At 40.6% G+C, this 56934-nt stretch carries 55 protein-coding genes and 4 pseudogenes (2 of these 59 running past the window's edge); 29 read left to right on the top strand and 30 right to left on the bottom strand.

Annotation, left to right across the window (positions count from 1 at the left end; genetic code table 11):
- The 4 genes and pseudogenes from ACGF7G_RS01575 to ACGF7G_RS01560 form a co-directional block, all read left to right on the top strand.
- Nucleotides 1-271, top strand: the 3' portion of a protein-coding gene (locus tag ACGF7G_RS01575) for a PfkB family carbohydrate kinase (protein WP_387463097.1). It extends 650 nt beyond the left edge of the window; 271 of the gene's 921 nt are visible here — the last part of the coding sequence; the start codon falls outside the window, past its left edge; the stop codon is at nt 269-271.
- Nucleotides 272-318: 47 nt separating this feature from the next.
- Nucleotides 319-1536, top strand: coding sequence for an MFS transporter (locus tag ACGF7G_RS01570; RefSeq protein WP_133814076.1), 1218 nt, complete (start codon nt 319-321; stop codon nt 1534-1536).
- Nucleotides 1537-1613: 77 nt separating this feature from the next.
- Nucleotides 1614-1850, top strand: a complete 237-nt coding sequence (locus ACGF7G_RS01565; protein WP_207627252.1) for a hypothetical protein — start codon at nt 1614-1616, stop codon at nt 1848-1850.
- Between the two features lie 12 nt (nt 1851-1862).
- Nucleotides 1863-2525, top strand: a pseudogene (locus ACGF7G_RS01560) (virulence RhuM family protein); the annotation flags it as partial.
- Here the strand turns inward: ACGF7G_RS01560 and ACGF7G_RS01555 are convergent.
- On the bottom strand, nt 2503-3168 hold the full coding sequence (locus tag ACGF7G_RS01555) for a helix-turn-helix transcriptional regulator (protein ID WP_387463095.1): 666 nt from the start codon (nt 3166-3168) through the stop codon (nt 2503-2505). The pseudogene ACGF7G_RS01560 and the gene ACGF7G_RS01555 overlap by 23 nt on opposite strands.
- Nucleotides 3169-3262: 94 nt before the next feature.
- Here ACGF7G_RS01555 and ACGF7G_RS01550 point away from each other — a divergent pair, with 94 nt between their 5' ends.
- Nucleotides 3263-4678, top strand: a complete 1416-nt coding sequence (locus ACGF7G_RS01550; protein WP_387463093.1) for an MFS transporter — start codon at nt 3263-3265, stop codon at nt 4676-4678.
- Between the two features lie 417 nt (nt 4679-5095).
- Here the strand turns inward: ACGF7G_RS01550 and ACGF7G_RS01545 are convergent, their stop codons facing one another.
- From ACGF7G_RS01545 to ACGF7G_RS01535, 3 genes and pseudogenes are all read right to left on the bottom strand, one after another.
- Nucleotides 5096-6565, bottom strand: coding sequence for a DNA translocase FtsK (locus ACGF7G_RS01545; protein ID WP_387463091.1), 1470 nt, complete (start codon nt 6563-6565; stop codon nt 5096-5098).
- Nucleotides 6566-6989: 424 nt separating this feature from the next.
- Nucleotides 6990-7115 (bottom strand): annotated as a pseudogene (locus ACGF7G_RS01540) (type II toxin-antitoxin system death-on-curing family toxin); the annotation flags it as partial.
- Between the two features lie 109 nt (nt 7116-7224).
- A complete protein-coding gene (locus ACGF7G_RS01535; RefSeq protein ID WP_133814072.1) occupies nt 7225-8088 on the bottom strand; it encodes a YicC/YloC family endoribonuclease in 864 nt (287 codons plus the stop codon).
- A gap of 125 nt (nt 8089-8213) precedes the next feature.
- Here ACGF7G_RS01535 and rph point away from each other — a divergent pair, with 125 nt between their 5' ends.
- Both rph and pyrE read left to right on the top strand, forming a co-directional pair.
- Nucleotides 8214-8930, top strand: a complete 717-nt coding sequence (rph, locus tag ACGF7G_RS01530) for a ribonuclease PH (protein ID WP_387463089.1) — start codon at nt 8214-8216, stop codon at nt 8928-8930.
- Nucleotides 8931-9013: 83 nt separating this feature from the next.
- Entirely contained in the window at nt 9014-9655 is a 642-nt protein-coding gene (pyrE, locus tag ACGF7G_RS01525) for an orotate phosphoribosyltransferase (RefSeq protein ID WP_387463087.1), read from the top strand.
- A gap of 59 nt (nt 9656-9714) precedes the next feature.
- Here the strand turns inward: pyrE and slmA are convergent, their stop codons facing one another.
- From slmA to coaBC, 3 genes are all read right to left on the bottom strand, one after another.
- The gene (gene slmA / locus ACGF7G_RS01520) at nt 9715-10314 is read right to left on the bottom strand and encodes a nucleoid occlusion factor SlmA (RefSeq protein WP_387463085.1); all 600 of its coding nucleotides are present in this window, start codon (nt 10312-10314) and stop codon (nt 9715-9717) included.
- A 116-nt stretch (nt 10315-10430) separates the two neighbouring features.
- On the bottom strand, nt 10431-10889 hold the full coding sequence (gene dut / locus ACGF7G_RS01515; protein ID WP_387463083.1) for a dUTP diphosphatase: 459 nt from the start codon (nt 10887-10889) through the stop codon (nt 10431-10433).
- Nucleotides 10867-12084, bottom strand: coding sequence for a bifunctional phosphopantothenoylcysteine decarboxylase/phosphopantothenate--cysteine ligase CoaBC (gene coaBC, locus ACGF7G_RS01510; RefSeq protein WP_387463081.1), 1218 nt, complete (start codon nt 12082-12084; stop codon nt 10867-10869). Before coaBC ends, dut begins: the two co-directional genes overlap by 23 nt.
- Nucleotides 12085-12281: 197 nt before the next feature.
- On the opposite strand from coaBC, the gene radC reads away from it, so the two are divergent.
- From radC to ACGF7G_RS01475, 7 genes are all read left to right on the top strand, one after another.
- A complete protein-coding gene (radC, locus tag ACGF7G_RS01505) occupies nt 12282-12974 on the top strand; it encodes a DNA repair protein RadC (RefSeq protein ID WP_133814067.1) in 693 nt (230 codons plus the stop codon).
- 239 nt (nt 12975-13213) lie between these two features.
- On the top strand, nt 13214-13450 hold the full coding sequence (gene rpmB, locus ACGF7G_RS01500; RefSeq protein WP_004265123.1) for a 50S ribosomal protein L28: 237 nt from the start codon (nt 13214-13216) through the stop codon (nt 13448-13450).
- 11 nt (nt 13451-13461) lie between these two features.
- Nucleotides 13462-13629, top strand: coding sequence for a 50S ribosomal protein L33 (rpmG, locus tag ACGF7G_RS01495; RefSeq protein ID WP_010847629.1), 168 nt, complete (start codon nt 13462-13464; stop codon nt 13627-13629).
- A gap of 173 nt (nt 13630-13802) precedes the next feature.
- Nucleotides 13803-14924: a glycosyltransferase family 4 protein gene (locus ACGF7G_RS01490; protein ID WP_387463078.1), complete on the top strand. Its 1122-nt coding sequence runs from the start codon at nt 13803-13805 to the stop codon at nt 14922-14924.
- A 186-nt stretch (nt 14925-15110) separates the two neighbouring features.
- Entirely contained in the window at nt 15111-16109 is a 999-nt protein-coding gene (locus ACGF7G_RS01485) for a glycosyltransferase family 9 protein (RefSeq protein ID WP_387463077.1), read from the top strand.
- A gap of 7 nt (nt 16110-16116) precedes the next feature.
- Nucleotides 16117-17235: a glycosyltransferase family 4 protein gene (locus ACGF7G_RS01480; protein WP_387463076.1), complete on the top strand. Its 1119-nt coding sequence runs from the start codon at nt 16117-16119 to the stop codon at nt 17233-17235.
- Complete coding sequence (locus tag ACGF7G_RS01475; protein WP_387463075.1) at nt 17216-18391, top strand: glycosyltransferase; 1176 nt, start codon at nt 17216-17218, stop codon at nt 18389-18391. The genes ACGF7G_RS01480 and ACGF7G_RS01475 overlap by 20 nt, the downstream gene beginning before the upstream one ends.
- A gap of 57 nt (nt 18392-18448) precedes the next feature.
- Here the strand turns inward: ACGF7G_RS01475 and rfaL are convergent, their stop codons facing one another.
- On the bottom strand, nt 18449-19663 hold the full coding sequence (rfaL, locus tag ACGF7G_RS01470; RefSeq protein WP_387463193.1) for an O-antigen ligase RfaL: 1215 nt from the start codon (nt 19661-19663) through the stop codon (nt 18449-18451).
- Between the two features lie 121 nt (nt 19664-19784).
- Between rfaL and mutM the strand changes: the two genes are divergently transcribed.
- A complete protein-coding gene (gene mutM / locus ACGF7G_RS01465; RefSeq protein WP_387463073.1) occupies nt 19785-20594 on the top strand; it encodes a bifunctional DNA-formamidopyrimidine glycosylase/DNA-(apurinic or apyrimidinic site) lyase in 810 nt (269 codons plus the stop codon).
- A 75-nt stretch (nt 20595-20669) separates the two neighbouring features.
- On the opposite strand, the gene coaD is transcribed toward mutM, so the two are convergent.
- Genes coaD through waaA form a run of 3 tightly spaced genes read right to left on the bottom strand, consistent with a single transcriptional unit; the run spans nt 20670 to nt 23203 of the window.
- Nucleotides 20670-21152: a pantetheine-phosphate adenylyltransferase gene (gene coaD / locus ACGF7G_RS01460; RefSeq protein WP_387463072.1), complete on the bottom strand. Its 483-nt coding sequence runs from the start codon at nt 21150-21152 to the stop codon at nt 20670-20672.
- Nucleotides 21152-21925 carry a glycosyltransferase family 2 protein gene (locus ACGF7G_RS01455; RefSeq protein WP_387463070.1) on the bottom strand — a complete coding sequence of 258 codons (774 nt, stop codon included), beginning with the start codon at nt 21923-21925 and terminating at the stop codon, nt 21152-21154. Before ACGF7G_RS01455 ends, coaD begins: the two co-directional genes overlap by 1 nt.
- Entirely contained in the window at nt 21926-23203 is a 1278-nt protein-coding gene (gene waaA / locus ACGF7G_RS01450; protein WP_387463068.1) for a lipid IV(A) 3-deoxy-D-manno-octulosonic acid transferase, read from the bottom strand.
- A 231-nt stretch (nt 23204-23434) separates the two neighbouring features.
- Between waaA and rfaQ the strand changes: the two genes are divergently transcribed.
- The 6 genes from rfaQ to ACGF7G_RS01420 all read left to right on the top strand — a co-directional run bounded on the left by rfaQ (nt 23435) and on the right by ACGF7G_RS01420 (nt 29512).
- Nucleotides 23435-24499 (top strand): putative lipopolysaccharide heptosyltransferase III, encoded by a 1065-nt coding sequence (gene rfaQ / locus ACGF7G_RS01445; RefSeq protein ID WP_387463067.1) that lies wholly within the window; start codon nt 23435-23437, stop codon nt 24497-24499.
- The gene (locus ACGF7G_RS01440; protein ID WP_133814056.1) at nt 24496-25626 is read left to right on the top strand and encodes a glycosyltransferase family 4 protein; all 1131 of its coding nucleotides are present in this window, start codon (nt 24496-24498) and stop codon (nt 25624-25626) included. Before rfaQ ends, ACGF7G_RS01440 begins: the two co-directional genes overlap by 4 nt.
- Nucleotides 25623-26717, top strand: a complete 1095-nt coding sequence (locus ACGF7G_RS01435) for a glycosyltransferase (RefSeq protein WP_387463065.1) — start codon at nt 25623-25625, stop codon at nt 26715-26717. Before ACGF7G_RS01440 ends, ACGF7G_RS01435 begins: the two co-directional genes overlap by 4 nt.
- A 142-nt stretch (nt 26718-26859) precedes the next feature.
- Entirely contained in the window at nt 26860-27816 is a 957-nt protein-coding gene (locus ACGF7G_RS01430; RefSeq protein ID WP_387463064.1) for a polysaccharide deacetylase family protein, read from the top strand.
- Between the two features lie 33 nt (nt 27817-27849).
- Nucleotides 27850-28737, top strand: a complete 888-nt coding sequence (locus ACGF7G_RS01425) for a hypothetical protein (protein ID WP_387463063.1) — start codon at nt 27850-27852, stop codon at nt 28735-28737.
- A 31-nt stretch (nt 28738-28768) separates the two neighbouring features.
- Nucleotides 28769-29512 (top strand): glycosyltransferase family 25 protein, encoded by a 744-nt coding sequence (locus tag ACGF7G_RS01420; RefSeq protein WP_387463061.1) that lies wholly within the window; start codon nt 28769-28771, stop codon nt 29510-29512.
- 44 nt (nt 29513-29556) lie between these two features.
- Here the strand turns inward: ACGF7G_RS01420 and rfaC are convergent, their stop codons facing one another.
- The 3 genes from rfaC to rfaD are packed head-to-tail and all read right to left on the bottom strand — an operon-like array spanning nt 29557 to nt 32517.
- Complete coding sequence (gene rfaC / locus ACGF7G_RS01415; protein ID WP_387463059.1) at nt 29557-30519, bottom strand: lipopolysaccharide heptosyltransferase RfaC; 963 nt, start codon at nt 30517-30519, stop codon at nt 29557-29559.
- On the bottom strand, nt 30519-31568 hold the full coding sequence (gene rfaF / locus ACGF7G_RS01410) for an ADP-heptose--LPS heptosyltransferase RfaF (RefSeq protein WP_387463057.1): 1050 nt from the start codon (nt 31566-31568) through the stop codon (nt 30519-30521). The genes rfaC and rfaF overlap by 1 nt, the downstream gene beginning before the upstream one ends.
- Nucleotides 31569-31578: 10 nt before the next feature.
- Nucleotides 31579-32517, bottom strand: a complete 939-nt coding sequence (gene rfaD / locus ACGF7G_RS01405) for an ADP-glyceromanno-heptose 6-epimerase (protein WP_133814050.1) — start codon at nt 32515-32517, stop codon at nt 31579-31581.
- A 232-nt stretch (nt 32518-32749) separates the two neighbouring features.
- Here rfaD and kbl point away from each other — a divergent pair, with 232 nt between their 5' ends.
- Together kbl and tdh are read left to right on the top strand one after the other, a co-directional pair.
- Nucleotides 32750-33946 carry a glycine C-acetyltransferase gene (kbl, locus tag ACGF7G_RS01400; protein ID WP_387463055.1) on the top strand — a complete coding sequence of 399 codons (1197 nt, stop codon included), beginning with the start codon at nt 32750-32752 and terminating at the stop codon, nt 33944-33946.
- A 9-nt stretch (nt 33947-33955) separates the two neighbouring features.
- Nucleotides 33956-34981, top strand: coding sequence for an L-threonine 3-dehydrogenase (gene tdh, locus ACGF7G_RS01395; protein ID WP_133814048.1), 1026 nt, complete (start codon nt 33956-33958; stop codon nt 34979-34981).
- A gap of 81 nt (nt 34982-35062) precedes the next feature.
- Here the strand turns inward: tdh and ACGF7G_RS01390 are convergent, their stop codons facing one another.
- Together ACGF7G_RS01390 and envC are read right to left on the bottom strand one after the other, a co-directional pair.
- Complete coding sequence (locus ACGF7G_RS01390; protein ID WP_387463054.1) at nt 35063-35974, bottom strand: divergent polysaccharide deacetylase family protein; 912 nt, start codon at nt 35972-35974, stop codon at nt 35063-35065.
- A 4-nt stretch (nt 35975-35978) separates the two neighbouring features.
- Nucleotides 35979-37286: a murein hydrolase activator EnvC gene (gene envC, locus ACGF7G_RS01385; RefSeq protein WP_133814046.1), complete on the bottom strand. Its 1308-nt coding sequence runs from the start codon at nt 37284-37286 to the stop codon at nt 35979-35981.
- Nucleotides 37287-37577: 291 nt separating this feature from the next.
- On the opposite strand from envC, the gene ACGF7G_RS01380 reads away from it, so the two are divergent.
- The 4 genes from ACGF7G_RS01380 to cysE all read left to right on the top strand — a co-directional run bounded on the left by ACGF7G_RS01380 (nt 37578) and on the right by cysE (nt 40457).
- Nucleotides 37578-38015: a rhodanese-like domain-containing protein gene (locus ACGF7G_RS01380; protein ID WP_133814045.1), complete on the top strand. Its 438-nt coding sequence runs from the start codon at nt 37578-37580 to the stop codon at nt 38013-38015.
- 69 nt (nt 38016-38084) lie between these two features.
- Nucleotides 38085-38561 carry a protein-export chaperone SecB gene (gene secB, locus ACGF7G_RS01375; protein WP_387463053.1) on the top strand — a complete coding sequence of 159 codons (477 nt, stop codon included), beginning with the start codon at nt 38085-38087 and terminating at the stop codon, nt 38559-38561.
- A complete protein-coding gene (gene gpsA / locus ACGF7G_RS01370) occupies nt 38561-39583 on the top strand; it encodes an NAD(P)H-dependent glycerol-3-phosphate dehydrogenase (RefSeq protein WP_387463052.1) in 1023 nt (340 codons plus the stop codon). Before secB ends, gpsA begins: the two co-directional genes overlap by 1 nt.
- 52 nt (nt 39584-39635) lie before the next feature.
- The gene (gene cysE, locus ACGF7G_RS01365) at nt 39636-40457 is read left to right on the top strand and encodes a serine O-acetyltransferase (RefSeq protein WP_133814264.1); all 822 of its coding nucleotides are present in this window, start codon (nt 39636-39638) and stop codon (nt 40455-40457) included.
- A 107-nt stretch (nt 40458-40564) separates the two neighbouring features.
- On the opposite strand, the gene trmL is transcribed toward cysE, so the two are convergent.
- Nucleotides 40565-41053: a tRNA (uridine(34)/cytosine(34)/5-carboxymethylaminomethyluridine(34)-2'-O)-methyltransferase TrmL gene (gene trmL, locus ACGF7G_RS01360; protein ID WP_387463051.1), complete on the bottom strand. Its 489-nt coding sequence runs from the start codon at nt 41051-41053 to the stop codon at nt 40565-40567.
- Between the two features lie 177 nt (nt 41054-41230).
- Here trmL and ACGF7G_RS01355 point away from each other — a divergent pair, with 177 nt between their 5' ends.
- Together ACGF7G_RS01355 and ACGF7G_RS01350 are read left to right on the top strand one after the other, a co-directional pair.
- Nucleotides 41231-41488 carry a type II toxin-antitoxin system RelB/DinJ family antitoxin gene (locus ACGF7G_RS01355; RefSeq protein WP_387463049.1) on the top strand — a complete coding sequence of 86 codons (258 nt, stop codon included), beginning with the start codon at nt 41231-41233 and terminating at the stop codon, nt 41486-41488.
- The gene (locus tag ACGF7G_RS01350) at nt 41482-41700 is read left to right on the top strand and encodes a type II toxin-antitoxin system YafQ family toxin (protein ID WP_387463047.1); all 219 of its coding nucleotides are present in this window, start codon (nt 41482-41484) and stop codon (nt 41698-41700) included. The genes ACGF7G_RS01355 and ACGF7G_RS01350 overlap by 7 nt, the downstream gene beginning before the upstream one ends.
- Before the next feature lie 26 nt (nt 41701-41726).
- Here ACGF7G_RS01350 and galE read toward each other — a convergent pair whose 3' ends face one another.
- The 13 genes and pseudogenes from galE to pseG form a co-directional block, all read right to left on the bottom strand.
- Nucleotides 41727-42746, bottom strand: a complete 1020-nt coding sequence (gene galE / locus ACGF7G_RS01345) for a UDP-glucose 4-epimerase GalE (RefSeq protein ID WP_387463046.1) — start codon at nt 42744-42746, stop codon at nt 41727-41729.
- 121 nt (nt 42747-42867) lie between these two features.
- Nucleotides 42868-43598 (bottom strand): annotated as a pseudogene (locus ACGF7G_RS01340) (IS5 family transposase); the annotation flags it as partial.
- 364 nt (nt 43599-43962) lie between these two features.
- A pseudogene (locus tag ACGF7G_RS01335) lies at nt 43963-44908 on the bottom strand (IS1595 family transposase).
- 104 nt (nt 44909-45012) lie between these two features.
- Nucleotides 45013-46386, bottom strand: a complete 1374-nt coding sequence (locus ACGF7G_RS01330) for a phosphomannomutase CpsG (RefSeq protein ID WP_387463044.1) — start codon at nt 46384-46386, stop codon at nt 45013-45015.
- A gap of 5 nt (nt 46387-46391) precedes the next feature.
- Nucleotides 46392-47804 (bottom strand): mannose-1-phosphate guanylyltransferase/mannose-6-phosphate isomerase, encoded by a 1413-nt coding sequence (locus ACGF7G_RS01325; RefSeq protein ID WP_387463042.1) that lies wholly within the window; start codon nt 47802-47804, stop codon nt 46392-46394.
- A 17-nt stretch (nt 47805-47821) separates the two neighbouring features.
- Nucleotides 47822-48961: a glycosyltransferase gene (locus ACGF7G_RS01320; protein WP_387463041.1), complete on the bottom strand. Its 1140-nt coding sequence runs from the start codon at nt 48959-48961 to the stop codon at nt 47822-47824.
- A complete protein-coding gene (locus tag ACGF7G_RS01315) occupies nt 48939-50267 on the bottom strand; it encodes a hypothetical protein (RefSeq protein WP_387463039.1) in 1329 nt (442 codons plus the stop codon). Before ACGF7G_RS01315 ends, ACGF7G_RS01320 begins: the two co-directional genes overlap by 23 nt.
- A gap of 13 nt (nt 50268-50280) precedes the next feature.
- A complete protein-coding gene (locus tag ACGF7G_RS01310; RefSeq protein WP_387463037.1) occupies nt 50281-51528 on the bottom strand; it encodes an oligosaccharide flippase family protein in 1248 nt (415 codons plus the stop codon).
- On the bottom strand, nt 51521-52705 hold the full coding sequence (locus ACGF7G_RS01305; protein ID WP_387463036.1) for a hypothetical protein: 1185 nt from the start codon (nt 52703-52705) through the stop codon (nt 51521-51523). The genes ACGF7G_RS01310 and ACGF7G_RS01305 overlap by 8 nt, the downstream gene beginning before the upstream one ends.
- Nucleotides 52695-53843: a hypothetical protein gene (locus tag ACGF7G_RS01300; protein WP_387463034.1), complete on the bottom strand. Its 1149-nt coding sequence runs from the start codon at nt 53841-53843 to the stop codon at nt 52695-52697. Before ACGF7G_RS01300 ends, ACGF7G_RS01305 begins: the two co-directional genes overlap by 11 nt.
- A gap of 13 nt (nt 53844-53856) precedes the next feature.
- Nucleotides 53857-54603 carry a DapH/DapD/GlmU-related protein gene (locus ACGF7G_RS01295; RefSeq protein WP_051769559.1) on the bottom strand — a complete coding sequence of 249 codons (747 nt, stop codon included), beginning with the start codon at nt 54601-54603 and terminating at the stop codon, nt 53857-53859.
- Nucleotides 54604-54638: 35 nt separating this feature from the next.
- Complete coding sequence (gene pseI, locus ACGF7G_RS01290) at nt 54639-55688, bottom strand: pseudaminic acid synthase (RefSeq protein ID WP_387463033.1); 1050 nt, start codon at nt 55686-55688, stop codon at nt 54639-54641.
- 5 nt (nt 55689-55693) lie between these two features.
- On the bottom strand, nt 55694-56934 hold the 3' portion of the coding sequence (gene pseG, locus ACGF7G_RS01285; protein WP_387463031.1) for a UDP-2,4-diacetamido-2,4,6-trideoxy-beta-L-altropyranose hydrolase. 262 nt of this gene lie beyond the right edge of the window; 1241 of the gene's 1503 nt are visible here — the last part of the coding sequence; the start codon falls outside the window, past its right edge — the gene reads right to left on this strand; it ends in the stop codon at nt 55694-55696.

The raw sequence follows: 56934 nt of genomic DNA, 5'->3' as shown, positions 1-56934 counted from the left end.
CACTATTATCTGTCGATTAGGTTCACAGGGTACATGGATATGTTTGCCTGATCGTAACCCAGAACATGTTGCTGCCTATAAAGTGAAAGTGGTGGATACCATCGGTGCTGGTGATGCTCATAGTAGTGGCATGCTTGCTGGTTTATCACAGGGAATGTCGCTAAAAGATGCTGTTGAACTGGGTAATCGTGTTGCTGCCGTTGTTGTCAGTCGTTCTGGTGCTGTGGGTGCGCCAACCACAAAAGAACTAAAAGAATTTGTGTTTGAGTAATCATTAATTAAACACAAGGGATTCAGGTTTAAAAGGGTGTGATTAAAATGAATGCATTACATGCAGGTTGGAAACGAAAAACAACGCTATTTTTATTAGCTGAGACAATTTCTCTGCTGGGTTCTTCCATTGTCCAGTTCTCGATCATTTGGTATATCACCTTAAATACTTCATCAGGAGAAATGCTGGCTATTGCGGTACTCTGTGCCTTTCTTCCACAGGTATTAATCTCTTTATTTGCTGGTGTTTGGGCTGATACTTACAACCGTAAGTTGCTCTGTATTGCCTCTGATGCGCTGATTGCATTAGTGACTCTTGGTCTGGCGATCTCTTTTATGTTTGGGTTTAAGAGTATTGAGCTGCTATTTGTGGCACTGATTATCCGCTCGTTTGGTACGGGTATTCAGGCTCCGGCGGCTAGTGCTATCATTCCACAACTGGTCCCGAAAGAGAAACTGTTGCGGGTTAATGGTCTTAATACTTCTCTGAGTTCACTGACGATGTTGGCTTCTCCAGCCATTAGTGGTTTTTTGTATTCTCAGACTTCGATTGAAAATATTCTTTTAGTGGATGTTGTTACGGCTGCTATTGGGATCGGTATTATTACATTTATTCCTATTGCCAAAATAGCTTCTGATTCCATACCGGGTGATAAATTTCAGGCGATGCTAGCGGGTTTTCGCTACCTGCAAGAGAATAAGATAATCAGAAATATTTTGATTTTCCTGATTTGTTTTTGCTTCCTGATTAGTCCGGCTACTTTTTTGACGCCTCTATTGGTTAACCGGACATTTGGTGAAGATTCATGGCTTTTAGCTGTTAACGAAATGACCTTTAGTGCTGGAGCATTGTTAGGTGGATTGCTGATTTCTTTTTGGAGTGAATATAAAAATAAACTACGTATAACGGGAATAGCTTGCACACTGTTTGGTATATTTGTGATTGCTCTTGGCAATGCATATTGGTTTCCGCTGTATCTGGCATTAAACGTCTCTTTGGGCGCTATAACACCTTGTTTTAACGCACCAATGATCTCTGTTATACAGGAAAAAGTCGAACCGGAGATGATGGGGCGAGTATTCAGTCTGGTTCAAATTGCTGTGTCCTGTTCTCTGCCGTTAGGTATGGTGATATTTGGTCCAATTGCTGACTATATTAATATTCAACTCCTTTTAATGATATCCGGTGTATTGATATTACTGACTGGCGGGATATTTTTTATGTTTAACGGGGAAGAGAACAGAGAAAGTAGCAGAGCAGTTTAATAAAGCTGGTATTGCCAAAGACATCGTGTTCATGGTTTGCTTTGTGCAATACCCGGTAATTGTTTGAAGAGAAAAAAATGGAAAACACAGATAATCATTCGCAGTTTATTATCTATCAAACCGAAGATGGGGAAACCCGATTGGACGTTCGTTTTCAGGATGAAACAGTTTGGCTGACGCAAGCATTGATGGCGGGGTTGTTTCAGACAAGTCCGGAAAATGTGCAAATGCATTTAAAACATATATTTACAGAAGGAGAACTTGAGAAAAATTCAACAACTAAGGATTTCTTAGTTGTTCGAAAAGAAGGATGAAGGAGAGTCAGAAGAAGTCTTAAACATTATAATCTGGATGCTATTATCTCAGTTGGTTATCGGGTACAGAGCCATACGGCAACGCGTTTTCGTCAATGGGCAACCCGTCATTTGCGGGAATATATTGTCAAAGGCTTTGTGCTGGATGATGAACGTCTGAAAAACCCGGACCAGCCATTTGATTACTTTGAAGAGCTGACTCGACGTATTTAGGATATTCGTACCAGCGAAAAACGTTTCTATCAAAAAATCACTGATATTTATGCGACCAGTGTGGATTATGATCCAACACAAGCCATCAGCATTAACTTCTTTAAAACAGTACAGAACAAAATTCATTGGGCAATTACAGGGTAGACCGCAGCGGAAATCATTCATCAACGTGCTGATAGTCGTCTCCCTAATATGGGGTTGACGAACTGGCGTGGTACTAAAGTTCGTAAAAGTGATGTAGTGAATGCTAAAAACCATCTGACAGAAGAAGAGTTACAAGCATTGAATAATCTAATAGAGCAATATCTGGTATTTGCGGAAGGACAGGCCATGCGTCGAATTCCTATGCATATGGCTGATTGGGTGAAGAAGTTAGATGGATTTTTAACATTGAATGATCGGGATGTGCTTAATCATGCTGGTGAAATATCGCATCTAATTATTCCGGGTGAATATTGCTAGTTATACGATAAGCACAGCGCCGTGAATCGGTGAGTATATACTCTACTCGTTCTACCTGAGCTTGAAGTATATCCTGAAATACATTCAGTTCAGCGCGGCAAAAACCTTGGCATACCTTAGCGGCAGAGCAAATTGGGCAATGGTTTTCTATCAGCAAAATGGCGCCATCTTCTGTATGTGACCATTGAGCCATGTAACCTTCATGGCATCTTATGGCAACCAGACGTTCGACGCGTTCTTGCAGATTGGTTGTTCCATTCATTGCCTGCTTGTAATTAATACGGGTTTCCTGCTCGCGGGTATCAATCAACAAATCTATCGCTTTCTCACCTAACTGCTTACGAATAGTGTTTAGTAATTGCACTGTCAGTTCAGCATGAGCATCCGGGAAATGAGCATGACCTGCGGCTGTCAGATGCCAACGTTGTATTGGACGACCAACGCCTTGTGCTTCTGCGGCAGCTTCTATTAATCCTTCTTTAGCTAACTTCACAAACTGTTGCCGGGCGGCTTCTCCTGTTGTGCCCAGTATTTTTCCGGCGTCAGAAGCTTGCTGAGGACCACGGGTCTTCAATAGCATCAGTAACCTTTCACCCACGGATTGTGTGGAATTTGTGCTATTTTCAAAGCTTTTCCTTGACATATTGCTTCGCCTCGCCTTAATTTATTCCAAGCTAGTTCTTGTTTAATTTAACGTAAGACTCATATTAACTCAACGCTAATTCAGGATAACGACTGTGATAACAACCGATGAAAGCCACTGGAGTGATTTGTTCTCTGGTAAAAATGCGGCCAGTGCTCTGGCTCTATCGCTGGGTGTTGCGTTACATGCGATTAATATCTTAATTGCTACCACTATCTTACCTTCGGTTGTGCAGGACATTGGTGGCTTGAACCTTTATGCCTGGAATACAACGCTGTTTGTGGTCGCTTCTATTATTGGTTCGGTACTGTCTGCACGCCTGCTTAGCTCACAGGGGGCACGTAATGCTTATCTGGTTGCAGCAATATTCTTCTTCTTTGGTAGTTTGTTGTGCGCGTCTGCTCCAACGATGGAAATGATGCTTATCGGACGGACAGTTCAGGGCTTCGGTGGTGGGTTACTGTTTGCACTTTCCTATGCCATGATCAATCTGGTATTTGAACAGGCGCTTTGGCCACGGGCAATGGCACTGACATCCGGTATGTGGGGCATTGCGACGTTGGTTGGTCCTGCTGTGGGTGGTATCTTTGCTGAGATAAATGCATGGCGTTATGCCTTTGGTATCATGCTGCCAATAATGCTGTTGTATGCGGTTTTCACTTACTTAATTTTGCCAAAAGGCAAACCTCAGGATCAGAATAAAGCAGCGTTGCCATTGGTGCAGTTAGTTTTATTAGCGGGAACAGTATTGATAGTTTCTGCTGGTAGTGTATCTGACAGTGTGAAGTTGAATTTTGCAGGGATTATGCTGGCATTAGTCTTGATAATATTACTAATTTGCTATGAACGTCGTGCAGTGATACGTCTGTTGCCTCATGGTGCATTACATTTAGGTTCACCTCATGCGGTGCTGTTTGCCACGATTTCATTATTGGTGATCGGCATGACCAGTGAAGTATTTATCCCGTATTTCCTGCAAATATTGCATGGTCAGTCACCGCTGGCTTCCGGTTATATGGCTGCGGCAATGGCAGCAGGCTGGACAGTCGCTGAGATAATCAGCGCGGGTTGGCGTGGAGCAGGTATGCGTCGGGCAATTGTCAGTGGACCGATATTGGTACTGATAGGTATGCTGATTCTGTCATCGATATTATCACAGCCCTCGGCTGGACATTGGCAAGTGATGATTCCCATTGTGATTGCCCTGACTTTGGTGGGATTTGGTATTGGCTTTGGCTGGCCGCATTTGTTAACTCGCATCTTACAAGTATCGTCGGATGCCGATAAAGATATCGCAGGCGCTTCAATTACAACGGTACAGTTATTTGCCACTGCTTTTGGAGCAGCATTGGCGGGTATGGTAGTGAACCTTTCTGGATTGAATGATCCCGGAGGTGTGGCAGGTGCCGCTTCTGCCGCACACTGGTTGTTCCTGCTATTTGCTATCGCGCCGTTATTGGCGCTATTTACTGCGTGGAGATCGGTGAAGATTAGGCCGGTGGTGTCGTAATTCTATTTATGGTGGTCACAGTAAAGTACCTGATGATTTAATAGCTGGTGAAATATCCAGAGGATAGATCATGATATCGGCGATTGTTGATGACACGTCGATATTTTCTTGTTTTTTCGACTCATGATTTTTATATGTCGTAATCATCGACATATTGCTAACACATGTCGAAATTCCTCGATTTTATCGACATGAAGTCTTATGTGTCGATGCTATCAACATATACTCGCAACGTATCGAAAAAAATAGGAAATATAAACATGACATGGTAGTCAGATATGCCTTTTAATGCTATTCCCTATTGTCACCAACCATAAGGTGATGGAGTCTATTGCAGTTTTTATAGTGCTACTGGTATACATATACAACAAGAAAAAAATTGAACGTGCTTTGCAGAAGTAACTTACTCTTTGTTTTTTATGGTGGTGGAACCAATACTCTACGATTGCCATTATTATCAGTCATACTGATGATACCAGAGGTCTCCATTTGTTCAATAATACGCGCAGCCCTGTTATAGCCGATTCGAAATTGGCGTTGGACTCCAGATATTGATACCCGTTGTTTTTCTACGACGAAAATGACAGCCTGATCAAACAATGGATCAAGCTCTTCATCTTCAAACGTTAGTGCTTCATAATCATTCGCAGGAATAATTTCAATATATTGAGGTTGACCATATGTTTGCCAGGCTTGTATTACTGCGTACATTTCCTGTTCATGTACTAAAGCACCATGTAAACGAAGTGGCTCAACCAAGTTAGGAGCTATGTAAAGCATATCTCCTATGGGCAATAATTCAGTGCCATTTTGGCCTGAGATAATACGTGAATCAGTTTTATCGAATACTGAAAAAGCAATTCGTGTAGGGATATTACTTTTAATCAGATTGGTAATGATATCAACTGAGATATATCGAGTAGCAAGTATTAGATGAATACCTGTAATGTGAGCTTGCTGGACGAGAGATATTAGTAATGTTTCTACCTCTTTACCTGTTTTAAGTATCAAATCGGAAAACTCATCGATCACAACAACAATATTGGGTAATTGCATCAACATTGTCATATTTGCCCCATCAGTAGGGACCCAGAAAGGATTAGGGATAGGGTGTTTCAGATCTACTGCTTGCTGTACACGCCGGTTATATTCAACCAGACTACGAACGCCAAGTGCTGACATTAGTTTATAACGCCGTTCCATCTCACTGATGCACCAATATAGCGTATGAACAGCCCCTTCTGTATTAGTAATGATTCTTGTCAGTAAATGAGGTAGTTTTTTGTAAATAGAAAGTTCCAACATGTTCGTATCAATCATGATAAAGCGAACGTCTACTGGTGTGGCTTTATATAATATGCTAAGAATCATGGAGTGAATAAATGTAGACTTACCAGATCCTGTAATTCCCCCGATTAGCAAGTGTTGCATATAAGTCAAAGTTGTGATGATGGGTTTTCCAGAAATATCTTTGCCCAAAGCTATTGCTAGATGAGAATCAACTTCTCTAAACTGAGCGCAATCCAGAACTGTACGTAGGTAAACGGTATCACGACTATTTTTAAGTACATCCAGGCCGATATATGGTGTGCCCGGTATGACTGGCACAACTTGTATAGAAGATGCAGAAAGAGAGCGTGTTATATCGTGAGATAAATTAGCAATCTGGGAAACTTTAATGCCAGATGCTGGAAGCAGATCAAAATGAATATACATTGGCCCTGGAGATATATGCTCCACATTGGCCGCAATGCCATAAGCAGCCAAGCATGATTCTATTGATTCAGCCATTTTAGCCAGCTCTAAACTGCTTGTCTGAGCCGCATTTATAGGAGGCGAGATTAATAAATCAAATGCTGGAAGACTATTTATCATAGTGTTAGACATAAATCCCTCGGCTTTGACATCTAGAAAGTTTTACTATAATCCAGAGCGTGTTCAGAATTCTGTGTTATCTAAACTCTCCTTAGTATAGCCATTTCGTCAAGATGATCGAATCTGAATATTGGGTGGTGGTTTATTGCCTTTAATTTTATGTATTTTTTTGTAATCTATTTTTTCAAGTATACATTTAAGTACATGTAAAACAGGGCAGTATGGGATGCTATAAATTTGATGTGTCCAGCTTGATAGTGTTGTCACCATAATGTGTTATTACAATTTGTTGCACTGAGTGTAAAACAGGCTATTGGGCTTCACGCCAGTACGGGCGCGGTCTAGCGCCGTTTTCGTGGCGTTTGAAGAAAAGTCTTTACCACCATAGCATAATCGTAGAGAGGTGCCCCTTTGGAAAACAAGATTATCGAGTAGCATTAAAGATATGGCTGCGAGCCTATGGCTACCCAGTAAGTGGCTGCTAGCTCAAAAACGCTTCATAGTGGGCGCGGTTTTGCACCTGATAAATCAGTGTTCCTGCTTTGCTGGGATCGGGTATTCCTGTAGCTTGTGAGATTTACTGAAAGTATATGTGAGGCTATGCCATTAAAAAAGCTCGCTATTACACGAGCTTTCTGGTTCTTTGCAACTTTGTGATTCTTTGTAAAATGTTACTCAATATTCTGAATCTGCTCCCGCATCTGCTCAATCAGCACCTTCAATTCAATAGCGGAATTGGTGATATCGGCATTAATAGATTTGGATGCCAGAGTATTAGACTCACGGTTGAATTCCTGCATCATAAAATCCAGTCGGCGGCCGACGGCCTCTTTTTTCTTCAGGATATTGTGGGTTTCTTTAACATGGGCGTCGAGGCGATCTAATTCTTCCGCCACATCAAGGCGTTGAGCCAGCAGGACCAGCTCCTGTTCAAGACGGTTATTTTCGAGCTGTACCTGAGCTTCTTCCAGTTTAGTTTGCAGGCGTTCCCGCTGCCATTGCATGATTTCAGGCATTTGCTGGCGAATTTTACTGACTTCTTCGGTGACAGCGTCCAGACGCTGTTCAATCATGGTCTTAAGTGCAGTACCTTCGGTTTCTCGGCTTTGAATAAAAGCATCCAGTGTTTTCTCCAGCTCTTCCAGCAGTTGGGTACTGATAGCATCCAAATCCTGCTCTTCCGCTGCCATGACACCTGGCCAGCGGAGGATATCAACAGGATTGATTTTACCTTCATTACTCTGTTGTTTAACCCAATTCGCCGCATTTACCAGCTGTTTCGCTAAAGTTTCATTTAGAATGAGTTCGCCTTGAGTGCGTGAGTCCAGTTCGAAACGCAGGTTGCACTCAACTTTTCCGCGAGTCAGACGGGAACGAATGCGTTCACGGATCACCGGTTCCAAGCTTCTGAATTGTTCTGGCAGGCGGATATAAGTCTCTAAATAACGCTGATTAACGGAGCGCAGTTCCCAAGCCGCATTGCCCCATTCATTTTTGATATCTCGCCGTGCAAAAGCAGTCATACTACGAATCATGATTCGTTCTCATTCAAATAAAAGATTAAGGGATTATAACGCTCGTTGTAGATGCAGGATAGGCATTAGCCCTGTTAGGCCGTATAATGCGCCCCCAATAATGATTTAACAACGGAGATAACACTATGCGCCCAGCAGGAAGAGCGGCAGAGCAAGTGCGCCCTATCACTATAACCCGTAATTACACTAAGCATGCAGAAGGTTCGGTTCTGGTGGAGTTTGGGGATACCAAAGTGTTATGTAATGCATCCGTTGAAGAAGGAGTTCCCCGTTTCCTGAAAGGCCAGGGACAAGGTTGGGTTACGGCTGAATATGGCATGTTGCCGCGTTCTACTCATACCCGAAATGCCCGTGAAGCAGCCAGAGGAAAACAGGGGGGGCGTACTATGGAAATCCAGCGTTTAATCGCTCGTTCGCTGCGCGCCGCTGTTGATCTGAAAAAATTGGGTGAATATACCATTACTCTGGATTGTGATGTGATTCAGGCTGATGGCGGTACCCGTACAGCGGCTATAACGGGTGCTTGTGTAGCGCTGGTTGATGCGCTGGATAAAATAGTTGCAGCGGGTAAGCTAAAAGAAAGTCCTCTGAAATCCATGGTTGCTGCGGTCTCTGTCGGTATTGTGGATGGTGAAGGCCGTTGCGATCTGGAATATGTGGAAGACTCAGCAGCGGAAACTGATATGAACGTCGTGATGATGGAAGATGGCCGGATGATTGAAGTGCAAGGTACTGCGGAAGGCGAACCGTTTAGTCATGATGAGTTGTTGTCCTTGTTGTCCCTTGCCAAGGGGGGATTAGAGGACATTTTTGAAGCGCAGAGAAATGCGTTAAAACAATAAGTTGATTCAGGCGACGTATTAGTCGCCTTTTTTGTGCCTGTTGTATGGCGGATAATCATAACTAAGAGAGAGGAGAGACACCAATGAAAGCCTATCAGCGCGAATTTATTGAGCTTGCGCTAAAAAAACAGGTATTGAAGTTTGGGGAATTTACCCTGAAATCAGGACGTAAAAGCCCGTATTTTTTTAATGCCGGGCTGTTTAATACCGGGCGTGATTTGGCGTTAATCGGGCGTTTTTACGCGGCAGCATTGTTGGATAGCGGTATTCAGTGTGATTTGTTGTTCGGACCTGCTTATAAGGGGATTCCAATCGCAACAACAACGGCGGTTGCATTGGCAGATCACCATGATATTGATATGCCATATTGTTTTAATCGTAAAGAAGCTAAAGATCATGGTGAAGGTGGCACTTTGGTCGGTAGTCCACTTAAAGGAAATGTTGTTCTGGTTGATGATGTTATTACCGCAGGCACTGCTATCCGTGAATCCATGGAGATTATCAAGCAGCATAATGCGACTCTTGCCGGTGTGATGATTTGTCTTGATCGCCAGGAACGAGGAAAGGGTGAAATCTCGGCAATTCAGGAAGTTGAAAGAGATTATGGTTGCAACGTGTTTTCCATTATTACCCTGAATGATTTGATTAGTTATTTAGATAGTCAGCCAGAGATGAAAGATCACCTGGATGCAGTGAAGGCATATCGTGAGCAGTACGGTATCTGACAGGTAAGCTTTAAAAAAAGCCCTCGCCCAATAACGGGCGGGGTGAGTAGTAGAATAGCTTATTGTAACTGAGCTAATAGCAATGGCCAGCGTGCTTCAAATTCCTGGGTTGGACGATAGTGGAATTCTGAGCGAACAAAGCGTGATAGCATCCCTTCACAAAACGCCAGTAACTGAGAAGCTAATAACGACTCATCATAACTGAAACCTTGTCCATCACGTAATTTTTTCTCTTTCAAAACTTGACGGATCTGTACTTCAATTCGTTCAAATAATTGATTTATGCGCCCTTGCAGCCGATTTTGTTCAAACATCAGAGCATGGCCTGTCATGATGCGGGTCAGACCTGGGTTTTTTTCTGAGAAGCCCAGAATCAGAACCAATATCAGGCGGATACGAGTAATGGTGTCCTTTTCGTCTTGCAGAATCAGGTTAATCCGTGAAATTAATGTGTCTTCAATAAACTCGATCAAGCTGTCAAACATCCGGGTTTTACTGGGAAAATGCCGGTACAGTGCAGCTTCGGAAACGCCTACGTTGGCGGCCAGTTTAGCGGTAGTGATCCGCTGGCTGCCATCACTGGATTGCAACATATGCGCAAGGGCCTGCAAAATCTCCTCGCGCCTGTTTTTTTTCTTCGTATTTTCGTTTTCTGCCATGTCTGACAAGACCTCTGCTAAGAACAGTAAAACAAACAAATCAGCAACTCTTTGCCCAAGGGTATTTTGAGCAAAGAATATGATAATTGGTTAATGATATTAGGTTTTACAGAGATTTATTGGCGACCGGAATGACCAAAACCACCGTTGCCTCTTTTGCTGGTTTCAAAATCTTCCACCAGATTGAATTCAGTCTGAACAACGGGTACAAAAATCATCTGAGCGATACGTTCGCCTGGCTCGATAGTGAAAGTTTTATCACCACGGTTCCAGACCGAAACCATCAGCTGACCTTGATAATCGGAATCAATCAAACCAACCAGATTACCCAGAACGACACCATGTTTATGTCCAAGGCCTGAACGGGGCAGAATAACGGCTGCCAGTTGCTCATCGCCAATATGAATGGCAAGCCCGGTCGGAAGAAGTTCAGTTTGTCCTGGAGCCAGTTCTACCGCGTTGTCGAGGCAAGCCCGTAAATCTAAACCTGCGGAACCGGGAGTCGCGTAAGTTGGCAGAGGAAATTCTTGCCCGATACGTGGATCAAGGATTTTAACGTCGATTTTTTTCATCATAGCGTCTGACTATCTCATCTAATAAATGGTGGCTGAGTAATAACTTATTACTATGAGGTAAGCGGATATCTCCCTCATGCCAGAACAAATGTAGTGCATTAGTATCACTGTTAAAGCCGTGACCAGTAAGGGATACATCATTCGCACAAATCAGATCCAAATGTTTTTGGTCCAGTTTTTTACGTGCGTATTCTTCCACATTCTGGGTTTCAGCCGCAAATCCAACAACAAAAGGGCGATTTTCTTGCATTGTGGCTACATTGGCAACAATGTCAGGGTTTTTAATTAGAGTAAAAGTAATTTCTTCACCCTGTTTTTTAATTTTTTCTGGGGCAATTTGTTTAGCGCGGTAATCTGCAACCGCAGCGCAACCAATAAAAATGTCCTGTGAACCGGCTACTGCCTGTACTTGTTCATTCATTTCCAAGGCGCTGGTTATGTCGATTCGTTTGATACCCGGAGGGGTCGGTAAATTAACGGGGCCTGTGATAAGGGTGACTTCTGCACCCCGCGCTGCTGCGGCTTGGGCGATGGCAAACCCCATTTTGCCGGAGCTGTGATTGCTAATAAAACGGACAGGATCTAGTGCTTCACGGGTTGGTCCGGCGGTAATAGCAAGTTTTAGGTGAGCTAAGTCTTGGCTTGCTTGAAAATGTTGTTCAGCCAGTTCAACAATCGCCATCGGATCCAACATCCTACCAAGGCCAACGTCACCACAAGCCTGATTGCCGCTGTCTGGGCCCCACAGGAGAACCCCCCGTTCTTCAAGGATCTTGAGATTATGTTGTGTTGCCTGAGCGCGAAACATTTGTTGATTCATCGCGGGTAACACGGCAACGGGTGCCGGGGAAGCTAGACAGACAGTTGTCACCAGATCATTTGCCATACCAACTACCAGACGAGCCAGTAAATCCGCCGTAGCTGGGGCGAGAATAATGAGCTCAGCCCATTTGCCAAGTTCTATATGTCCCATAGCAGCTTCTGCTGTCGGATCTAACAGGTCGTCGGAGACGGGGTAACCGGAAACTGCCTGCAACGTCAGTGGTGTAATAAACGCTTCTGCTGCCGGTGTCATCACTACACGTACCTGTGCGCCGCGATCACGCAGGCGGCGTACCAGTTCGGGAGTTTTGTAAGCGGCGATCCCTCCGCTAATACCAAGCACAATTTGTTTGCCGGAAAGTCCTGACATCATGGTTGTCCGAATATTGAGTTGCAAGGGTTCTGGATTTTATCACAAGAGATTACAGAGTTGAGGATAGTCTGAACTTTGATAGTGAAAAAGGGTAAGTTTGCGAGCGGCTACGCAGCTTATGAATATGATGTTCGCCCTTATTTTTAAGGCATGGAATACTGTTTGTATCAGATGAAACAGGGCAGGGAGATGAATATATGGAAGTTGGCATTGCTGAAAATACAGAAGAAATATATTCAAATTTAGCTCCCAGAGAAAAATTGCTGGCATATGGTTCAGTTTCTTTAACAGATACGGAGCTACTGGCTATTTTTCTGCGTACCGGGACCAGAGGGCTTCCGGTTTTGCAGATGGCTGAATTTTTGCTGAAAGAATTTGGGTCTCTGTATCATTTACTCTCTGCTGATTATGACACTTTCTGTTCTCATAAAGGGATGGGATTAGCCAAATATGCACAGTTGCAGGCTATTGCAGAATTGGCAAAGCGTTTTTTCTCCAGTCAGTTCGTTCATGAAGATATTATGAGCAGCCCAAGTGTGACTCAAGAGTATTTGCAAAACCTGTTATCAGGGCGTGACAGGGAAATATTTGTTGTGTTGTTTCTCAATAATCAAAATAAAGTCATCTGCCATGAGGAGATGTTTAAAGGCACAATCAATAAAGTTGAAGTTCATCCTCGTGAAATTGTCAGATCGGCGATAAAGGTAAATGCCTCATCTATTATTTTGGCGCATAATCACCCATCAGGTCATGCGGAGCCTAGCCTGGCTGATAAAATTGTTACAGACAAAGTCATTGATGCCTGCAATTTGGTTGGTGTACAAGTGCTGGATCATCTGGTTATTGGCCGGCAATGTTGTGTCTCATTTGCTGAACGAGGCTGGATTTAGCCAACTTTTTCAAGCTCCTTGGGGATCTTTAGTTGTGCGGGACTTGAGCGTCAGCGATTGAGAGCGTATACTACGCCACCTTTGAGGATCTTTGGTTTGGCGAGAAGAGCCTATCTCAGCACATTTTCTGAGTAAATGTGAGTCTTTTCAGTAGAATTTGCTGAGATGGGCTCCTAAGCCTGACGAGGCGGCCATACCCAATACAAAGCTCGAGCTGATTTGATTTTTGGAGAATAGACATGTCCCGAGTCTGCCAAGTTACTGGCAAACGCCCGATGAGTGGTAACAACCGCTCTCACGCATTGAATGCGACTAAGCGTCGTTTTCTGCCTAACCTGCATTCCCACCGTTTCTGGGTTGAGTCCGAGAAACGCTTTGTAACTCTGCGTGTATCTGCTAAAGGTATGCGTGTGATTGATAAGAAGGGTATCGATGCAGTTTTGGCTGAACTTCGTACCCGTGGTGAGAAGTACTAAGGAGCTGAAAAATGGCTAAAGGTATTCGCGATAAAATCAAGCTAGTTTCTTCAGCTGGTACTGGTCACTTTTATACCACTACGAAGAACAAGCGCACTATGCCTGAGAAACTGGAAATGAAAAAGTTTGATCCAGTTGTTCGTCAGCATGTAATGTACAAAGAAGCTAAGATTAAATAATTTTGGCTGATTTGATAAAAAACCCGGCTTAGCCGGGTTTTTTGTTGCCTATAGGTTTTATAGTCGATATTCACTCATTCTTCTCAACGTTTCATATATATCCGGTTATTCATAGACGTAAAATGTTGTTTCGCTATACTAACGTCTTCCGGCAGGCTGGATATGGAGCCGAAATGGCTAAAGAAAAACTAAATATTTTACATACGGAATCTTCTTGTGGTTGGGGCGGTCAGGAAATCCGTATTTTGACGGAATCCCAGGGAATGATAAAACGTGGGCACAAGGTGGTTATTGTTTGCTGTCCAAATTCTAACATCTACCGTGAAGCAAAATCTTATGGTGTGCCAGTTGTAGCTTTGCCTATTGAGAAAAAACGGCGGTCCAGCTTTCTTGCTATGCGTAACTGGTTGAAAAAAGAAGGCCGTCAGTTTGACATTATTAATACACACAGTTCGACAGATTCATGGTTGATTGCTTTGGCTTGTACAACGTTGAGGCATATGCCGCCGATGGTCAGAACCCGGCATGTCTCAACCCAGGTTTCTAATTCAATGACAACCCGCTGGTTGTATCTGAAAGCGTGCCGGCATATTGCGACTACAGGTGAAAAACTACGTCAGCATTTGCATGCTAATAATCGTTATCCATTACAACATATGACATCAGTACCCACCGGTATCAATTTAGATCGTTTCCGACCGGAAGATAAGCAAGTTTGCCGTCAGCGGATTGGTATTCAGGATAAACCGACATTAGGTGTTGTTGCGACGATGAGAACCTGGAAAGGGCATCGTTATCTGTTAGAAAGTTGGAAAGTTCTGCACCAGAAATATCCTGACTGGCAGCTTCTGTTTGTTGGTGATGGTCCACAACGTAAATCACTGGAACCGTTGGTGAAGCGGGAAGGTTTGTCGGATAGTGTCATTTTTTTAGGTAACCGTCAGGATGTTCCTGATTGCCTGAATGCGATGGATTTATTTGCATTACCTTCTTTTGGTAATGAAGGCGTGCCACAAGGGATTATGCAGGCAATGGCGTGTGGGATACCTGTTGTATCAACCTCGGTTGGCGCGATTACCGAAGCGGTAGTTGATGGTGAAACGGGTTATATCGTGGAACCCAGAAACGCAGAGCTATTGACAGAAAGTTTAGAGTTGTTGATTCATAATAATGAACTGCGCTTGCAATTCAGTCATTCTTCATTAGAGCGAGCAATTGCTTTATTTGGAGTGGATAATATGCTAGATAAAATGGAAAAGATCTTTTTTCACAGCATTAAAGGTAAAAATCATTAACATTCTTTAAGATTATTCTCGGTGCTATCCTTTGATTTATGGTTCTGGACGAAAAGTAATTTGTTGATATTAAATGGCTATAAAGTTGATTGTAGTTTAATTATCCTGCCCCGAACGATAGCATACAAAAAAGCTTTGTTGTATATTTTGTTGAATTTTATAGCAGATTAATCAGATAATTGTCTTATGCAAATCAAAAATATTCTGGTCATTGTCATAGCACGTTTCGGTGATACCTTACTGGTGACACCGGTTCTTCGTGCTTTAAAACAGAAGTGGCCTGGTGCGAATATTGATGTTATGGCGCATAAAAGAACCAAACAGATCCTTGAAAATATAAGTGGTATCAATAAATTGACTGCTTTTTCAAAAGGCAAGGCAAAATGGTGTGGTTGGTTTACCGGTAAACATTATGATTTGGCTTTAGTATATAGCGACGATAAACCGCTATTACAATATGCAAAACGCAAATCAGGCTTAACAGTTTCATTTTCAGATGAATCTTCGTTGCAATCGGGTTGGATGGCAGTGAAAAAGCCAGAAATATTGATACCAGCTCAACAAGAACGAGCGATGCTGGCTAATGCGATAGATGTTGAGGTGAGTGATTGGCGGTTGAATTATTGTGTTAGCGAAGAGGAACTCCATTTTGCTGATGGTTTTATGCGGCAGCATCATTTGGATAATAAGCTCCTGATTGGTTTTCAGTTACAAAGCTTCCCGGCAAAAGCTTATCGTGACTGGCCGGTTGAACATTTTTATAAATTAGCGCAATGCATTTATCGCGGTTATCCGCATTCGCATATTATGTTATTAGGCAGCACGGATGGTGAAATTGCTGCTCAATCACTGGCAGAAAGACTCGGGGCTGAAAAATGTACTTCGTTGGTAGGGAGACTGACAATGCGACAGAATGCGGCAATGATGAGTAAACTTGATTTGTACATTGGTGTTGATACTGGGCCGACACATTTAGCCGGCGCATTAGGTATCCCGATGGTTGCGATGTATCACAGTTTTCACCCGGGCCGTTTTTTAGCACCTCAACAACATGCACATTTGGTAGTTATTGAGCATCCTGTTCATTATATGCAAGCCACACGTGAAGATCCGATGTCTGCTATATCTGTTGAACAAGTCTGGCAGGCAACTCAGAAATTATTGGCAACCAAGTCAGCAGGGTAATAAACAGATGAAAATAGGTTTAGTTGATGTCACTGTGACTATGTCTTACGGTGGCATTCAGACGGCAGTCTGGGAACTTGCGAAAGCGCTGACTGATGCCGGTCATGAGATCCATATTTTGGGGGGAACGGGTGATGTCCGGCCAGAGCTGAATGGAAGAGCAATACGGATTCATACTTTTCCATTCACTCCCAGAGAGAACGTGATTAATATCGGCCGGCGTTTTCAGCGTATTATTGAACGTTACTCGTTTGCCCGCCATGCCCGTAATACAGTTATTACTGAAGATTTTGACTGGATTATTCTGACTAAGCCATTTGATTTTTTCTGGCCACGCATGATGCCAAAAGGGAGCCGTACTAAGTTTTGTTATATGAGCGGCGGTACCAGTTTCTTCAAGGGTGACAGAACGCTGAGTAAACGAATTTCAGCCTGGGTGGCATGCAGTCATTTTAATGCCTGGCAGATTCAGCACCACTTTAAACAATTCCCAAAGGTTATTTACAACGGAGTTGATATTAATAAATTCAGGCCGGCTGACTCTGCTGTCAGAACTCATCTTGGAATCAGTAATAAAACATTTTTACTGACCTTTGCCGGGCGTTTGGTTGGTTGGAAAGGTATGCATGTGGCGATTGATGCAATGGTTCAGCTACAAGATAAAGATGTTAAGTTACTGATTATCGGAGCGGGTGAAGATCTGAAACATCTGGAAAAACGGGTTGCGGCACTGCGACTGGAAAAACAGGTAATTTTTCACCCACCTGTAGGACATGATCAATTGCCTGAATATTATGCTGCTGGTGATGCGGGGATCTTCCCAAGTATTGGTGATGAAGCGTTTGGAATAACGATCGCGGAAGCTATGGCGTGTGGCAGACCTGTTATTGCCAGTTATATCGGAGGCATACCGGAAGTTGTCGGTAACGAGAATAAGTCAGGTATTTTGGTCACGCCAGGGGATGCTTCAGCTATTGCCGATGCAGTTAATTTTTTATTGTCTCAGCCAGACAGAGGGCAAAGAATGGGAAAAGAAGCTCGCCAGCGGATTGAAACAATGTATACCTGGGAACATTCAGCCAATCGTTTACTGAAAGCAATAAACAATGAAGATCGCCTATATTGATCCCTACCCGGTTCCTGATTATCGGGTTGCATCACTACAAATTCTGCAAAATGTTGATGCGTTTGCTCGTCAGGGGGCTGATGTTTATCTGGTTGTGCCTGAAGGTAAAAATACCGTAGAGGAGATACTTGGGCGCTCATTATCATCATCAGCTAAACTGATATCGTTACGCAATATCCGGCGTAAATGGTATTTTCCGTTGAATACCCAAAAGATGTTCTATTTTCAGGTTTCCAGCTGGTTGAGAAAGAATGAGGTAGATGCCGTTTTTACCCGCAATCTGAAAATTGCGAAGTATCTATTATGTAAACACCCAGAAATTCCTCTGTTTTTCGAAAGTCATGAGATTTTTGCCCAGTCATTTAAGGAGTCACATGATTTGGGTAGAAATAAAAATCAGCGTAAATATCAGAAGTTGAGAGAAACCGAACACTTTGTTTATAGTCAGTCCAGGATTGTTTTTGTTCTGACTTCGCTACTGCGTGACGACATTATCAGTGAATATCATGTCGATACATCTATTGTTGTTGCGCCAGATGGTGTAGATATGCTGGCAGCAGAGTCGATGTCATCAAATAAACTTGCATCAACTAAGAGTGAATTCCCAACCCAGATTCTTTATCTGGGTAGTTTGCATCATTGGAAGGGGGTTCCGACGGCGATTAAGGCGATGAGTTATCTTGAAAATGCAGTGCTGAATATTGCGGGTGGTGAACCAGAACAAATTCAACAGCTACAGCTGATTGCTCAACAGATTGGTGTTTGTGACCGAGTCAATTTTTTTGGATTTATTCAGCCTAAGTTGCGTTTCCAGATAATTGCAGATAATGATATTTGTCTGTTGCCATTAACTAAAACCAGTATTGGTAGCCGCTATACTTCACCACTGAAGCTATTTGAGTATATGGCGATGGGTAAACCTGTGGTTATTTCCGATTTTCCTTCTATTCGTGATGTGGTTGATGAAAATGCGGTCAGTTTTGCTGACAGTGAGAATGCGGAAAGTTTTGCTCAACAAATCCAGTTATTGAGAGACAATGCCGGGAGGGTTAAAGCACAAGTCGGTTATGCAAAAATGCTGGTAACAGAGCGTCTTAACTGGGATAAACGGGCCAAGCTTATTATGCAGACGATATCAAAGGATATTTCTGCATAATAATCGGTGTAGAGATAGGCTATATACAGCCACTGATGATATGGCTGAGATATTTTGCTAGTCACTTTTCTTTTTATACAGCGCAGTCATCAAGCCAAATAAAATACCTATTTCATTGATATAGGTATTTTCAAAGGCACCACGGACAATAAATAGTCCGATAAACCCAGTCAGCAGAATAATTCCTGCCTGCCTTACTATTCCGCCATTATGACCAATAATATGACTACTGGTGTACAGTGCTGAAACGGTCATCAACAATGTTGTGATCAGGCCGATTATTCCACCAGCAAACCACAGTGCCAGAAAGATATTATGAGGGCCGATAGACGTGCGAAATACCCAGCCTGGATAGTCATTAACTCGTTCATCGTAGACCTTATGGTAGACTTTATTGCCATAGCCATAACCTTTAACTGGATTCTCTAAAATCAGGTTAAAAGCAGCTCCTTGAGTTCCATTGGTATAACGGTAGCTGCTATCTGTTTGGGTAAGCTTAAATAGTAATTTGTTATCTGCATTATGTGTCATAGTGAAGTGGGTAACTCCAACTAAGAGACTAAGGCTTAAACTTGCTGCTATGACTAGTTTCCATTCTCGATTAATAATGATGATAAAGATCGTTATAACAGCAGCAGCTACCCAGGCACCACGGGTTAAGGTACCTAACAACAGAAACAGGCTGATAGCCGAAGCGATAGCCAATATCAGCCAGCTAACTAAGGTGTGTTTTTTCCACAATGCCCAGGTGCAAAGTAATATTGGGAAATAGAAAATAAAACCATAAGAAAATTCCCGGTGGCTATAGCCAGTGAAAGGCATTTCACCCCGATTGTAGTTAATAATGTATCTACCGATATCAGTCAGACATATTGCCAGTATCCCAATGGCGAATGAGAACAGAATCATCTTGGCAATGCTTTCTTTATTCTCTTTGTACAATACAACCGGAAAAGTAAAACTGAACAGCAGCAATCCATTTAGAATAGGTTTATTCATCTCTTGAAAACTCAATGTGGGATCGACTGAAATCACGACTGAATAGAACATTGCCAAGATGAATAACAGAACGGATAGGAATAGCGAATTACGCATAGCGTGCATTACCTGACGAAAATCTGTTACCAGATAGGTCAGCGCAGTAATGCCAATCAGGATAATAATCATATTTTTATATCTTGTTATATCAGGTAGATAAACAAGAATGATATAAATCCCAATAAGGGATAAATTCCATAATGATTTTTTATTACAATTTTTAAGAGTAAACATATTCATCCATCTGTTTTCATTTCTGTTGAACTTGGTTGGAAATGATACATGAAAAGATTATCTTAATCTGCTGAGATGCAATAGAGTTGAAACAAACAGACATAATACAGGAGTTATTATCATGCCAGAACTGCCAGAGGTAGAAACCAGCCGGAGAGGAATAGAACCACATCTGGTAGGAAACGTGATCCAACATGCGGTAGTCCGGAATGGGAGGCTACGCTGGCCGGTAGCGGAAGAAATTATGAAGCTGAGTGATCAGCTTGTGCTCAGTGTTCAACGCCGGGCCAAATATTTGCTGATTGAATTGGCGGATGGTTGGATTATTGTCCATTTGGGCATGTCGGGTAGTTTGCGGATCCTGTTGGAAGAACGCCCTGCGGAGAAACATGATCATGTGGATTTAGTGATGGCAGACGGCAAGGTTTTGCGTTATACCGACCCAAGGCGATTTGGGGCGTGGCTATGGAGTGATGATCTCAATCAGTGCTCAGTATTAACGCATTTGGGGCCTGAACCACTTTCTAATGATTTTAACGGTGTTTATCTCTACACCCGCTCAAGTAGTAAAAAAACATTAATTAAGCCCTGGTTAATGGATAATAAACTGGTTGTCGGTGTCGGTAATATCTATGCAAATGAAGCGTTGTTTACTGCTCATATCCGGCCTGATCGTCCGGCACATACATTAACTGAACGTGAGGCAAATTTACTAGCAGAAACGATTAAAAAGGTCTTGCAACGATCTATTGAGCAGGGGGGGACAACACTCAGGGATTTCCTGCAATCTGATGGTAAACCGGGGTATTTTGCTCAGGAACTGTTTGTTTATGGCAGAGCAGGAGAACCATGCCGGATTTGTGGTGAGAAAATAGAAAGTATTAAACTTGGGCAGCGCAGTACTTTCTTTTGTCGTCGCTGTCAGTTTTAGTTGCTACCGGAGACTTGGGGGAGGCGTAGCATGGGGAGAGATCCTACTGCGCGCGCTCCCAGTAAGCTCAGTAAATTACTTACCGAGTTTTTTTAGCATGGCTTGTGCAACAGGTTCTGGCAGGAATGATGAAATATCGCCATCGTGGCGGGCAACATCTTTAATCAAGGATGAAGATACAAACGAGAGATTTTGTGATGGCAGTAAAAAGACACTTTCTAATTCAGGCATAAAGTGGTGGTTCATATTGGCGAGCTGCCATTCATACTCAAAATCAGATACTGAACGAAGACCCCGAATAAGAACATTGACTTGTTGTTTTTTGGCGAAATTAGCCATCAATTCACAAAAACCGACCACTTCTACATTGTCCAGATGTGAGGTCACCTCTTTCGTCAGGGTAACGCGCTCATCCAGAGTAAACATTGGGTTCTTTCTGGCACTATTGGCGATAGCAAATAAAACATGGTCAAACATATTTGCAGCGCGGGTAACGATATCAATATGCCCGTAGGTAACAGGATCAAACGTTCCTGGATAAATAGCTTTGGTTGTCATCAATTTTTACCCTTTTGCAATCTCTTTTCCCACAACGCGACATACTTATTAAATGTATATTGAGCGTTAACGATAGCCAGTACTAATCCCTGTTTACCATCAAGAAAACCAGCACGCAACAGCCAAGTTTTAAAAAAAGCGCCAAAAGTATGACTGAAAATCGAAAAATAACTGCACTGTTTACCTTGTTCATGACGCTGTTTTGCCCATGCTTTAGCGTAATTCAGTTGTTTTGTCTGAAACTCCATCAGATTACGGCAAGTAAGATGGAGTAAATCCCCTTGCAAAATAACAACTGGGACTCCATGAGTTTCAAGGGATTCATGAACCTGATTATCATTGTATTGATAACGATTGCGGGTGTAGAGGCGAATAACCCGATCCGGGTACCAGCCGCTGTGTTGCATAAAGCGGCCAAGAAACAGATTCCGGCGGGCGCAACTATAGACTTTATTGTCATCAGTATGTGCCAGAACCTGCTCTATGGATACTCTCAGTTCTGGCGTCACACGCTCATCGGTATCAATCATAAAAATATAATCGCCAGAAGCATATTGTTGAGCCAGTTGACGCTGACGACCAAACCCCGGCCAGTGAATATTAGAGAATACTTTTGCCCCCATTGCCTGTGCTATCTGGCAGGTATCGTCTGAACTGCCGGAATCAAGCACAATGATCTCATCAGCCCAACTGACTGAGGCCAGGCAATCTGCTATCAAATCTGCTGAGTTCTTGGCAATCATGACAACGGAAAGGCGCTTTCTCTCATTCATTTAGTGGCTCCGAGGCGGGAGATAGGGTGCCAGTAATTTAAGCAGACGTTGAAGTGCTCCCTGATTTTCATGTAACACTTCTGCTGCGTGACGGCCATAGTACAGACGATAATCTTCATCAGTCAGCAAGCTTTTGATTTCATTAAATAAAGTCTGACTATCCGTAACGGTAATCAGACCATTAGCCTGATCCAGTTTGGCGCAGATATCTTTAAAGTTAAAGGTATGTGGGCCCATCAACACGGGAATGGCATGAGCTGCGGCTTCCAGTGGATTATGCCCACCGCGTTCAACCAGGCTGCCACCGACAAAAGCCAGATCGGCAATACCATAGAGCAGCATCAACTCACCCATCGTATCGCCGATAACAACCTGAATATTAGCGTCAGGAATTTTATCGGAGCTACGAAGAATATAACTTAGCCCGGCTTTCTTTGTTAATTCTTCAGCTTTAGCAAAACGTTCAGGATGGCGTGGCACCAGGATCAGCAGCAGATTTGGGCATTGTTTTAGTAACTTGCAATGAGCATCCAGAATAATGCTCTCTTCTCCATCATGAGTACTGGTTGCTATCCAGACAGGACGGCGAGCAGCCCATTGGCGTCGTAATGTCACGGCTTTAGCTGCCAATTCAGGTGTTACTGAGATATCGAATTTCAAACTACCGGTGACAGCCAGTTGAGAGCGTTTCAAACCCAGTTCAATAAAACGTTCGCTATCTTCCTGATTCTGAGCCGCAATCAGGGTAATTTTTTGTAAAATTGTTTTTACGAAATTACCTATTTTCTGGTATCCCGCCGCTGAACGTACAGATAAACGGGCATTAGCAATAACCAGAGGAATGTTACGTCGATGGAGTTGAAAAATCAGATTAGGCCAAAGTTCTGTTTCCATAATGATGACTAACTTTGGATTAACTTGATTGAGAAAACGCTCCATGGAGCCGGGAAGATCGTATGGCAAATAGACGTGATTGACATCATTTCCCAACGCGGAGAGTACCCTTTCTGAACCCGTTGGTGTCATCGTCGTCACTGTAATCGGTAAAAAAGGGTAATGATGGCGTAAAGCTCTAACTAAAGGGATTGCCGCCAATGTCTCACCGACGGACACTGAGTGAAGCAGAATGCCGCCAGCGGCAACTTTACCGGCACAGAAACCATAACGTTCACCCCAACGTTTACGGTAAGCAGGAGCCTTGCGGCTGCGAAGTAATAAACGCAACCAAATCAGAGGTTGGATAAGGTAGAGAAGTACCTGATATAAACGCAGTAACATTCTATCAAATTCATTTATATAAATTAGCGTCAATAGTATCACACTGCTTCAAAGAAAGTATGAAAATGCGTATGGCTTCTAGAATCTGAACAGAATAAGAACGGTAAATTAGGTTTTTTGGGTAAAATTATGCTTCTATTATATATAAAAGTAGCAGGGGGTTTCTTGCAGCTTCCGCACATATAGAGACAGCTTTTTCCTTATTATCTGTGCCTTTATACTGGGAATGCCATGAGTAAATTACCAACTCGATTTAGCCGTATTCTGATAATAAAGTTACGACATCATGGTGATGTACTATTAGTTACACCTGTTATTAATACTCTGAAGGATAATTATCTCTCAGTAGAAATTGATGTTTTACTCTACAAAGAGACAGAACCGATACTAGCCAACTTTTCTTTTGTGGCAAATATATTTTCTATGGATAGGCAATGGAAGAAGCAAGGAACCAGAGCACATTTTAGTCATGAATGGAGATTACTTAAACAATTAAGGAATCGTAAATATGACATAGTTATTAATCTCTCTGATCAATGGTATAGTGCGTTTGTGACACGATTTACTGGTGCCAGAGTACGTATTGGATTTGATTTAGCAAAGCGACAAAGCCTGTTTTGGAAAAGATGCTTCACAAATCTGGTACTGACAGCGCATAGTGAATTTTTGCATATTGTTGAGCAAAACTTGTCAACTCTTTCGCTGTTAAATCTTCCATCGATCAGTACTAAAGTGACCATGAGTTACCATCAGGAGGATAGAGAAACTGTCCGAGCATTTCTTGAGCAGTATGGGGTCAGTCAAAAATATATTGTTGTACAGCCAACATCCCGCTGGTTTTTCAAATGTTGGGATGAGAAAAAGATGGGTGAAACGATTAGTGCATTACAGTCTGATGGTTGGACAATTGTTGTTACCTCCGGGCCAGATCGTAAGGAAGAAGATATGGTCGAGACTATTTTATCAAGCTGCCCAAAAGAAAGAGTTATTTCTTTTGCTGGCCTATTAACCTTGCCTCAACTTGCAGCGCTGATTGATGAAGCTAATTTATTCATAGGGGTAGACTCTATTTCTATGCATATGGCCGCAGCATTGAAAACACCTTGTATTGCTTTATTTGGGCCATCAAAGTTAGTATTCTGGCACCCATGGGAAGCAAAGGGTGAAGTAATTTGGGCTGGTGATTATGGCGATTTACCTGATCCTGATGATGTTGACACTAAAACGGGCATACGTTATCTGAATGTCATTCCCAGTGATGTAGTTATTGCTGCTGCCCGGAGAAATTTATTATGAAATCAGTACGTCTTGCGATTGTTCGGCAGAAATATCGCTCGGATGGTGGTGCAGAACGTTTTGTCTCCCGCGCCTTAGCCGCTTTAGGTAATGAAAATCTGGAGCTCAATGTTATTACGCGTTCCTGGCAGGGAGACATTAGCCCTGACTGGTGTGTTCATTTAGCAAATCCTCATAAATGGGGAAGAATCAGCCGTGAGAGAGGATTTGCTAAAGCGGCCAGAGCAGTATGGGAAAAAGAACAATTTGATCTTGTTCAAAGTCACGAACGCATTGCTGGTTGCGATATTTACCGTGCGGGTGATGGTGTTCATCAGCGGTGGTTGCAGCAGCGTGCCCGGGTTTTATCCTCCTGGCGAGGCAAATTACTTTTTGCGAGTCGTTATCATCGTTATGTTATGGATGCTGAACAAAAGATGTATTCGGCCCCAGAACTAAAAATGGTTATTTGTAACTCGGAAATGGTAAAACGGGAGGTCATGGCAGATTTTGGGCTTTCGGAGAAAAAAATAGCAGTTATTTATAATGCGATAAACCATAATCAATTTTTCCCGGCAATAGAATCTCAGAGAATGCTGTTAAGGAAAGAATATGATCTTCCCCGACAGGCGAAATGTTTCGTTTATGTTGGTTCCGGGTTTGAGCGAAAGGGGCTAAAAGTAGCGATTCAAGCGGTTAGTGCTACTGATGCATATTTAATTGTTGTGGGTCAGGATAAAGAAGAGAAGAAATATAAACAATTAGCCAATTCTCTGGGGTGCAATGAGCGGATCAGGTTTATGGGTATGCAGAAAAAGACACTGCCTTTTTATCAGATTGCAGATGGTTTGTTGTTACCTACCTTATATGATCCATTCCCAAATGTGATATTGGAGGCAATGGCTTGTGGGCTTCCGGTTATAACCAGTACGACATGCGGTGGTGCTGAATTTGTTACCTCTGGAAGTAACGGGTTTATATGTGATGCTTTGGATATCCGGGATATTACAGAAGCGATTCAAAATACGCCTTCTGATCATTTGAATAATAAAATGTCAGAATTAGCGAGAACTAAGGTACTGCCTTATACACCGGAACATTTATCACAACAGCTGATTGGACTATACGAAAGGGTGCTCTCATCATGAAAGGACACATATTATTTATCATTGATGGATTACCTGGTGGAGGTGCAGAAAATGTCACTATCCGGCTTTGTGATGGTCTGCAACAGAAAGGGTATGATATTACGCTGCTTTCTCTGGCGGAAAAATGTGAGTATTTAGTGCCCGATGGTATTGAACTGGTTATTGATGCTGACGAGTACAATGGGCCTTTTAGAAGACAGACTGAGATTTGCCGTAGGGCTAAATCTATGGATAAAGCTTTAGAAAAAATATTTCTTCGGAAGGGAATTCCCTTATTGATTGTATCAAATTTGCATAAAACCGATCGCATTGTCGTGAAATCAAAGGTACTGGCGGGATTAAACGTGTGGTTTTGTATTCATGGGGTATTCTCAAGTTCGTATCTTGGCAATAAAAGCGGATTACCCCGTTGGATAAAGAAACAGAAAATTAAATGGACATATAATAATCGGAATCTAGTTTGTGTCTCTGATGCCGTCGGGAAAGATTTAGCAATTAATCTGTCACTGATGGCTAAGAAAATGGTGACAATTTATAATCCTTTCAACATTCCTGACATTAAAGAAAAATCTTTGCAAAAGAACCCTTATTCGGATGAAACGTATTTATTACATGTTGGACGATTTCACCAAGTTAAGCGACATGATCGTTTATTGGAGGCTTTTGCGAAAGCAGCTCTGCCATGTAACTTATTGATTGTTGGGCATGGAGACGAATCGATTACTCAACAAATAAAACAAAAGATTGTGGATTTAAACTTACAATCTAAAGTCATCTTAACCGGATTCCTTGAAAATCCATTACCTGTTATTCGTGGAGCTAAAGCGGTTGTCTTGAGTTCTGACAGTGAAGGGTTGGGTAATGTACTGATTGAATCATTGATTTGCGATACTCCCATTGTCAGTGTGGCATGTCCGGGGGGCGTGAATGAAATTATGGTTGGTGAGCTGGAAAAATATAAATCAGAACTGACCGTTGGCTCACTTGCAGAGAAAATGAAGCTTGTTTACCAGCAACCTCCTGTCATCACAGAGGATATGTATAAGAAGTTTGATTTAGATATCGTTTTGGCAAAATATTTATCTTTGTAACGCTGAATAAGCTAATTCTTTGTTTACTCCGAGCAAATAAAATCACACACAACCACTCTTTTAACGATAAGTTAATTGCGCTGTATCGTTGACCTGCGTACCATAAAACCATTATTTTGGGTCTGTTTTGGGCACATCTCTAATGACTTTACCCGCATTTATAATCACGATTGATACTGAAGGTGATGATCTGTGGCAAAACCACAGTCAGATATCGACAGAAAATACACATTATTTACCAAGATTTCAGAGCCTATGTGAGCGTTTTGGTTTTAAACCGGTTTGGTTGACGAACTATGAGATGGCGATGGATGATTTATACATTGACTTTGCCAAAGATATTATTGCCAGAGGTCAAGGTGAAATCGGTATGCATTTACATGCCTGGAATAATCCACCACTTGTTCCTCTTACCGACGATGATATGCGTTATAAACCTTATCTGATTGAATTTCCAAAAGAACAAGTCAGAGCCAAAGTTAGTCTAATGACTCAGTTATTAGAAGATAAACTACAAACTAAAATGTTAAGTCATCGGGCGGGTCGTTGGGCATTTAATGAGTATTATGCTGAATTGTTGGTGGAATATGGCTATCAAGTCGATTGTTCGGTAACGCCGCGGGTTAATTGGCGTTTCACAAAAGGTGATCCTAATGGTAACGGTGGGACTGATTATAGCCACTTTCCATCTTATGCTTATTTTATGGATTTGCAGGATATCGCCAAAGAAGGTCGTTCTTCTTTGTTGGAAGTACCAATGAGCATCCAATATAAGCACTCTCCGTTGATGAACTCCCTGAAACAGAAATACGATAATTTGCGCGGAAAGCAGCGTTCTCCTTCTGTTAATTGGTTACGGCCAAAAGGCGGTAATCTGGAGCAAATGAAGAAAGTTATTCAGCAAACATTGGCAGAAGGCTGTGATTATGTTGAATTTATGCTGCATTCATCTGAATTTATGCCTGGTGGTAGCCCGACATTTAAAAATGAAGAACAAATTGAGAGTCTTTATCAGGATTTGGAGGGATTATTTAACTACTTGAAACCGCGGGTTCAAGGGATGACATTGGCTGAATATTACCAGTTAAAGAAATCGTAATAATTGAGAAAATAAAACTGACAGGATTAACTGATGATACTGAATTTTGGTTGGAAATTAGGTTCTTTTGATGATTATCGAGAGGCTTATAATTTATATGGGGGAAGTGTGATCACTTCTCCAAAAGTCTTGGACTTTTTCCATAAGCGTTTTCAGCTAAATGAGAAATTCTATATAAAAAGAGATGGTTCAGGAAATATCATTGGTGGTATCTGTAGCTGGAGAGATCGTTACCTCGCTGGTGAGCAGAAAATTGTCATTAAAGAAGGAGTTAACAAATATCCACTTAATTTTGATGAGATAATATTACCGATTAGATCGGATGTTAGATCTATTATTCCATTTAAATCAAAGTTTACGTCGTCAAAAAATAAAGTTAATATTATTAACTGTTCGGATAAATTAAACTCTAAAAGACAGATCTGTTTGGTTAAGGATATCTCTAGAAGAACAAGAGAAACCAGAAATAGAGAGTTGAATCGTTTTATAAGAAGTGGGGGTAGTGTTGTTAATGTTGATCATTATGATCCGAAAGAATTAACGGATATTTATGATTATCTCTATTTTAAACGCAGGAATGAACATGCATATAAAAATGAAATGCAGGAAATTCTTGAAGAAATACCCTCTATAACTTTTGGTAATGTTTTATGGTTAGAAGGAAATCCTTGCGCAATGCAATTTATTGTTAAAGAACAATGTGAAAAATGGATTTGCTATGACTATGTTAATAGCGGAATGGATTTGAGTTATCCAAATCTGTCGCTAGGAACGGTTTCTACATGGGTTAATGTGAGGGATGCTATTGAATATAGTCGTGAAAATGATTTGGAGATGAGATTCAGTTTTGGGCGGCCAACATTTGAATATAAAAATAGGTGGTGTAATAGAGACAACTTACAAAGAGTGATTTTTCCTTAATCGTTATAATAATGGAGCATTAGCACAGAATATGAAAACTTTTATTATTAATCTTAAACACTCTATAGAGAGAAGGAAAAGAATAGAAGAACAATGTATTAAACTAAATTTAGATTATGAATTTATTGAGGCTGTTGATGGTCGCCTGTTATCACAGGAGGAGTTACAGCGGCAAACAAGGGAATTAAGTGATGCTATAACGCTGGGTGAGATTGGGTGTGCTTTAAGTCATATAAAAATCTACAGGAATATAGTTGAAAATAATATTCCTATGGCATTAATATTAGAGGATGATGTTATCTTAAATGAACGTTTGCCTGAATTCTTAAATGAAATTCAGCAAAAAAAGATAATAGCCCCTTCTGCTATTCTTTTGAGTAAAGCCAGTCAATATTTTGAACGCTCTAAATATAAGCTTCTTTGTGGTGTAGATATTAAATCGGTATTGAGCGCTTCATTAACTTGTGGTTATATATTGAATAATCAGGCAGCTAAAAACCTCATTGATTTCCTTTATCCTGTATGGTTAGTTGCAGATCGCTGGGAGTTTTTCAGGGAAAATGGAGTTATAAAATTATGTTGTACAGTGCCAGTTTTGGTTACAGAAAGTGAGGATGCTGTTAATACAACCATATCGGGGAGAGATAGTGAGCATAATATTAAGGCAGGAAAAATTTGGAAAGACATAAGGAAAAGAAGGCCCTTTTCTGTAAAGATTAAAAATATATTATGGAAAATATTTGTTAGAAAAATATATAAAATTAAAAAAGATTGAATACGGGTTAAAGGGTGCCTTTAACCCGTGTTTTGCAACTAATTTCATATTTTTCGCCAGAGACAGGAGAGTACTTTCGATGGCGTAATACTTCTGATATTTCCATCTTCTGCTTTCAAGGACATCTGTTCCTTGCCGTATCCTCCGATCAGGCCCGGATCGGTTGGGCCAAACAGCGTAATATTAGGGCGATCCAGTGCGGCGGTGAGGTGGCTCAGGCCAGTATCAACAGAGACAACGGCTTGTGCCCCCGCCAATTCCTGAGCGACTTGTGCCAAAGTCAGTTTTGGCAGAACTTCCACATGAGGGAGATCTTCCGCCAGCCTCAATGCACGTTGGTGCTCATGTTCAGCTCCCCAGGGAAGTTTAATTCGCATACCAGTCGGCTGAATTTCAGCAATAAGCTGACGCCAATGGCTTTCCGGCCAGTGTTTTTCATCACGGGTAGTGGCATGGAGAAAAACCAGATAATCACCTTGATTTTCTGATTGTTGCTTTAAAAAGTGACGGGCAATACCATAATCGCCCAGCTCTGCTGGTTTGGTATAACCCAAGCTGACAGCAAACAGCTCGCGGATACGTTCTACGGCATGTTGCTGCTTGCTGACCGCATGGCGGCAATCGTAAAAAAAACTCGCTAATGGCTCACGGATACTTTTACGGTCGTAACCATGTTTAGGGCCATGAGCTAATCGAGTTACCAGAAATGCACTCTTTAATAACCCCTGTGCATCAATAATGGCATCATAATGATGTAATTTTAGTTTTTCTTTAAATAAACGGCGTTCTGCGCGGATCTCTTTACCAAACCAGTTCTTACGCCAGCGGCGAATAGCAACAGGAATAACTTGATCGACTGCACTATGCCAGCCGGGAATTTGTGCGAATCCTTCTTCTACCACCCAGTCAAAACGGACACCAGGCAGGTTTTTTTCTGCATCAGTCAATGCGGGGAGAGAGTGGAGTACATCCCCCATAGAAGAAGTCTTAACCAGTAAAACCCGCATTAATCCTGGTTCTCCGCTTGTAATAATTTATCCAGAGAAGCCATAACCTGCTCTGGTTGAATATCAATCAGACTCTGATGATAGCCGTGTGCGCTGTCACCTTTTCTGACCTTGTGATAGCCAGTAATAAGGCGGATAACTTCTGCTTTATCAGACAATGGTGGCGTAAAATCTGGGCTGCTTGGGCCGTAGAGTGCAACGAGAGGGCGATTGAGTGCTGCGGCGACATGCATCAAACCGGAATCGTTGGTCACAATAGCATCACAAGCTGCGATAATATTGACCGCCTGCTCAAGCGATGTTTGTCCGGCAAGATTGATGCAGTATTCACGGGTCTCTTCAGTCAGTGACTTGCGGATATCTTCTCCACCCTCATGATCTTTGGCGGAACCAAACAGTAGAATTTGATATCCCTTTTTAGTGATAAGCTGTTGAGCCAACGCGGCATAATGATAGTGCGGCCAACGTTTTGCCGGGCCGAACTCTGCTCCGGGACAGAAACCGATAATCGGCCGGTGATCAGAAATATTGAATGCCGCAGTAGATTCAGCAACATCTTCATCACTGACAGCCAACTGAGGCCACAGTAACGGTTGAGGAAGCTCCACTGCGCTACTGAGTTTTGCATCGTAAGCCAATACGACATAGCGTTGAACCATTAATGGGAAAGCTTCTTTATTCAGTATACGAATATCATTGAGCAATCCATATCTCATTTCACCGCGCCAGCCGGTACGCAGAGGAATATTGGCGAAGAAAGGCACTAACGCAGATTTAAAAGAGTTTGGCAGCACATAAGCGCGATCATATTTATGTTCACGCAGTGCGACGCCAAGACGACGACGCTCGCCTAATGCCAGAGCGCCGTGGCCTAATGGCATTGCCAGTGCCTGATTGACGTCCGGCATTTTTGCCAGCAGCGGACGGCACCAGGCTGGTGCCATCACATCAATTTCTGCATTAGGATGCAGGGCCTTTAATGTCCGGTAAAGGCTCTGCGACATCATCATGTCACCCACCCACGAAGGGCCGATCACCAATATTTTCATAACGAGTAGATTATTTATCCTGATTAAGCCAATGCATATATTCCGTGACGCCTTCGGCGACTGTTTTGAATGGTCTATCATAACCAGCCGCGCGAAGTTTAGTCAGATCTGCCTGAGTGAAGCTCTGATAACGGCCTTTTAAATGTTCAGGAAAATTAATATATTCAACGGCTGGTGATTTATCTTGATGGAATTCAACAACTGCATCTGCAACCGCCTGGAAAGATTCAGAGCGACCTGTTCCACAGTTATAAATACCGGAAACGCTGTTTTTCCAAAACCACAGATTAACCGCAGCGGCATCACCAACATAGATAAAATCACGTTGAAAGCCTTCACTGCCGGCAAATAGTTTGGGGTTTTGCCCCTGATTGATTTGATTGTTCAGATGGAATGCAACACTGGCCATACTGCCTTTGTGCCCTTCGCGTGGCCCGTACACATTGAAATAACGGAAACCACAAATCTGTGAATCAGCGTGAGGCAAGAGCTCCCGGACATACTGGTCGAACAGGAATTTAGAGTAGCCGTAAACATTGAGCGGTTTTTCATATTGACGCTCCTCGATAAAATTATCACTGCGGCCACCATAGGTTGCTGCGGAAGAGGCGTACAAGAAGGGAATTCCACGCTCAAGGCAATAGTGCAGCAACTCTTTTGAATATTGATAGTTATTATCCATCATATACTTACCATCCCACTCGGTTGTGGATGAGCAAGCGCCTTCATGGAAAACAGCGTCAATATCGTCTAAATCATCACCGGCCAGGATGCTAACAATAAACTCTTCCTTGTCCATGTAATCAGCAATATCCAGGTCAGCCAGATTGGCGAACTTAGTACCATCTTTCAGATTATCTACGACCAGAATATCTTTATATCCTTCGTCATTTAGTGCTTTGACAATATTGCTGCCAATAAATCCAGCACCGCCAGTGACAATGATCATCAGAATCACCTCTATCAATCGGGTTAATGAAGCAAATTGCTTCTATAATAACATCTAACATCTATGACGACAGCAGCTTAAGCAGGGGAATATACTGAAATATTATGGTCATTCAGGTTGCATGACGTGACGGATACAGCAAAGTTAATATTAACTGCCTGATAGAGTCGTCAGTTACCTGAACAATGCGTAAAATATGTAACGACCCTTCACTTAAATCAGGAGAAAATAAATGTCAGCATCATTTTATCAGCAAATTAATGAACAATTAGAGCAAGCCCATTCGGAAGGGTTATTCAAAAATGAGCGCATCATCACTTCTGCCCAAAATGCTGACATTGCTGTAGCCGATGGCAGCCATGTTATTAACTTCTGCGCAAATAACTACTTAGGTTTGGCTAATCACCCTGATCTTATTGCTGCCGCTAAAGCGGGAATGGATAGCCATGGTTTTGGTATGGCATCAGTTCGTTTTATTTGTGGGACTCAGGATACTCATAAAGAGCTGGAGCAAAAACTAGCAGAATTTTTGGGTATGGAAGATGCCATTCTTTATTCTTCTTGTTTTGATGCCAATGGCGGTTTATTTGAAACGCTGTTTGGGCCGGAAGATGCCATTATCTCGGATGCTCTGAACCACGCTTCTATAATTGATGGTGTTCGCTTATGTAAAGCGAAGCGTTATCGCTATGCCAATAATGATATGCAGGAACTGAGAGCACAATTGGAGCAAGCAAAAGCAGATAATGCGCGTCATATTGTGATTGCAACAGATGGTGTGTTCTCAATGGATGGCGTCATTGCTGACCTGAAATTTATCTGTGATCTGGCGGATGAATTTGGTGCAATGGTGATGGTGGATGACTCCCATGCCGTAGGTTTTGTTGGTGCACATGGTCGTGGTACTCACGAATATTGTGACGTCATGGATCGTATTGACATCATTACCGGCACATTAGGTAAAGCGCTGGGGGGGGCTTCCGGTGGCTATACTGCGGCGCGTAAAGAAGTTGTTGAGTGGCTGCGCCAGCGTTCACGCCCATATCTGTTCTCCAACTCACTGGCTCCGGCGATTGTCGCGGCATCCATTAACGTGCTGGATATGCTGAAAGAAGGTGATGCGTTACGTGATCGCCTGTGGAAGAACGCCAACCTGTTTCGTGAAAAAATGACGGCGGCAGGTTTCACTTTGGCAGGTGCTGATCACGCGATCATCCCGGTCATGTTAGGCGATGCAAAACTGGCACAGGAATTTGCCGCAGAATTACTGAAAGAAGGCATTTACGTCACCGGTTTCTTCTATCCGGTAGTCCCTAAAAATCAGGCCCGTATCCGCACGCAAATGTCAGCGGCACATACGGAAGAACAAATTGAACGTGCGGTTGAGGCGTTCACGCGAATTGGTAAGCAATTAAAAGTAATTGCATAAGGCATCTTTATGAAAGCATTGTCAAAGTTAAAAGCGGAAGAAGGCATCTGGATGACCGATGTGCCCGAGCCAGAATTGGGGCACAATGATGTGATGATCAAAATCCGTAAAACGGCGATTTGTGGAACGGATGTGCACATCTATAACTGGGATGACTGGTCGCAAAAAACAATTCCTGTACCCATGGTTGTTGGTCATGAATATGTTGGTGAAGTTGTGGCTATTGGTCAGGAAGTGAAAGGTTTTAAAATTGGTGATCGGGTGTCTGGCGAAGGGCATATCACTTGTGGTTACTGCCGTAACTGTCGTGGTGGCCGTACTCACTTATGCCGCAATACCATTGGTGTCGGGGTAAACCGCCCGGGTTGTTTTGCTCAATATCTGGTTATTCCTGCGTTTAATGCGTTTAAAATCCCAGATAACATCTCTGATGAACTGGCTTCTATTTTTGACCCATTTGGCAATGCTGTTCATACCGCGCTTTCATTTGATCTGGTTGGTGAAGATGTGCTGGTTTCCGGGGCTGGTCCCATTGGTATTATGGCGGCGGCAGTGTGTAAACATGTTGGTGCGCGTCACGTTGTCATCACCGACGTTAACGAATATCGCCTTGAATTGGCCCGTAAAATGGGGGTTACCCGTGCAGTCAATGTTAGCAAGGAAAACCTGACAGATGTCATGGCAGAGTTAGGCATGACGGAAGGTTTTGATGTTGGTTTGGAAATGTCCGGTGCCCCGGCGGCGTTTCGTACCTTATTAGATACCATGAATCACGGTGGCCGTGTCGCACTGCTGGGCATTCCACCATCAGATATGGCAATCGATTGGAATCAGGTGATTTTCAAAGGCTTGTTTATTAAAGGTATTTATGGCCGTGAAATGTTTGAAACCTGGTACAAAATGGCGACATTGATTCAATCTGGTTTGGATCTAACCCCGATTATTACTCACCGCTTCTCTATTGACGACTTCCAGAAAGGCTTTGACACCATGCGTTCAGGGCAGTCTGGTAAAGTTATTCTGAGCTGGGATTAATCAATAAATTACCACTAAGATTAACAGGCGCTTGCAGTTTTTTGGGCGCCTGTTTTATTAGTCATTTTTTCGGATGATTTTTTATTCTGTTCTATCTTGAGATTTATCTCCAGCCAGTTTCTGGATATGTTGGCTCATGGTATTCACAACGGGGTTATCAACCAGCATGTTACTAATGACCGCCAGATAGTCTTGGCTGGTAACTGTGGTTGGCACCTCTTTTATTTCACACTGCTTGCCCCATTTACGGTGATTGTCGCCAACAGGGGTGCTACTTAACAGCATACTTGGGCTGACCAATTCAATATCAGCGGGAAGCGTTGACAGCATCTGTTGTAATGCGCGAATGGTTGTCGGATGAGGATGACCGATAGCAATAGCTGAACCATTCTTCCGAGCAACAGAAATTGCCCGGTTTAACTGATAGCGGGTTTCCGCTTCTGATTGCACATTATCAAGAAAAACATTGCGGCGAATAACGCGAACATGGGTGCCTTTTGCTGCCTTTGTTGCTTGAGTATTTCCAATCGTCACACTATCGAGAAAATAAAGCTCATAGTGGGACAGCGAGCGCATAACCTTCTGCATTCCCGGCAAGCTTGAAGTCATCGCGCTGCCCATATGGTTATTTATTCCTACCGCATAAGGGACCTTTTGTATTGCGCGCTGGATAATGCGATCAATCTCTTCACTGTTCATTGTTGGCTGGAGAGTATCTGGTTCTAACCGTTGTTTACTTAAAGGTGCCATTGGCAGGTGGATTAAAATCTCCCGTCCTTGTTTATGTGCTTTTTCAGCCATTTCCCCGCCGTGGGGAGAATCTGGCAGAATTGCGATAGAAACCGCAACAGGCATCTGCAATATTTTATTTTCGTTATGAGGACGATAGCCAAAATCATCAATAACAATTGCCAGACGGGCAGCGCTGGCTTGCAGGCTCAAGAGCAACAGGACGATAGTTCCAATGAATTTTGCAAACTTGGGTTGTCTCACCTGATCATCTCCCAAGCCAAGGTTGTGGGTTTACCGCTCTACCCTGACGGCGGATTTCAAAATACAGGGCGGGTTGTTCCTGACCGCCACTGTTACCGACCAGGGCGATGGGTTGCCCGGCACGAACTTGCTGGCCGACACTGACCAGAGCGCTCTGATTATAGCCATAAAGGCTCATATCACCTTTACCGTGCTCTATAACGACAACCAGCCCATAGCCTTGCAACCAGTCAGCCAACAGTACCCGTCCATCGGATATTGCTTTGACTTCAGTGCCTTCTGTGGCAGAAATCACCATGCCTTTCCAGCGCAGTTCACCTTGCAGTGCTTCACCAAACTCATGTATTACCCTGCCATGGACCGGCCAGATTGCCTGACCAGCCGGACGACCAAGGCCACCCGTCCGTGCCATTAATGCACGTTCATCTTCAGTGGGTTTATAGCTAGAGCCTTTTTTCTGCGCTTGTTTCTGTTTCGCCGCAATCTGAGCACGGACGCGGGCAGCTTCTCTGGCTTCCCGTTCCGCCCGTGCTTTCGCTTCTCGTTCTGCCTTGGCAATTTTATCTCGCAGGCGGGTTTCATTTTGTTTTAATTCAGCGAGACTTTTTTGATCTTTCTTCAGGGAAGACTCTAGTTCAGTCAGGGTTTTCTGCCGGGCGCTGCGGGCCACTTCCATCTGCTGCTTTTGTTGTTGTTGTTCCGTCAGAACTTGTTTCTGCTCTTTTTGTTTTTGCTGCTCAAGTTTTTTTTGTTCAGTCAAATCAACGGTAGTTTGCTCAAGCTTAACAATAGTATCCTGGCGGGCTTGATTAAGGTAACTATAGTAAGCGAGGATGCGCTCCCCCCTCTTGCCTTCCTCACCTCTGAACATGAGCTCGAGCCCTTGATGCTGCCCTTGACGAAAAGCGGCATCCAATTGACGTGCCAGCATATCCCGTTGCGCTGTTTGTTGTTTTGCCAGTTTCTTGATATTGGCATTAAGCGCGGTGATCTCTTTATTCAGCTTATTGAGCTGCGTTTGGGTACTGTGCAAAGAGAGGCCAACCTTAGAAATTGTATTTTCCTGATCTTTCAGTTGACTTAACAACGTACTGCGTTTTTGCTGCTGTTGTTGCACGTTCTTCTCTTTCTCTGCAATGTCTTGTTGAAGATTTTTAAGCTGATTTTTATTGTCGATAATCGGATTGGCAAAGGTATGAAAGCTGAAAACAGCGGACAGGAAAGCACAGAACAATAAGGCACGAATTTTATTCTGCCATGAGTTCTGATTGAACCGATCATTACGGCCAGGTATTTCCTTATTGTCTGTCATTTCTGTCAATATACCTTGCTATTATGTAGCATCAGATTATTTCATGTTGAACAATTGCTTACCAGATGGTCTGCTGATTTATTGCTGAAATTCCTGTATTCATTCAGTGTGACAGAGAATCTTCTGATCGTGTACTTAGCGCGTTCCATTTTCAGTGTATTTTTATTTTTTCTGGAAACTCTCCGCAAAATTTGCATTGAGCTTATGCTATTTGGCTGTAATTGACGCAACACAAAGGTATACTCTGGAGCCTTAGATATTTGTTAATAACCAACGGGAGTTTTTGCCCCCATGCTGCAAGAAATCATGCAATTTATTAATCAGCATATGACCTTAAGCCTCATCTGGATTGCGCTGCTGGCTGCTGTTATTGTGACGACGATGAAAAGTCTCTTCTCTAAAACTGAAGAGATAACGCGGGCACAAGCGATTAATCTGATCAATAAAGAAGAAGCCATCGTCGTGGATTTACGTTCTCGTGAAGATTTCCGCAAAGGGCATATCATTGGTTCAATAAACCTAACTCCATCTGAAATTAAAGACAACAATCTGGCTGAGTTGGAAAAACATAAAAAGCAGCCGGTGATTGTTGTTTCAGCGAATGGTACTGAATCCCGTACTCCGGCTGAGAATCTTCTCCGTGCTGGTTTTGAGCACGTATGTTCCCTAAAAGAAGGTTTGGCGGGTTGGACAGGTGAAAACTTGCCATTGGCGCGTGGTAAAAAGTAATCATTTTGGGTGTGAGTGGCGACACTCACATAAAAAATTTAATAAGGACATCTAAAGGTAACAATTATTATGTCAGAACAAAACAATACAGAAATGGCTTTCCAGATCCAACGTATCTACACCAAAGATATCTCTTTTGAAGCACCAAATGCACCGCAGGTGTTCCAACAGGAATGGCAGCCGGAAGTAAAGCTCGATCTGGATACGGCTTCCAGTGAGTTGGCACAGGGGGTTTATGAAGTTGTTCTGCGTGTAACTGTGACAGCTGTGCTGGGCGAAGAGACGGCATTCCTGTGTGAAATACAGCAAGGTGGTATTTTCTCTATTGAAGGCATCGAAGGAACTCAACTGGCTCATTGCTTGGGTGCATATTGCCCGAATATCCTGTTCCCATATGCCCGTGAATGCATCACCAGTTTGGTGAGCCGTGGTACTTTCCCGCAACTCAACCTGGCTCCGGTAAACTTTGATGCTCTGTTCATGAACTACCTGCAACAGCAAGCAGAGCAGTCTGAGAATGGTGAACAAGCTCAACAGGAAGCTTAATGAATAGTACTGTTTCGATGACAGTTATCGGTGCCGGTTCATACGGCACCGCATTAGCCATCACGTTGGCACGTAATGGTCATGATGTTGTGCTTTGGGGGCATGACTCAGAGCATATTCAGGCATTGCAACAAGCACGTTGTAATCAGAAATTTCTGCCGGATGTCTCCTTCCCTAACAGTTTATTGCTTGAAACCGACCTGACAAAAGCACTCACAGCAAGCCGTGACATTCTTGTTGTGGTTCCCAGTCACGTGTTTGGTGAGGTATTAAAGCAGATAAAACCCTATTTGCGGTCTGATGCGCGAATCGTCTGGGCAACTAAAGGCTTGGAAGCGGATACTGGCCGGTTATTGCAGGACGTGGCCCGTGAGATATTAGGCGATAAAATACCGTTAGCGGTGCTTTCTGGCCCAACCTTTGCGAAAGAATTAGCGGCGGGTTTACCTACAGCGATAGCGATTTCAGCGACTGAATCTGCTTTTAGTGATGAACTTCAGCAACTATTCCACTGTGGCAAAAGTTTCCGTGTTTATAAAAATCCTGATTTTATTGGCGTTCAACTTGGTGGTGCTGTAAAAAACGTGATTGCTATAGGTGCGGGGATATCTGATGGCATGGGGTTTGGCGCTAATGCTCGTACTGCATTGATTACCCGTGGATTAACAGAAATGAGTCGCCTGGGTACCGCGCTTGGCGCTGATCCGTCAACCTTTATGGGCATGGCGGGATTGGGCGATTTGGTCTTAACTTGTACAGATAACCAATCACGTAACCGTCGCTTTGGCATGATGCTGGGGCAGGGAATTAGCGTTGAAGAAGCCCAGAGCCAGATTGGACAAGTTGTTGAAGGTTACCGCAATACCAAAGAAGTGCGCGCATTGGCCGAACGTGCCGGTGTTGAAATGCCGATTGCAGAACAAATCTATCAAATACTGTATTGCAATAAAAATGTGATAGAAGCTGCTCAAGCATTGCTAGGAAGAGCCAGAAAGGACGAGAGCGATAATGTACGCTCTTGAATCAGAAAAAATCTAATAATAAAGATGGGTTCTAACTGTGAGAGTAAAAAATATGTCGCTGGAAGAATTGGACGAAGTTTGGAAAAACATAAGAACAGAGGCGAAAGCACTGGCTGAATGTGAACCGATGTTAGCCAGTTTTTTTCATGCGACATTACTCAAGCATGAAAATTTGGGTAGTGCTCTAAGTTATATGCTGGCGAATAAACTGGCTACGCCGATTATGCCGGCTATTGCCGTCAGGGAGATCGTAGAAGAGGCTTATAGCTCGGACCAGAAAATGATAGTCTCTGCTGCCCGCGACATTATAGCGGTGCGTTTACGTGATCCTGCGGTAGATAAATACTCAACGCCTCTGCTTTACCTCAAAGGATTCCATGCCTTGCAAGCTTATCGTATTGCCCATTGGATATGGGGCGAAGGGCGTAAGGCACTGGCTATTTACCTGCAAAACCAAATCTCGATGTCTTTTAGTGTTGATATTCACCCGGCAGCCAAGATTGGATGTGGCATCATGCTTGACCACGCTACCGGTATTGTGATTGGTGAAACGGCGGTGGTGGAGAATGACGTTTCTATCCTGCAATCCGTCACCCTTGGTGGTACAGGTAAAACCGGGGGTGATCGTCATCCGAAAGTCAGGGAAGGGGTGATGATTGGAGCGGGTTCGACAATACTGGGTAATATCGAAATTGGCCGTGGGGCAAAAATTGGCGCAGGCTCAGTGGTCCTTCGTTCGGTTCCACCACACACAACAGCTGCTGGCGTGCCTGCCCGCATTGTCGGAAAACCTGAAAGCGAAAAACCATCATTGGATATGAACCAGCATTTTAATGGTATCAATAATGGCTTTGAGTATGGTGATGGGATTTGATTTGTGAACAACTGTGTTTGAAAAATATTGTTCACAAAACTGAATACTCAAAAATGCCGTGTCTTTTAATTGATTAGATGCACGGCATCAACTTTAGTCAATGGCAATTACTCTTTCAATAAAGCACCTGAATAACCCAATTGCCGCCAGGCTTCAAAAACCACAACAGCAACTGAATTAGAAAGATTCATACTCCGGCTGTCTGCTAGCATTGGAATACGGATCTTTTGTTGGGGTGGCATATTATCCAGAACATAAGGTGGTAACCCTCGGGTTTCCGGCCCGAACATCAAATAATCCCCATCCTGATAACTTACCGCACTGTGTGCTGGCGTTCCTTTCGTGGTGAGTGCAAACAGCCGGGCAGAAGATACTCCTGTTAGCCCTTCATTCTCCAAAAAAGCATAATAATCATGATGCTGTTTGATATTGGCAAACTCATGATAATCCAGTCCGGCCCGACGCAGCCTTTTATCATCCCAGGTAAAACCCAAAGGCTGGATCAGATGCAATTGAAAGCCAGTATTGGCACAAAGACGAATAATATTACCGGTATTAGGTGGGATTTCAGGTTCAAATAAAACGATATTTAGCATATGCCCCCCAGAAACGAGGGGCACAGATTAGCAGAAATTGAGTAGGGATGCAGGAGGATTTCATCTCTGGTTTATCGGTTGGAAAATCTTCCAAAAATTGCTCATCACTCGGATACATTCATTTGCTTGTGGCTACAATATGGCTATTATATAGACAAACATTGAGGGAGGTTTCTTATGGCTGATACCGTTGTACGTGCCCGTGTTAATCCTAAATCCAAAGCGGCGGCGATGGCTAATGCGAAAGCGATGGGGCTGAATCTTTCCACTATAATTCGTATGGTGGTTAATCGTCTGGCTGTTGAGCCAGAATTGCCTGCTGAGTTGTTGCAGCTTAATCAGGAGACATTACAGGCTATTCGAGATCTGGAAAATGGCGTAGGTGTTCACCGAGTTGATACGATAGATGAACTAAAGCGTGATCTTAGATGGTAAATAAAGCTCAATTGAAAACCATTGAGCTTTTACAGACTGGTGAACCTTTACCAGAGCGTTACCGTGAACATTCATTAGCAGGCCAATATATTGGCTACCTTGAATGCCACGGAGCGCCAGATATTTTGCTTATTTATCAGCGTACAAATACTGAATTGAAACTATATCGAGTAGGTAGCATTCAGATTTATTCTGAATCTTACTTCCTTTGAGGTTCCAAACAGAATAAACATACACCTTAATGAGAGCGAAAACCATTGGGGTTATTCTTCTGCCAGTTCCAGCTATCGCGCATCATATCGTCAATATTGCGTGTTGCTTTCCAGCCGAGAATCTCATAGGCTCTGGATGGATCAGACCAACATTCAGCAATATCTCCAGGGCGTCTATCTGTAATTTTATGTGCAATCTCTTTACCTGCGGCTTTCTCAAAAGCATGAAGTAGTTCAAGTACAGAGTAACCAACCCCAGTTCCTAAATTGAAAACTTCATAGGATTGCTGTTTATCCAAATAGTCAATGGCGGCAATATGGCCTTCAGCCAAATCCATCACATGAATATAGTCACGAACACCGGTACCGTCTTTAGTTGGATAATCGTTGCCATAAATGGATAAACATTCCAGACGACCAATAGCAACCTGGGTGATATAAGGTAACAAATTATTAGGAATACCATTAGGATCTTCGCCAATCAAACCTGATGGGTGTGCACCGACGGGATTGAAATATCTCAGGCTAGTGATTTTGAAATCTGGTTCAGATGCTGCAAAATCTTCTAGAATCTGCTCAACTATTAGTTTTGAGGTGCCGTAAGGGTTAGTCGTACCACCCACTTTGGCATTTTCAGTTAGTGGGACAAACTCAGGATCACCATAAACCGTTGCGGACGAACTGAAAATCAGTTGATGTACACTATTGGCATGCATCGCCTGTAACAGAACTAAAGTGCCTGTAACATTGTTCTGATAATACTCAAGTGGCGTTCTGGTGGATTCACCAACGGCTTTTAAGCCCGCGAAATGAATTACAGATTCTATTTTGTTTTCTTGGAAGATTTGATTCAGTAAATCTAAATCAAGTACATCACCTTGATAGAATTTCACGGATTTACCAGTGAGTTTTTCAACACGGCTAAGTGATTCTGGTGATGAATTGCAGAGATTATCGATAACAGTAACGTCAAATCCTCTTTCCAGAAGCGTTAATACTGTGTGTGAGCCGATATAGCCGGCTCCGCCGGTGATTAATATGGTCATTATTTCTACTTAACTTGTTACAGTTGTATTTATCCTGTTAGTACAAGACGTTCTTCTGGGCATTGGTGTATGGATAGGTGGTGGTTAGAAATCCTCCTTTCCCCAACAACGGGTCAGGCGGCTTTCTCCACCTTGCGGACGGAATGCGGCAGTGTAACAGCTGATTCAGTACCGCCACTCCTATGGCACCTTCTGTTTTTTGCGCCGCAAAACTCCGTGTATACAGGCGCGGGCCAATCAGCGTCTTATAACATGCTATTATGGTCTCGACCAGTGCCCGCTTGCCATACCAGCCGCCCCTGTTCCCAGATACATGCCAGGTGCCGGTTTCTCTGGATGGGTCTGTGCTGTCGGGGACTGCCGTTGACCGCGGAGGGATAACTACCCGTATCTGGCTGTCGCGTTGTGCGATTTCCGCCTACGGGTGCCCCATCATAGGCACCATCCACCGTCACCTGGGCTATTGGTGCCTCAACCTGGTCGGACAGGGGCGCAACTTGTGACGGGTCATCCACATTCTGCTCTGTCAGCGTATGTGCCACTACGGAAAACGTCGTGGTATCGACCGACAGATGCAGCTTATGCCAGCCCCGTCGGGACTTTGCTTTGTGCTTGTCTGCAGCCACTGACCTGAAGCCCTGTGTTGTCAATGAGGATGTCTAACGGCCCTTCAGGCATAAACATTGGCTGTGGGGTAACGACATCGCCTGCCGGCTGACGATAATGTGATCAGGAATGACTAGTGCCAGTAACATCAGCGAGAAAACCGAAGCCATCAGACCTTCTGCCTAGCATGGTACGCGCTGTGGCAGCCCAGTGTTGAATCGCTTCCGGGGTTATCTAGGGCGTCATGCTCCCTCGTTGCTTAAGTCCGGTTTCATATTCAGCCCAGCTGGTAATGGTGTATCGGGCTTTAGGGATTATGATGTCGGTGTTTGGCGTTGTGTTTATGTGGCATCTAGCCTCCTGAAAGGAGGACTTTGCCATATCTTAGCCATCCATGCACTAACGTCCTTAATATGTAGAAATTTTCTGGCATTATCATTATAGAAATGAAAAACCTGAATCAACATATTCAAAATCATTGGATAAAGCTACCGCACTAGGTTATTGGCTCACAGAACGCTTGTAATATTCAGTAATCTTATCTATTGTACTGATTTTAAAATACTTTTATTTGTCTTAACAAAAAGTAACGGGGGATAAGATTTCCTGATTACCATCGAATCTCAGCTAGCTTGAGTAAATACTCAGGTATAGGTGCTGCCCGGATACATGAATAAATAAGCTGTTCGAATGTTTTTTTAAGGTTAAAGCGCCAATTAAACTTGAAACAGAATTCGGCAAGATAACGAGGTAAATACTTTTTGCTAATCGAATGATATGTTCCGTGTATCGAATTTTTTGCATTACTAATCATTGTGTTAACCCACTGAAAATAAGGAAGCTTAACACTCTGCGCTCCACCGCCGGTGACGAGGGACAAATGGAAAGTCCCGGCTTGCTCAATCCCCCGAAAGCAAGCTAGTCCATCTGAAATAACAAGGGATTTTGGTTTAAGATGCACTTTAGCCCAACGGGTAAGTTCCTCGGTCTTAAACCCTTTCACAACGCTGAAACGCATGAACATAGGGTGGCCCTTTTCATTCATTGAAACCGCCGCAACGAAAGGGCATTTCCCTTTTGCCCCTCGCCCTCGGGGGCCATGCTGAGCCCCTCCCCAATATGCGTCGTCAAGCTGAATAAACCCGCCGAGAGGCTTTTCGTCATCCCGTTCTTTTCATCGCTTTCATTAGCTTGTGTTTCATACGCCATACAGCGTTGTAGGAAATGCCCAGTTGACGTGACAATTCAAGTGCAGAAATCCCATTTTTCTCCTGAGTCATGAGATAAATCGCCAAAAACCACACAGTTAAAGGTGATTTTGACGCAGAAAACAATGTGCCGGCCGTCAAAGATGTCTGATGATGGCATTGATTGCACTGATAAAGGAGACGAGATTTTAACTGGCAATACTTATCATGCCCACAATGAGGGCAGTGATACCCCGTAGGCCAGCACATATCGAACACCTGTTTCTGGCATTGTTCTTCATGACCATATAATGAAATAAACTCATGAATAGAAATGCCTTTTTGGAATTGAATCTGATTTTCAGCCATTTTCATTTACCTCACCACAGACTTATTTTAAGTATACGCCTATGGGAGCTGAATTTAAGTGATAATCAGGTTTCATTATGAATAATAAATCATGTGTATAAATATTAATTGTGAAATATATGTATAAGATTAAGAATTTCAGTGGTTTTTTCTTCCATTAATTTAGTATTATTTTTTGATTCAACGTTTAGTCTCACGACAGACTCTGTATTGGAGCTACGTAAATTAAAGCGCCAGAATTCAAATTCCATACTGATACCATCAATATAATTAATATACAAAGCTTTATTTTTAAAATATTCGTATATGTGTTGAATGAATTTTTGAGGATCATCTAAGGTTAAATTTATTTCACCTGAAGATGGGTAGGCATAAATATTTTTTTTAACTGCTTCAAATAGTTTTATATTTTTAGTACTCAAAAGTTCAATGATCAATAACCAAGGTATCATCCCTGAATCACAGTAGGCAAAATCACGAAAATAGTGATGAGCACTCATTTCACCGCCATAAATAGCGTTTTCTTCTCTCATTCGTTCTTTAATAAAGGCATGACCTGTTTTGGACATAATTGGTATGCCTGATGCCTGTGTTACTATATCTATTGTATTCCAAAATAAACGGGGGTCATGAATTATTTTAGCACCTTGCTCTTTTTGTAAAAAAGCCTCTGCAAGCATGCCTACAATATAGTAACCTTCAATAAATTGGCCTTGTTCATCAAAAAGAAAACACCGATCAAAATCTCCATCCCAAGCGATACCTATGTCTGCATTGTACTTTAGAACAGCATCTGATGTAACTTTACGATTTTCTACTAACAAAGGATTGGGAATACCATTTGGAAAATTTCCATCAGGAATATGCTGAATTTTAATAAACTCAACAGGAATACTAAACTCACGAAAGCGTTTCTCTATTTCATCAATAACATGCCCAGCAGCTCCATTACCTGAATTAACAACTAGCCGCATTGGTTTGATGTTTCTGAGCGTAATATAAGACATTAAATGATCGATATATGCATTTAATGTCGATAATTTCTTGTATGAGCCGCGATTAGATATAGGAGAAAATGAATTGCTCTCGGCGATTTTTTGTATTTCGCGTAATCCAGTGTCACCACTAATTGGTTTAGCATTTTGCCGTACAAGTTTCATTCCATTGTAATTAATTGGATTATGGCTAGCTGTGACCTCTATTCCTCCGTCAACATCTAGATATTGAGTAGCGAAATAGACCTCTTCTGTTCCAGTCATACCAAGGTCAATAACATCACAACCACTATCTAGCAACCCATTAGTTAAAGCAGATTTTAATTCTTCTGAAGTTAAACGAACATCTGCACCTACAACAATTGATTTTGGACTAAAATATTCGCAATAGGCTCGACCAATTCGATACGCAATGTCAATATTTAACTCATTGCCTAACTGGCCACGAACATCATAAGCTTTAAAACATGTGAGGCGTTCCATCGTTATCATTTATCCTTGAGTTTATTTTCTATACGAATCACATCATCTTCAGACAAGTAAGCTCCTGAATGTACTTCGATTAACTCTAATGGAATTTTTCCAGGGTTTTCGATGGAGTGTGGTACACCAATTGGAATGTATGTGGACTCGTTCTCAGTCAATAAATAACTTTCGCTACCATTGAATACTTTCGCGGTACCTTTGACGACGATCCAATGTTCTGCCCTATGATAATGTATTTGTGTTGTAATATGTTTATTTGGTTTGACGATGATATGTTTTACATGGAACCTATCGCCTCGAGCAATCTCATCATGTGAACCCCATGGTCGTAAAACTTCCCTATGTTGTAGATACTCATCTCTATTTAGTTTTTTTAATTGATGAACAATTTTTTTTATATCCTGTACCTTGTTTTTTTGAGCTACAAGAACAGCATCTTTTGTTTCTACAATAACAAGGTTATTTACACCAACTGTAGCAATAAGTTTGTTTTGCGAATATATATAGCTATCAATTGTTGATTCGGCAAGAACATCTCCAAAAATAACATTACCATCTTTATTCTTAGTTGATACGTTCCATAGTGCTTCAAAAGAACCAACATCATTCCAACCTGCATCCATAGGTACGACAACTGTATGCTTAGTTTTTTCCATGACTGAATAGTCAATTGAACTTTCAGGACATTTACTGAATGACTCTGGGTTTATTCTAATAAAGTCTAAATCAAGTATTGAATTAGCTAAGGCATCATCGCAGTGTTTATATATATCCGGCTGATAATTCTTTAATTCTTTCAAATAACTTTCAGCTTTAAATAAAAACATGCCGCTATTCCAATAATAATTATCAGTGGCCAAGTATTCTTTGGCCTTATCAATATTAGGCTTTTCGACAAAGGCATCCACAGTGAAAATATTTTCGGAAATAGCTGCTCCTTTTTTTATGTACCCATAACCTATTTCAGGGCTGGTTGGAACAATACCAAAAGTTACTAATTTTTCTTCGCTGGCAGCAATAATCGCATTTTCGATAGCATTAATAAAAGCTTGTTCATTTGTAATAACATGGTCAGCCGCTAATATAAGTAAAAAAGGGTCATCATATTCTTGAATAGCTTTTAGAGCGGCTAATGTGATGGCTGGGGCAGTATTCCGCCCTTGAGGCTCTAATATAATACCATTGTGAGAACTATTGCATTGCCTCAATTGTTCAGCAACTATAAAACGGTGAGCTTCATTACATATAAAGAGGGGATTTCGACAAGTTAATTGACTGAGTCTAGCCACAGTCTCTTGCAACATAGTATTTTTACTAGTTAAATTAATGAATTGCTTAGGATACAACTCGCGGGATAGAGGCCATAATCTACTACCGGAGCCACCAGCTAATATAACAGGAATAATATTTTTCATACAAACCCTACGGCTGATTAATTTTTATTCACTATATTGTGATAAAGTGAATTAATTGATTTTGTCATAATAGGAAGTGAGAATAATTTGACATATCGTTCTTTAGCTCCCTTGCCTAAAGAGGTTAATAAATTATCATCATGTAAAATTGTATTAATCGTTTCTACTAAGGCAGAAGAGTCTTGAGGAGGACAAACTAAACCACTATGCATGTTTAAATTTACCCATGGTACCCCGCTGCCGATAATGTTAGTAGATACAACAGGGATACCAAGTGACATTGCTTCTAGCTGGGCAACACCGAAGGCCTCTGACTTCTCAATGGAAGGAAAGCAAAATATATCAGCAGCATAATAGTAACTGGCCAAGTCATCATCAGAAACACGACCAATAAGGAAAACTTTATTTTCTAAATTGAGGTCAGATATAAGATTATTATATTTAGGGGTATCAGGACCTATACCACCAATTAATATGACTGTTTCATCTGATATTTTAGGTGCCGCATGCAATAAAAACTCGAAGCCTTTATAATAAACATGTCTGCCTAGTGTAAAAATTATTTTTTTATTTCTATATTTTTCCTTGATGGTAAGAACTAAATCATCATTAACTTTATCTTCTAAAGAGTTTATGCCAATAGGAATGATGTCGCATTTATCCTTAAAGCCGTTTAATTGCTCAGAAGATTTTAAATAAGACTCGGATGTTACTATTATTTTATCTGCTCTAGATAGTAGCCAATTAAGTAGAGGTGTGTAAAGCAATAAGGATTTTTTTTGTTTAATAATGTCACTGTGCCAATGTATAATTAATTTTGGCATCTTAATTTTACGCGCGAATAAAAATGAAACAAAAACAGCTAAATTAGCTAATGGATTAGGTAGATGTATATGTATTATATCACAGCACCTATACTTAAACATATTGTAAATATATCCAGGTGAGATGGATGTAGAGAATAAAGAGAAAACTTCTTTGGAGCGTATTATTTTTATTCCATTTATCACTTCATGCTTAGGTAATTTTTGTGAGTCACTAGCAATTACTATTACTTCATTATTATCAACTTCAATATTTTCCGAAATATCAGATACAACGGATTCAATTCCCCCTGAATAGGGTTTGTAGTATTTACTGAGCTGTATTATTTTCATGGGGCTGAAGTTCACTTTTATTAAAGAATTTGTTTTTTATTGCGTTTGTTATATTAAGGATGTTTTCTTGGGATATACAGTAATTACTATGTATAGGGTCGGATATTAAACCCAAAAAAGAATTTCCTCTAATATTAGCTATTAGTTGATATTTTGAATAAGTAGCAGGGATATGTAAAATGTTACTTTTTTCTAAAATAGAAACATTAGGGTAACCAAGTAATACAGTGTTTCTCTCGGTAATTATTTTTTTGTCTGCAAGTATAGACTCTATACCAACAGTACCTGTAACAGTATATACTGTATTTATTTGGTTAAATATTTCATCCATATTAACTGAATGGGATAAACAAACCACATTATTTAATTGATCAATGGTTTCTAATAGCTTGTTATTTATTTCATATTTTGATTTTGGGTTTGGTTTTATGACAATAATGTTGTCTTTAGGGATGGCGTCAGATAGTCGTTTCAAATTTTCGGCTTGATCATTGAACGGATATCCCCATACATCAATATTGGATTCAGGTTGCATTTGTAATGGGTATAAAACAACATTACTCCAATCTTCAATTTTATTCTTATCGACTGCGTAATTCGATTCCCAAATCTCGATGTTTTTCCTTAATAGCTTGTTTAGTTTTATTTTTTTTATGGGTGATGGAGTGTTGTATTTCTCACCATAAATCCATGACAGTAAAGATGTAAGGTTATTTAATAACAATTTTAATTTAAAAGATAGGTAATTTAACCCCGTTGGTTTTTTCATATAATCAGGGACATGCTTTCTTTCAGAAATTGATTCAGTTAGTTTTATATCATATTCTTGAACATCAAATTTTTTGTTATTATATGGAATTAAAGTTCCATTTTTATAAAAAGAAAAATGACCAACAGGATAACGCGAAGATGACGGCGTAATAAATAGAATATTCAATTCATTACATATCTTGGCTGTAATTAATTCATGAAATAATGTGCACTCAGAGAAAATTATAGATGGCCTTAATTTAATTAGATGCTCTTTTATTTTCTCATAGTAATAATTATAATGTAAACCTCCGTTATTATATAAATAGTTCCCTCTATCCATTTTATAAATGTCTTCTAAGATAACTTTCCTATCGCTAGATAGATTGTTTTTTTTTGGGAAAGGAATGTATAAATCAATACCTTTGGGTCTTTTGAATAGTTTATTTTGGATAATCCAAGATATTTTGGTATTAGGGAAATCGGATTTAAGGCTATTTGCTATTTTAGACCATAAGAATGTTTTATAACGGTTCTCGATAAAAACTATATTCAAAATTCCACCTCAATTAATTTTTTCTACAAAATAATTTTCTGTAAAGAAATATAGGAAGAATGCTAGTTAGCATCATCCAACATAGGGACAATATCATTGATATAAAAACTATATCAATTGGCTTTAATTCTAGTGCGAACGATGAATGCATTAGCTCTAGAAAATAGAAACTGAGAACATAAACAAGCAATGCAGTGATATGTGATTTGAAAATAATTTTATCTAGATTTATAGAGTATAGGACATAATGAGCCATTAGGGATATAGTATAAAAAATAACTATAAAGTATATATAATTCACTAGTGAATAATTTTCTATAAAAATTTCGTTACCAGTTATTGATACTACATACTCACTGATAAAGAATATACCTATGTTGATAACTAAACTCATAGCTAGAGTGCTAAAAATTAATTTTTTCAACGTTAAACCAAATTGTTGAAATTTATTTTGATTGAAAAATTTTAGCAACCGCTGATAATAAAATGAGAATAGCAAAGGTTCCAAAAAGCCAAGTATGCTCATTGTTAGTGTTATATAAAAAACATATATCCCAACAGTTTCATCATCAGAGATGGATTTGAGTAAAAATCGATCAAGAAAAAATATTAGCTTGAAGGATATGCCAGCAAAAAAAATTGGTAAAGCAGAGGTAACACCTTTGATTATATGTGATTTCAGTACTAGGCTAGGTTTAAATTTAATTTCATTATTTAAATGACTTATCGATATTAATAATGACAAGGTAATTCCAAATAACCAAAAATAAAATAGCAATATGACATCTTTATAATCTGTTAAATATAAAAAGGCAGCGTATAAAATAGCCCAAAAACCCGACCTAATGAAAAGTAATACGCTAACAACTTTCTGTTTTTCATTATAAATCAAATAGCGAGATACTTCTTGATTTATATGTTCAATTACTAGTACCAAAAATAATAATATCAAATATCTTATAGGAAGATATTCTAGACCACAAAAAACAGCAATAAAAATAAAGGATACTAAATAAAGCACTAGGTATAATGCCATTTGATTTGTAATTATAAGACAAGTGTTTTTTCCTTGACTTAATTGCCTTTGAGCAAATGTATAGTAATCTAGGCCTACAAATAATATTGCGATATTTATAAATGAAGTAGCAAGGCCATATATACCAACATCACTAGTAGACAAGAGTCTTGCAATAACAAATAGTAATATAAATTTGCAACCAATAGATGCCGCTCGTAAGAGTAAGATAATTAATTTATCCATTGGATTTTATTTTAGTTATAGATATTAAATATATGATATAGGTCATCACTATTTGAATTAGCCCCATACCTCCATATAGATAATTTTCAATTGGTGAAAGTATAAGTATTATTAGGAGCATAAAATTAATAACTCCTATTTTTTTTGATAAGATGATAGATAATGAGTTAAATGAAAAAATAAGAATAAAAATAAGAATTCCAATACTAATACCAAAATCATAAAATAGTGAACCAAAAATTGTTTGATATACACCAGCTCGAATATTCTCGGATAGGATCAAATCATTGTAATAGCCTTTATCACAAAGTCCTGCAGTACAAAACTCTGAGATTAAATATATAGGGCCATTTGAACCAAAGGAATATTCATGTGATAAAAGGTATACTAGTTCACCAATGGAGTGTGCCAGATAATGAGTCAGAAATATTAAGGGGTATAAAAAACTAGCATAATGGTTCAAAAATTTTAGGGTCGTTTCATTTATCCCTACAACTTGCGTTGATATAGTATTTTGAAGATGGATTTGCCAAGAAAAAATGCCATTTAGCCTAGTTGTGGTTGTATAATCAAAAATTATTAAAAATCCTATTATCAAGAAAAGTAACGTAAGAAAAGTTTTTCCATTAAACTTATATTGTTTTTTTCTTGTTAGTAAGTATATTAATATTAGAAATATAGGGACATTTCTAGTACCTACAAAGATAAAATCTATAAGCAAAAATGCGATAATAGTAACATTGCATAGTAAGTAAAATTTTTTCTGTAAGACTTCCTTATTAGCAAAGAAATATAGAATTGTAGCTGGGTAGAATAGGATGCTTAAATAACTGTACCAACCACCTTTCCCCGCAATTTCAGAGTTTCTTGATAATGTGAGCCCACCTTGTAGCCATTCTTGAATATAATCGTACCTGCTTATTAGTTTTCCTAATGCGCCAAGAACTAAAAAGAAGAGTAATTTATTAGCGTTTATATTAAATAATGACAAAGTCATTGATGATTTTTTAATAATGAAAAAATTTAAAAATATAAAAATATAAAGTAGTAAAGAGGTTAACATTACACTAGATGTTGGTGCTGTAGTAAATAATATTAAGTGTATTATTTGAATTAAAAATAGCAAAATAGCAAAATAATACATTCTATTTACAATGATTTTTCCGTTATTCATCATAATAAAACTTTCTCGATAATAGTTTCACCCGCATTTCTTTTTCTTTTTCATAGACTACGAGATGTTCATCTCTATTAAATTTTTGAATAATATTGATTATTTCAGACTCACTTTTTGCAAATTTTATAGATTGAAAATCGAATATTTCCTTGATACTGGATGGAGATTCTTGAAGAATATTATTATCATGTTCGGTGTCAGAAAAAATAGGAATTATAATTAAAGATCTTGATAGTAATGACTCATAGAATGAAAGAGAGTTGAAAGCTACGACAATGTCATTATTTACTAAATAGTCAACAACATCACCGTCAACAAAATTTAAATTTTTAGATAATTCCCCCATTCTTTTCTTGTATTTTTTTGCAACGGTTAGATTTTTGTACTTTACAGTAATATCATACTCATAACTAATCGCGGATAAACTTATTAAAATACTACTGAAAGTTAATGGGGCTAAATAATCATAATCAGGAAAAGCAAGATATAGTACCTTCGTTTTCCCTGTCGTTTTTATCAATTGCTGCTTGAAACGGTTAGAGATATTCCTTAAACGAGGCATTACTATAGGAGTTGGCAATGCAGGGGGAGGGGTAAACTCCTTTAAAATATCATAGGCGGGGGGGCCGTAAACGAATAAATGATCAAACAAAATAGGATTTTTGATACTACGATAAATCTTTTCACTAACAGATTTCACATATTCAATTGTATAATTTTCATGAAAGTATGCACTATAGCTGATATTACTACTAGGGCTAGCTGTTGAATGAAACATGCAAACCTCAAAGTAATCTACTCCTCCAAAAATTACATTTATTTTCTTATTATATTGGGCTAATTTTTTCTCCCAAATATAAATTATTTTGCTTAGAGTATTATTTACATATTTTCTATGCTCTAAACAAATAATTTGTTCTAGACATAAATCAGAAACTAACTGTTTAAATAAAATACGCAAAATATTAGAGTTAACTATGACTGACTGGCCTTGGTCTGTTTTTATAAAATAGCGAATATCGTGCTTAAATGTTCCACGTGAAAAATAAATATTTATATCTTCATTTTTATTTGCTTCTTTAAATATAATATCCAAGTATTCTTTAAATATTTTTTCAATAAGTTTCTTTTTGAGCATCTGATATACCAATTTATCTTTTATGTTTTTTATTTAATATTAATTCTGGGTTTTTTTCTCTTTTTATCTTAGAGTATTTATTGCATACTTGCTCATACGAAGAAGGTATAAATCGCAGTGGTTGGCAAACATACAAACCAGAATTTTTTAAGGATGTTGAAACAGTTGAATGAGCTCCAACATTAATAGAATTATGAATTTCTACGCTAGGCATTATGACACTTGCAGAACCAATATATACGTTGTTACCAATTCGGATAGAGCCATCTACCCTTGCTCTGTCCGAATTATATGGGTGGTGTACATAACCATGAGTCCACAATTGAGATGCTTCTCCCCCTATCACTGTATTATCACCAATAATAATTGGTCTTGTACAATCCAACAAATGTCTTGATGTTACTTTAGAGTTTTTTCCGATTCTTAAAATCGAGTGACCCCACGAGATTGGATCTGGAGCCCTTCTAATCTTGTTTATATTTCCGATACAAGCTTTCTCGTTCATATAAACATAAAAAGGGCCCTTAATATAATTTAGTTTCAATATAGAGGCTTTCTTTTTGAGTTTAAGGCCTTTTACTGAAATAAAATTAAAACTTCCAATAAAAGAATTCTCTTCTATGTCTATATGTTTGCTTAAAATAAAAGAAAAACCAACTTTTGCAGTTCTATGTATATTGCATCCAAAGATGGATAAAATTTTATTTTTTAACCTTATAGGGGGGAATAATAAAAAAATGAATGCATTAAGTAAAATCATAATTATTTTCTTTTGGTTATTAAGCAACGTTAATATTAATTAATAATATCAAACTTAAGTGCTGTTCCTGCCTTTATATCGATATTTGCATGTTTACCTAAGACATCTTCATAATATTTTGGTGGTAAACCGAAACCAGGACGAATGCTCTTTATGTTTTCTGGTGTTAATTTTTCACCTTTTGTAATGTCTCTTACTGCGTATAAAGAGCGTCTAAATTTAACATTGCCTTTTTCAGATTCAGTTTTTTCATAGTTAACATTACCTAATGATAACCATGCTGTTTTTGTGTCTTTACATAGTAATTGTAGTTCTTTAGGTTCAAGCGAGAAACTATCATCAGCTCCACCACCATTTCGATCTAAAGTAACGTGCTTTTCGATCAAGCATGCACCTAATGCAACGGAAGCGACAGCTGTTGCATTATCAATTGTATGGTCTGACAAACCTGACAATACATTGAATTTTCTTGATATATCACTAATTGTTCTTAAATTATACTGATCTGCAGGCGCTGGATAACCACTTACACAATGTAAAACAATTAATTCTTCGCACCCATTCTCTCTTGCTGTGTTTATTGCTTCTAAAATTTCATCTTCATTCGCCATACCTGTTGATATGATCATGGGTTTTTTGGTTTGAGCAATTCTTTTAATTAAAGGTAGATCTACAATTTCAAAAGATGCAACTTTATATGCTGGTGCATTCAATTCCTCTAAAAAATCAATTGCAGTAAAGTCAAAGGGAGAACTAAAGATAGTAATACCTAGTTCTTCTGCTTTTTTGAATAGTGGAATGTGCCATTCCCAAGGCATATATGCGCTTTTATATAATTGATAGAGTGTTTGTCCATCCCATAAACCTCCATTAATTTGAAACTCATCTGAATCACAATTCATGGTGATTGTATCTGGAGTATATGTTTGTAATTTAATTGCATCGGCTCCAGCCTCTTTAGCTAAAGTCATTATTTTAATGGCTCTATTTATATCCCCATTGTGATTAGCGGAAAGTTCAGCGATAATATATGGTGGCTCGTTAGGTCCGATTTTACGTCCATTAATAGTAATATAAGATTTCATAATTTTCACTTAATAATAGGGGGTCTTAAAAATTTGTTTTCCGAAATTCTTAAATAATTGGATTTTTCAAACAGCTTCTGCGAGGCTATGTTCTCAGGCTTCACTACAGCATGAATAAAAATATTAGGATGAATTGTGTCTAATATTCTCAGTGCTTCATTGGCATAACTATTGCCATAATATTTTGGAGCTATAAATATAGATATTATATAATTTGATGGTTTTTCTCTGTCTAATCGAATGGTACCAACAGGTATATTATTCTTTACATCTTTGATTAAATAGAATTTATCCGTAAGGCTTTTGAGCTTATTCGCCATCCATAATTTATGCTCTTCCCAAGTTGGTATGCTAGTATTTAGTGCATATTTTCGAGTATTGGGATGTTGCTGCCATTCATAAATTAATGATATATCTGATAGTGTTGCATTTTTTAATTCAAGTAAGCTTGCTGAATACAGCTTCTGTATTTCCCTTGTTGCTCTATATATTCCTAACCCATCACAAAGCTTTATATTTGCATCATAAAATGATAACCAGTTCAATATTAACTCATCAAAGGCAGCTAAAAATTTAGACTGTATTTGATCTATTTCTATACAGATAGCGGCTTTGTTTAATTGTAGCTGCTTGCTATTTTCTTGTTGATTTTCAGCTTGAGGAATTATTATGCTCGGTAGGCCAAGACATGCTCTTTCTGCCGCACTTGTTCCTGGTGCTCCAATAGCTACATCATGACTTAACATGAGGTCTGCTATATTTGGTGAAAAGTCAATGTGTGTTATCGATGTATATAGGGCGCAAAAGTCAGCAACTGTGTGGTAATGTGGCGCTCTTGGACTTAATAGAACCGTAATTTTTACGCTAGCATGAATGTTACCGATCATCGCTTTTAGTATTTTTAGCGTAACATTTTCTTTATCTATACCGCCCATAGAAACTAAAACATTAATTATTTGCTTTGGTGGCTTTCGATTGAGAGCAAGTTCTCTAGCTTGTGAGAATTGTTTATTAAGTAATGCATAGGCGCTACCAGTTATAATTTTAAAATGTGGTTGATACTCATTGCCACACCTAGATATTGTTGAATCTATTATTAGATCAGCTGAATGCTTTCGAATTAAATCATCAATAGCTACTATTTTGCAATTAAGTTGAGCACGTACTTTTTCGTGCCATTGGTAATCAATACCATAGTGGTCAACGATGATAATATCAGCTTGGGTAACATGTTGCAGGAAGTCAT

It is taken from the genome of Photorhabdus sp. RM323S (genome assembly GCF_042879375.1).
Lineage (GTDB): Bacteria > Pseudomonadota > Gammaproteobacteria > Enterobacterales > Enterobacteriaceae > Photorhabdus > Photorhabdus tasmaniensis.
The sequence above is the reverse complement of the archived record's forward strand: the minus strand, read 5'-3'. Positions and strand labels throughout refer to the sequence as shown.

What these genes read in the sequence shown, in the direction of transcription:
- ACGF7G_RS01570 (WP_133814076.1), top strand. Translation starts at nt 319, where the DNA reads ATGAATGCATTACATGCAGGTTGGAAACGAAAAACAACGCTATTTTTA.
- ACGF7G_RS01565 (WP_207627252.1), top strand. Translation starts at nt 1,614, where the DNA reads ATGGAAAACACAGATAATCATTCGCAGTTTATTATCTATCAAACCGAA.
- ACGF7G_RS01555 (WP_387463095.1), bottom strand. Translation starts at nt 3,168, where the DNA reads ATGTCAAGGAAAAGCTTTGAAAATAGCACAAATTCCACACAATCCGTG.
- ACGF7G_RS01545 (WP_387463091.1), bottom strand. Translation starts at nt 6,565, where the DNA reads ATGTCTAACACTATGATAAATAGTCTTCCAGCATTTGATTTATTAATC.
- ACGF7G_RS01535 (WP_133814072.1), bottom strand. Translation starts at nt 8,088, where the DNA reads ATGATTCGTAGTATGACTGCTTTTGCACGGCGAGATATCAAAAATGAA.
- rph (WP_387463089.1), top strand. Translation starts at nt 8,214, where the DNA reads ATGCGCCCAGCAGGAAGAGCGGCAGAGCAAGTGCGCCCTATCACTATA.
- pyrE (WP_387463087.1), top strand. Translation starts at nt 9,014, where the DNA reads ATGAAAGCCTATCAGCGCGAATTTATTGAGCTTGCGCTAAAAAAACAG.
- slmA (WP_387463085.1), bottom strand. Translation starts at nt 10,314, where the DNA reads ATGGCAGAAAACGAAAATACGAAGAAAAAAAACAGGCGCGAGGAGATT.
- dut (WP_387463083.1), bottom strand. Translation starts at nt 10,889, where the DNA reads ATGATGAAAAAAATCGACGTTAAAATCCTTGATCCACGTATCGGGCAA.
- coaBC (WP_387463081.1), bottom strand. Translation starts at nt 12,084, where the DNA reads ATGATGTCAGGACTTTCCGGCAAACAAATTGTGCTTGGTATTAGCGGA.
- radC (WP_133814067.1), top strand. Translation starts at nt 12,282, where the DNA reads ATGGAAGTTGGCATTGCTGAAAATACAGAAGAAATATATTCAAATTTA.
- rpmB (WP_004265123.1), top strand. Translation starts at nt 13,214, where the DNA reads ATGTCCCGAGTCTGCCAAGTTACTGGCAAACGCCCGATGAGTGGTAAC.
- rpmG (WP_010847629.1), top strand. Translation starts at nt 13,462, where the DNA reads ATGGCTAAAGGTATTCGCGATAAAATCAAGCTAGTTTCTTCAGCTGGT.
- ACGF7G_RS01490 (WP_387463078.1), top strand. Translation starts at nt 13,803, where the DNA reads ATGGCTAAAGAAAAACTAAATATTTTACATACGGAATCTTCTTGTGGT.
- ACGF7G_RS01485 (WP_387463077.1), top strand. Translation starts at nt 15,111, where the DNA reads ATGCAAATCAAAAATATTCTGGTCATTGTCATAGCACGTTTCGGTGAT.
- ACGF7G_RS01480 (WP_387463076.1), top strand. Translation starts at nt 16,117, where the DNA reads ATGAAAATAGGTTTAGTTGATGTCACTGTGACTATGTCTTACGGTGGC.
- ACGF7G_RS01475 (WP_387463075.1), top strand. Translation starts at nt 17,216, where the DNA reads ATGAAGATCGCCTATATTGATCCCTACCCGGTTCCTGATTATCGGGTT.
- rfaL (WP_387463193.1), bottom strand. Translation starts at nt 19,663, where the DNA reads ATGTTTACTCTTAAAAATTGTAATAAAAAATCATTATGGAATTTATCC.
- mutM (WP_387463073.1), top strand. Translation starts at nt 19,785, where the DNA reads ATGCCAGAACTGCCAGAGGTAGAAACCAGCCGGAGAGGAATAGAACCA.
- coaD (WP_387463072.1), bottom strand. Translation starts at nt 21,152, where the DNA reads ATGACAACCAAAGCTATTTATCCAGGAACGTTTGATCCTGTTACCTAC.
- ACGF7G_RS01455 (WP_387463070.1), bottom strand. Translation starts at nt 21,925, where the DNA reads ATGAATGAGAGAAAGCGCCTTTCCGTTGTCATGATTGCCAAGAACTCA.
- waaA (WP_387463068.1), bottom strand. Translation starts at nt 23,203, where the DNA reads ATGTTACTGCGTTTATATCAGGTACTTCTCTACCTTATCCAACCTCTG.
- rfaQ (WP_387463067.1), top strand. Translation starts at nt 23,435, where the DNA reads ATGAGTAAATTACCAACTCGATTTAGCCGTATTCTGATAATAAAGTTA.
- ACGF7G_RS01440 (WP_133814056.1), top strand. Translation starts at nt 24,496, where the DNA reads ATGAAATCAGTACGTCTTGCGATTGTTCGGCAGAAATATCGCTCGGAT.
- ACGF7G_RS01435 (WP_387463065.1), top strand. Translation starts at nt 25,623, where the DNA reads ATGAAAGGACACATATTATTTATCATTGATGGATTACCTGGTGGAGGT.
- ACGF7G_RS01430 (WP_387463064.1), top strand. Translation starts at nt 26,860, where the DNA reads ATGACTTTACCCGCATTTATAATCACGATTGATACTGAAGGTGATGAT.
- ACGF7G_RS01425 (WP_387463063.1), top strand. Translation starts at nt 27,850, where the DNA reads ATGATACTGAATTTTGGTTGGAAATTAGGTTCTTTTGATGATTATCGA.
- ACGF7G_RS01420 (WP_387463061.1), top strand. Translation starts at nt 28,769, where the DNA reads ATGAAAACTTTTATTATTAATCTTAAACACTCTATAGAGAGAAGGAAA.
- rfaC (WP_387463059.1), bottom strand. Translation starts at nt 30,519, where the DNA reads ATGCGGGTTTTACTGGTTAAGACTTCTTCTATGGGGGATGTACTCCAC.
- rfaF (WP_387463057.1), bottom strand. Translation starts at nt 31,568, where the DNA reads ATGAAAATATTGGTGATCGGCCCTTCGTGGGTGGGTGACATGATGATG.
- rfaD (WP_133814050.1), bottom strand. Translation starts at nt 32,517, where the DNA reads ATGATCATTGTCACTGGCGGTGCTGGATTTATTGGCAGCAATATTGTC.
- kbl (WP_387463055.1), top strand. Translation starts at nt 32,750, where the DNA reads ATGTCAGCATCATTTTATCAGCAAATTAATGAACAATTAGAGCAAGCC.
- tdh (WP_133814048.1), top strand. Translation starts at nt 33,956, where the DNA reads ATGAAAGCATTGTCAAAGTTAAAAGCGGAAGAAGGCATCTGGATGACC.
- envC (WP_133814046.1), bottom strand. Translation starts at nt 37,286, where the DNA reads ATGACAGACAATAAGGAAATACCTGGCCGTAATGATCGGTTCAATCAG.
- ACGF7G_RS01380 (WP_133814045.1), top strand. Translation starts at nt 37,578, where the DNA reads ATGCTGCAAGAAATCATGCAATTTATTAATCAGCATATGACCTTAAGC.
- secB (WP_387463053.1), top strand. Translation starts at nt 38,085, where the DNA reads ATGTCAGAACAAAACAATACAGAAATGGCTTTCCAGATCCAACGTATC.
- gpsA (WP_387463052.1), top strand. Translation starts at nt 38,561, where the DNA reads ATGAATAGTACTGTTTCGATGACAGTTATCGGTGCCGGTTCATACGGC.
- cysE (WP_133814264.1), top strand. Translation starts at nt 39,636, where the DNA reads ATGTCGCTGGAAGAATTGGACGAAGTTTGGAAAAACATAAGAACAGAG.
- trmL (WP_387463051.1), bottom strand. Translation starts at nt 41,053, where the DNA reads ATGCTAAATATCGTTTTATTTGAACCTGAAATCCCACCTAATACCGGT.
- ACGF7G_RS01355 (WP_387463049.1), top strand. Translation starts at nt 41,231, where the DNA reads ATGGCTGATACCGTTGTACGTGCCCGTGTTAATCCTAAATCCAAAGCG.
- ACGF7G_RS01350 (WP_387463047.1), top strand. Translation starts at nt 41,482, where the DNA reads ATGGTAAATAAAGCTCAATTGAAAACCATTGAGCTTTTACAGACTGGT.
- galE (WP_387463046.1), bottom strand. Translation starts at nt 42,746, where the DNA reads ATGACCATATTAATCACCGGCGGAGCCGGCTATATCGGCTCACACACA.
- ACGF7G_RS01330 (WP_387463044.1), bottom strand. Translation starts at nt 46,386, where the DNA reads ATGGAACGCCTCACATGTTTTAAAGCTTATGATGTTCGTGGCCAGTTA.
- ACGF7G_RS01325 (WP_387463042.1), bottom strand. Translation starts at nt 47,804, where the DNA reads ATGAAAAATATTATTCCTGTTATATTAGCTGGTGGCTCCGGTAGTAGA.
- ACGF7G_RS01320 (WP_387463041.1), bottom strand. Translation starts at nt 48,961, where the DNA reads ATGAAAATAATACAGCTCAGTAAATACTACAAACCCTATTCAGGGGGA.
- ACGF7G_RS01310 (WP_387463037.1), bottom strand. Translation starts at nt 51,528, where the DNA reads ATGGATAAATTAATTATCTTACTCTTACGAGCGGCATCTATTGGTTGC.
- ACGF7G_RS01305 (WP_387463036.1), bottom strand. Translation starts at nt 52,705, where the DNA reads ATGATGAATAACGGAAAAATCATTGTAAATAGAATGTATTATTTTGCT.
- ACGF7G_RS01300 (WP_387463034.1), bottom strand. Translation starts at nt 53,843, where the DNA reads ATGCTCAAAAAGAAACTTATTGAAAAAATATTTAAAGAATACTTGGAT.
- ACGF7G_RS01295 (WP_051769559.1), bottom strand. Translation starts at nt 54,603, where the DNA reads ATGATTTTACTTAATGCATTCATTTTTTTATTATTCCCCCCTATAAGG.
- pseI (WP_387463033.1), bottom strand. Translation starts at nt 55,688, where the DNA reads ATGAAATCTTATATTACTATTAATGGACGTAAAATCGGACCTAACGAG.